Here is a 57,671-nt window from a genome sequence, read left to right on the forward strand (position 1 = left end):
CATTAGCACGTGGTGAGCTGCATTGTGTCGGGGCGACGACGTTAGATGAGTATCGCAAGTATATTGAAAAAGATGCGGCACTTGAGCGTCGTTTCCAAAAAGTACTGGTGGATGAGCCAACGGTTGAAGACACCATTGCGATTTTACGAGGCCTCAAAGAGCGCTACGAGCTGCATCACGGCGTCGATATTCAAGACAGTGCCATCATCGCTGCTGCACGCATGAGCCATCGCTACATTACCGATCGCAAGTTGCCGGATAAAGCGATTGACTTAATTGATGAAGCAGCCAGTCGTTTGCGTATGGAGATGGACAGTAAGCCTGAAGCATTAGGTAAGCTCGATAGTCGCTTAATTCAGTTAAAAATGCAGCGTGAAGTACTCAAGAACGAAGAAGACGCTGGTGCACAGGCAGAGCGTAAAGTGCTGAATGCACAAATTGAAGAGCTTGAAAAAGAGTACGCGGATCTCAATGAAATTTGGCAAGCAGAAAAAGCACTGGTCAAAGGCAGTCAGCAGCTAAAAGACGAGCTAGATAAAGCCCGTATTGCCTATGACAAAGCCAGTCGTGAAGGCGATTATGAGACTATGAGCAAGCTGCAATATGAAACCATCCCGCAGCTAGAGCGCCGTATCACTGAATCTGACTTGGCAGAACAGAAAGAGCAGACAGGTGAAGGTAGCGGTATCAAATTGCTACGTAACAAGGTGACAGACAATGAGATTGCGGAAGTGGTTGCGGCCGCGACGGGTATTCCAGTCAACAAAATGATGCAAGGCGAGCGTGAAAAAATGCTGGCAATGGAAGAAAAACTCCATGAGCGCGTCATCGGTCAAAACGAAGCGGTTGAAGCAGTGGCCAATGCAGTACGTCGTAGCCGTGCAGGCTTGTCTGATCCCAATCGTCCTTCTGGCTCGTTCTTGTTCTTGGGGCCTACAGGGGTCGGTAAAACTGAGCTGACTAAGTCACTAGCAAACTTCTTATTTGACTCTGAAGATGCGATCGTACGTATCGACATGAGTGAATATATGGAAAAACACAGTGTCAGCCGTCTCGTAGGGGCACCTCCAGGCTATGTCGGTTATGAAGAAGGCGGTACATTGACGGAAGCAGTACGCCGTAAGCCATATAGTGTCATACTGTTCGATGAGGTCGAAAAAGCGCATCCTGATGTGTTCAATATCTTATTGCAAGTATTGGACGATGGCCGCTTGACCGATTCACAAGGTCGTGTCGTTGATTTCAAGAATACTGTGATCATTATGACCAGTAACTTGGGATCGCATAAAATTCAAGAAATGGTCGGCGAAAGTTACGAGGATATCAAAGCGGAAGTAATGGATTCTGTTGGGCAGCATTTCCGTCCAGAGTTCGTCAACCGTATTGATGAAATCGTAGTCTTCCATCCGCTTGGTATGTCGCAGATGGCAGGTATTGCTGATATTCAGTTGGATCGTTTGCGTCAACGTATCCAAGAGCGTGAAATGGATATAGAGCTGTCAGTAGATGCGATGAATAAGTTGGTTGCTGTGGGTTATGACCCTGTTTATGGCGCGCGTCCACTCAAACGTGCTATTCAACAAGAGATTGAAAACCCATTGTCATTGAAGCTATTGGCGGGTGATTTTGTCGCTGGCGATATCATCAAAGTCGATGTTGGCACAGACGATAGATTGTCTTTTAATAAGCTTAGAATGAGCTAATCACATTGGATTTGGCGTTTTTATGACCCAACTTTACGCTTAAAATAAACCCCTTATCTGCAATCGTAGGTAAGGGGTTTTTTATTTATAAGGAGCGTTTTACGTTACTGTTTTTTTACCATTTCAATATCTCTTAAATATCAAGATTATGCTATAAATAAATGAACGACCAATCATATAAGTGCAAACTGGATAAAGAGGAAAGATGATGACGATCCATATTGAACGTGTAAGCCTCCCCTTAACATCGCCGTTAATAATTGCGGCTCTATTGTTCAGCACCTCGGCTTGCTCCAATCCTTCGACAGTGAACACCAGCAACGAAACAGTAGAATACAAAGAGGCGCAGGCCTCTGACGCCGATGTGCAGGTAAGTGATGCTCAAGTCAGCATAGACAAACCTGACTTTACGACCAAAGCGATTGCAACCTTTGATGAGCCTTGGGCCATGACGGCGCTACCCAGTACAGATAGCAAAGCGCCCAAATTACTAGTAACACAAAAAACAGGTGAGCTATTTATCGTAGATACCGCGACGGGTAATAAGAGCAAAGTTGAAGGCGTTCCTACAGTGGCTTACGGTGGCCAAGGTGGTTTAGGAGACATCATCGTGTCGCCAGATTTTGCGACGTCTAATACCGTCTATCTTAGCTACGCAGAAGCAGGAACAGGAAGTGATAGCAATAAATTTGGCGCTAAAGTTATCAAGGCGACACTCTCAGGATTAGAGACAGCCACACCTATCTTGCAAGATATCATGCCTATCTGGCAACAGTCTCCGAAAGTTACAGGGCAAGGACATTATAGTCATCGTCTGCTGTTTTCGCCTGATGGGCGCTATCTATATATCAGCTCAGGCGAGCGTCAAGATAAAGACCCAGCACAAGACATGAATGGTAATTTGGGTAAGATAATACGGTTGAGTCCTGATGGCAACACCCCGACAGACAATCCGTTTACTGACAATGAGATAGCCAAACAGTTTTGGACCATAGGACATCGCAATGTACTGGGTATGGCATTTGACGATAGTGGACAGCTTTGGGCGCACGAGATGGGACCAAAAGGTGGCGATGAATTCAATATTATTGAGAAGGGTAACAACTATGGCTGGCCAATGGTATCCAATGGACGCAATTATTCAGGTTTAGATATTCCTGACCATGACACAAAGCCAGAGTTTGTGGCACCCAAAATTACTTGGACACCTGTCATATCACCATCTGCTATGAGCATCTATGCGGCTGGTACTCATAATGATTTTCCTAGCTGGCAAGGCAATGCGCTTATCAGTGGTTTATCGTCTAAAGCGCTTATCGTAGTGGGCATAAACGACGACAATACCGCGGCTGAGCGTTATCGCTATGACATGGGAGAGCGTGTACGCAGTGTGCTAGCAGTAGACGGGCAAGTGTGGACACTTGAAGATGGTAATGATGCACAATTACTCAGATTATCGCCCAAATAACATTAAAAAAACATCGAATTAACGACGTATTTACCTACCTGTATATTTAATTATTTTAATAAAACTGTCAAATCCTTTTAGAGTAAATTAATAGTTTTATCAAGTTTTATTTTGTAATAGATTGATAGTTAAGACCTATTTTGTTAAGGTAACGTTCCTTGAAATTTGAGACTTGCACATGGAAGAAGTAAAAGTAGGCAGATTAGGACCTTTTCCACGGGTAAGTAAACCTGTGTTTATTACATCGTCACTGCTGATTGTTGGCTTTATTATTTTCGGTGCGTTTTTCACCGAAACAGCAGGGGCTGTTTTTAGTTTTTTACAGAATTTTATTACCGATAAGTTTGGTTGGCTATTCATTATTCTAGTCAATACAGCGCTTGCGCTCTGTATTTACTTAGCAATGAGTCGCTATGGTGACATTCGACTAGGCAACCAAACAGAACGACCGCAGTACAATCTGTTCTCTTGGATTGGCATGCTATTCTCTGCAGGTATTGGTATTGGTCTGGTTTATTGGGGTACAGCAGAGCCGCTGTATCACTTTATGGCACCACCAATGGGCGATGCAGAGACAGTAGAAGCCGCCAAGCAAGCAATGAATATCTCGTTTATGCATTGGGGTCTACACGCTTGGGCAATTTATACGATTGTAGCGCTATCTTTAGCGTATTTCCATTTCCGTCGCGGCCTGCCATTATCGATTCGATCTACTTTGTATCCTTTACTTGGTAAACGAATCTATGGTCGTTGGGGACATACGGTCGATATTTTGGCTGTGTTTGGTACGATGTTCGGTGTGGTTACCTCGCTCGGACTTGGGGTTATGCAGATCAACTCTGGACTCGAAAAGCTGTTTGGTACGCCTAACAGTCTTACCGTACAGTTTGGCTTGATCGCTTTCATCACAGCGCTAGCAGCAGCTTCAGTCTTGATGGGTTTGGATAAAGGTATTAAGCGCTTAAGTGATATCAATATTGGTTTCACTATCATCTTATTGGCGTTTATGGTCATCTTAGGACCAACGCTATTTATCTTTGATAGCTTTATCGAAAACATCGGCAACTATCTGACTGTGATTGTACCTCTAGGTACATGGGGTGAGTCTTATAGCGGTACAGATTGGCAGAGTGGCTGGACGATATTTTATTGGGCATGGTGGGTTAGTTGGGCACCATTCGTTGGTATCTTTATTGCCCGCATCTCTCGTGGTCGTACTATCCGTGAATTTACGCTTGGTGTACTACTGATTCCAATGCTGATTTTGTTCTTCTGGTTTACAACTTTTGGCGGCGTTGCTGTTCATATGGAGCTTGCTTCTGCTGTGTCAGGTGTTAGCCCAGGATTGGTTGAAGCAGTACAAGCGGATTCTGGTAGTGCCATCTTTAAGCTAGTTGAGTACTATCCACTAGCAAAACCGATCACACTACTGATCGTCGTTATGATTATGCTGTGGTTTGTGACCTCATCAGATTCAGCCAGTTTTGTGATTGACATGCTGACAGCTGGTGGAGATACCAATCCACCAAAAATTCAGCGCTTGTTTTGGGCAACCACAGAAGGCGTTATCGCTGCTATTTTGCTAGCGGCTGGTGGATTGTCTGCTCTACAGGCGGCAGCGATCGTAGCAGGACTACCGTTTGCCTTAGTGGTCTTTGTCATGATGTATGCGTTGTTACGTGGTTTAAGTCGCGATCGTCTGATTCTATACAGAGCGCAGCAAGGCTTTATTACGGATGAATCAGCAGACCATAACTCAGCGAATGAATTCGTTGACGAGCATCTGCTAAAAGGGCCGCCTAAGATTGTTAAAGGTGACTAAGAAGTAGATAGAATCAAGACAGCTACTTAAGCTTTTAATAGAAGAAGCCCCGATTTATTTTTAAATTGGGGCTTCTTTATTGGGTAAAGATATTTAAATTTATTCAGAACAAATTCGGATTGTTGAAAGATTATTACTGCAATGTTACTACGATTTCTATACATTCGGCAGTATTTACATGGTGTTATATTTAGTGATTCGTTCATACCTTGGTATGGTTATGCACTTTTTTGGGGATATACCTATGGATCATGTAAAAGTTGGCAGGTTAGGCCCTTTCCCGCGGGTAAGTAAACCTGTTTTTTTGACTTCAGCATTACTCATTATTACATTTATTATTCTTGGCGTTTTTTTTACTGAATCTGCCGGTACGTTGTTCAGTTTTTTACAAGGCTTTATTACCGATAAATTTGGTTGGTTTTTCATTATTCTCGTTAATGTGGCCTTAGGGCTTTGTGTTTATTTGTCTATGAGCCGTTATGGCGATATTCGCCTTGGTGCTCAAACTGAGACACCACAGTACAGTCTATTCTCGTGGATCGGCATGCTGTTCTCTGCTGGTATCGGTATTGGACTTGTCTACTGGGGTACAGCAGAGCCGTTATATCACTTTATGGCACCACCACTCGGTGAAAAGGAGACGATAGAAGCCGCCAAGCAGGCGATGAATATTACCTTCTTACATTGGGGTTTACATGCTTGGGCACTGTACGCGATTGTGGGATTATCTTTAGCCTATTTCCACTTTCGCCGTGGCTTACCACTATCGATTCGCTCAACTCTTTATCCTATATTGGGTAAAAAAATATATGGCTCGTGGGGTCATGCCGTTGATATCTTAGCTGTATTTGGTACGATGTTTGGTGTGGTGACGTCACTCGGTCTTGGGGTTATGCAAATTAATTCAGGGCTCGAGAAATTATTTGGTATTCCTAATAATCTCACAATACAAATCGCTCTGATTGCTTTTGTTACTGCTTTAGCCGCATGTTCTGTCATGATGGGCTTGGATAAAGGTATCAAGCGTCTAAGCGATGTGAACATCGGTTTAACGGCTATTCTGCTTAGTTTTATGGTCGTCTTAGGGCCGACGCTTTTCATTTTTGATAGCTTCCTAGAAAATATCGGCAATTATCTTTCAGTGGTTGTACCATTAGGTCTGTGGGGTGAGTCTTATGAAGGTGAGGCAAACTGGCAGTCAGCATGGACAATATTTTATTGGGCATGGTGGGTAAGTTGGGCACCATTTGTCGGCGTGTTTATTGCTCGTATCAGCCGTGGTCGTACGATTAGAGAGTTCGTACTTGGGGTATTACTTATCCCTATGACCATATTGTTCTTTTGGTTTTCAACTTTCGGCGGCGTTGCTATTCATATGGAGCTTCTCGCTGCTATTGATCCAGCGTTGGTTAGTCCTGGATTGGTCGAGGCGGTACAAACAGATTTTGGTAGTGCCATTTTTAAATTGGTTGAGTATTATCCATTGGCGCAACCCATAACATTTATGATTGTGATTATGATTGTATTGTGGTTTGTGACCTCATCAGATTCAGCAAGTTTTGTCATCGATATGTTGACCGCAGGTGGTGATACCAATCCGCCAAAGATTCAACGTTTATTTTGGGCAAGCACTGAAGGCGTCATTGCTGCTGTTTTGTTAGCTGCTGGTGGATTGAGCGCGTTACAAGCAGCAGCTATCGTAGCAGGATTGCCATTTGCCTTGGTTATATTTGCCATGATGTATGCGCTACTGCGTGGTTTGAGTCGCGATCGACTGATACTATATAGAGCGCAGCAGCATTATATTACTGAAGAGTCAGCAGATCACAACTCGGCAGATGAATTTGCTGATGAGCATCTACTCAAAGGACCCCCTAAGATTGTTAAAGGTGACTAAAAAGTAAGCCAAAGTAAGACAGTGACTTAAGCTTTTAGTAAAAGAAGCCCCAATTTATTTTTAAATTGGGGCTTCTTTATTGGGTGAAGATATTTAAATTTATTCAGGAAAAATTCGGATTGTTGAAAATCATTACTGAAGTGTTACTACCATTTCTATACATTTAGCAGTGTTTACAAGGTGTTATATTTGATAATTCGTTCATACCTTGGTATGGTTACGCACTTTTTTGGGGATATACCTATGGATCATGTAAAAGTTGGCCGATTAGGCCCTTTTCCGCGGGTAAGTAAACCTGTATTTTTAACGTCAGCGATTTTGATTCTTGCATTCATTATTTTTGGCGCATTATTCAATGAACAAGCGGAAGTAATATTTAACCAAGCCAAAGCATTTGTCTCTTTGCGCTTTGGTTGGTTCTTTATTGTCGTGGTCAATTTAACATTGGTCATGAGTATCTATATGATATTTAGCCGTTATGGCGATATCAGGCTCGGTCATCAAAACGAGCGGCCAGAGTATAATTTGGTCTCTTGGATTGGGATGTTGTTCTCAGCAGGCATTGGTATTGGGCTGCTTTATTGGGGCACCGCTGAGCCGCTATATCACTTCATGGCGCCGCCACTGGGCGAAGCGGAGACAGTCGCTGCTGCCAAGCAAGCAATGAATATCTCGTTTTTGCATTATGGTCTACATGTCTGGGCACTCTATGGCATGGTTGCACTGTCGCTCGCGTACTTTCATTACCGAGTGGGTTTGCCACTGGCCATACGCTCAACGCTGTATCCTATATTGGGTAAAAAAATCTATGGCGGTTGGGGTCATACGGTGGATACGCTCGCCGTATTTGGTACGATGTTTGGGGTAGTGACCACGTTAGGTCTTGGTGTCTTACAGATTAACTCAGGCCTCGAGACGTTATTTGGTATACCCAATAATATTACGGTGCAGATTATTTTGATTGGCTTTATCACCATGCTAGCAGGGTTGTCTCTGTTTATGGGTCTGGATAAAGGCATTAAGCGTCTGAGTGATACCAATATATTGTTCACTGTGATATTGCTCAGTTTTGTGATTATCTTTGGGCCGACGCAATTTATTTTTAATAGCTTTGTAGAAAACATCGGCAACTATTTACATGAAATTGTACCCTTGGGTCTTTGGACTGAGTCTTATAGAGGCGAAGAAAACTGGCAAGCTTCTTGGACGATTTTTTATTGGGCATGGTGGATCAGCTGGTCACCATTCGTAGGGGTGTTTGTTGCACGTATTTCTCGTGGCCGTACCATTCGTGAGTTCATACTAGGTGTGTTATTAATTCCTATCACGATCTTGTTTTTATGGTTTACCGCCTTTGGTGGTTCTGCGGTAAATATGGAACTGATGGCAGCGGCAGATCCTAATATCGTTAGCCCAGGTCTGATCGAAGCCGTCAAAGCAGATACAGGCAGTGCTATCTTTAAGCTTATGGAGTCTTATCCACTGACAGATGCGGTCAATCTGCTTATTGTCGTCATGATTGTACTGTGGTTTGTCACGTCATCAGATTCAGCCAGTTTTGTCATCGACATGCTGACCTCAGGTGGTGATACCAATCCACCGAAGATTCAGCGTTTGTTTTGGGCAGGTGCTGAAGGTGTTATCGCTGCGGTACTATTGGCAGCAGGTGGTTTGAGTGCATTACAAGCCGCCTCTATCGTGTCAGGTTTTCCTTTTGCCATTGTAATCGTCGTGATGATGTATTCGCTATTGCGCGGATTGAGTCGAGATCGTTTGATTCTGTATCGCAATCAGCAATGGTTTACCACTGAGGAGTCAGCAGAGCACAATTCTGCCAATGAGTTCCGTGATGAAGATTTGCTAAAAGGTCCACCCGCACTTGAGAAAGATGCTTAAGCTCTAGAGTTTATTTTCTAACTACAAAAATACCCAGCTTGTAATAAGCTGGGTATTTTTATGGATGCTCAAAATATATTTGGTCATAAAATAGCTTAATAGGTTAACGGCATTCACCTTTTGCATAACCAATGGCTTCAGGGGTATTACAGGCTGAGCAAGCATTACTAGCAGTTTGGTAGCTAATAATTGATCCAACCTTTGTCTTCACACAGACCGGCTCATACTGTGTTGTACAGATATTGTTGGCGGGGTTAGCAGGTGGACATTGAGTGAGAGTATCTTCAAATTTCTGACTACTATTAGGGTTTGACGGGGTAGGTGATTGACCAGACGTGCCCATATCAGACATCGAGCTACAGCCAGTCAATGCTAGAACTAAAGTGAGTATGAGTGATGATGGTCTGAACGAAGATTGATTAAGCACGGAAAGTCGTCGATTGAATAGAGTTCGTTTCATAATAAAATATCCTTATTAATTGGGAGTATACGATAGCACTCTACTATCGCTGAAGAATTTTGCTATTAAGTTGATGAGATATTTATCTACTCATAATAACTAATCTAAAGCCATTTACCCAATCCTCTTCCACAAAAAACCCAAGCTCAATTAAGCTTGGGTTTTTGTTTGCTTCTATTAGAAGCTGTTTTGCAGATAAGGTCTCTAACAGAGTGTATCTACATTGACGAGGGTCGCTTATTTAGCTGATTTGTCGTCTTGGTTTAGCTGTACATACTTATCGAAGTTCTGTGCATAGTCAGTCAAATTGTCGCTAAGCATTTGGCGGTATTGTTTGACATAAAACTCGACGATGTCGTCTTTTTCTTTGGCAAAGTCATCGCCTTGCACAAAACCAATAGAAGCCACTGATGCGCTGTAGCGTGCTGCTGCATACAATAATGAAGCGCCTACTTGTCCTGAATGTGCTTCAGGGCTCAATTGGCTGTTTGCCATGCCAATAATGGCATCAGCACGTTGGTAAAATGCTTGCATTTCAGGAGTGATTTCGATGTTAGTATCGACATTTTCGTCTTGAGTGTTGATGTCTTGAGACATAAGCTATTCCTAATAATAAGTGTCAGTAATTTTAATATATAAATAGGGTTTGCACGCGTTTTATAGAGTAATACTGCTTATAAACCAGCATCCGCTTTTAAAATATCGGCTTTGTCTGTTTTTTCCCAAGTAAAGGCAGTCTCTGAGCCTGGACGACCAAAATGACCAAAGGTAGCGGTCTGCTGATACATAGGCTGCAATAAGTTAAGCATACGGGTGATGCCATAAGGACGCAAATCAAAATGCGTACGAATCAGGCGAATGATCTCATCGTTGCTAATTTTGCTGGTGCCAAACGTGTTGACTGAGATAGAGGTGGGTTCAGCGACACCGATGGCGTAGCTTACTTGTACTTCACAGCGATCAGCAAGTCCTGCGGCTACAATGTTTTTGGCAACATAACGTACGGCATAAGCAGCACTGCGATCTACTTTTGATGGATCTTTACCACTGAATGCACCGCCGCCATGACGCGCCATACCGCCGTAAGTGTCAACGATGATTTTGCGACCCGTCAGGCCTGCATCACCAACCGGACCACCAATCACAAACTTACCTGTTGGGTTGATGTGGTAGCGAGTACCTGCATGCAATAGCTCAGCTGGTAGTACTTGCTTGATGATAGATTCCATCACCGCTTCTTGCAAATCTGACTGCGAGATGCTTGGGTCATGCTGCGTTGATAATACCACTGCATCAATCGCTACTGGTTTATTACCATCATATTTTAGGGTCACCTGAGCTTTGGCATCTGGGCGTAACCATGGCAGATCTCCTGCACGGCGCAGCTCAGACTGACGCTCCATCAAACGATGCGCATATTCGATAGGCGCAGGCATCAATACTTCGGTTTCGTTACTGGCATAACCAAACATAAGACCTTGATCGCCTGCACCTTGTTCTTCAGGATCGCTACGATCAACACCTTGGGCGATTTCAGGTGATTGCTTACCTAGCATATTGATGACGGCACAGGTTTCGCCATCAAACCCTAAGTCTGAATGGTGGTAACCAATACCGTTTACAGTATCGCGAACCAGACGCTCCAAATCGATATTTGCGGTTGTGGTAATCTCACCTGCGAGGATGACCGCACCAGTCTTAACCAACGTCTCGCAAGCGACACGTGCATTCAAGTCTTCATGTAAGATAGCATCAAGGATAGCATCTGAGATTTGGTCAGCCATTTTATCAGGATGGCCTTCGCTTACAGATTCTGAGGTAAATAAGTTGTATTCACGCATAATGGGATCGCTTAATTGAATCAATCAGGGTAGGAAAAGCATCACGTCTTGGATGCTACTTTAATTAATGTCAGCCGCGCATTCACACGGCAGATAATCGATACTTCTTAATACTAAAAATCGGTTTTGAGCAGGATTTTTGGTCATCACTTTAGTGAAACATGAGCATGGTTAGCCATCAAATCGTCCAATATAGGACGCCACTGACAAGCCCTGATGGCTGTGTTTATGGTCAGCCAAATCAAGGTTGTCTCTAATAAATTACGGCGAATGTGCAGATGACCTTATTAGAAGCATGGTAATAGCCACAATCTCTTAACACAAAAATAGGGTTATTCTACCTTGAAATACCATAAAACTCTAGTGAGCTGCACTTGCTTGGGTATAAGAAATGTGCAGCATGCTTTGTTTCAATTGGCTGTGCCATTTATTAAAATCAGCAATAGGCTATAACTCTAAAAACTTTGCCTTATCTTTGAACATGCACTCTTCATAGACAGGGCAAGCACCGCATTTGGGTGTGCGTGCTTGACAGGTATAACGTCCATGTAAAATAAGATAATGATGGGCGTCGACTATGAAGTCATCGGGTATGCGTTCAACCAATTTATTTTCGACGATTAGCACGTTTTTGCCAGTGGCCAGACCAGTGCGATTTCCTACTCGAAAAATATGAGTATCGACCGCCATAGTTGGCTGACCAAATGCGGTATTTAAGACCACATTGGCAGTCTTGCGCCCAACACCAGCCAGTGACTCTAGGTCTTTGCGATTATCGGGGACGGTGCTGTTAAATTTCTCAATCAAATCACTACACGTTTTGATGACGTTTTTGGCCTTGGCATTGTATAAGCCAATGTTCTTAATATAAGACTTCAGGCCGTCTTCACCCAGTGCCAGTATCGCCTCTGGTGTGTTGGCCACTGGATACAATTGTTGGGTGGCAATATTGACGCTCACATCGGTCGCCTGAGCAGATAAAATCACCGCGATTAGCAGCTCAAAATTGCTTTTATAGTTTAATTCAGTGACTGGCTCGTCAATCGTTGCTGCCAGCTTCTCAAAAAAAGGCCGCACATCACGATTGGGCATGCGTCTAGAAGGCGGCGTGTCTGCTGTTTTGTGTTTGACCGTTTTACTCATTGGATTTTGACTATTATTTTAGTGATTGGTGATACAAAATTATGTGCTGGCAATTACTCTTTTAGCTACTCAGTTATCAAAAAATCAATCATGTAAGTAGTCATTACTATCAAAGAGCTATCTGCAAGGACTCAAGCTCTGCTTTTAACGTTTCCAGCTCTATCTGTTTTTGATCATTGGCACGGACACTGAGCTGCTTCTCTAACTTTTTAATTTTGGTACGTAGCTTGGCGGTAGCAATGGTGTTTTTTGCTTGTGCTTCACTGATGTTTAGAGCTTGGCTAGCCGCATTGTTTAGTTTGGCTTCTACCATACTGACCACAGGTCTGCTGTTACTGGTGTCCGCTAACTGCTCTGTGACGCGTCTGAGATGCGTATGATAACGCTGTTTTAAATCCTCTTGCTCTGCTATCCGCTCAGGCATGGAGAGTGTTCGCTCAACAGTGACTAAATCAATGCAGTCGACAGGACAGGGCGCGATACATAACTCACAGCCAGTGCACAAGTCCGTAAAAATAGTATGCATATGCTTGCCAGTACCAATGATAGCATCGACTGGACAAGCAGGAATGCATTTGGTACAGCCGATACAGTCGTCCTCACGGATAACGGCACGAACCTCGGTAGGTCGCTCAGATGTGATATCTATTGGCCATTGAGAGGGTGCTGCAGGGAGTATCATATCAGCATCTATACCCATAATCTGAGCAATAGCATCCGTCACTGGTTGACCACCAGGTACGCATTTATTATAAGGCTCGTCATCCAATACGATAGCCGCTGCATAGGGCAAGCAGCCATCTGGATGCTCACACAAACCGCACTGCGTCTGCGGCAGACACGCATCAATTTGTGAGATTTTCGTCTGTACATCGATAGGTAGCGTGTCGATGTGTAAGGCATCAAACAAGATAGGCAGGTTGACTAGGCGTATATTGGTACTACTTTGCATGTAATTAAAGACCTTGGTACCAATGGTAAAGTTGGTATGAGTGTGAGCAGTTTTTTATAAAAGAGTGATAGCTTTACTCTTGATGAAAGTATCAGATGGATATCAATATAAAGTTGCTAATACAGAATTGCTTTGACGCTTTTCATGAAAAGTCAGCTATATAATAAGTGTATACATAAGATGCTAAGAAATCAGGCACTAACATATCAGTACGGCTAATTAAGACGCTAATTTTAAAGGGATAAGCGCAAAATCACAACGTCGATGTGATGTATGGTTCAATGATATTGAAATGTTAAGGGTTGACAAGATACTTTATAGTTTGCGGTATCTCCATATCTTGCCATATCCGTATACGTCACTACACCTCAATACCATGTTCTCTCGCGACCTGAGCGATTAGCTCATGAGCGATGCTACCTTTCGGTGGTATTTTGGGCAAATTAGAGAGATCAAAAAATGCGGCATGGGACAGCTCTTCTTCTTCAATGACAATATCACCACCTGCATAAGCAGCGCGAAACCCTAGCATTAAGTTAGAGGGGAAAGGCCACGGCTGACTACTCACGTAGCGGATATTCGACACACTAATATTGACCTCTTCGGCAACTTCACGAACAACAGCATGCTCTAGACTCTCACCAACTTCTACAAAACCTGCAATCAGACCGTACATTGGCGTTGATTGCTGCTGCCCATGACGGTGATGATGTGCTAGCAAAATTTGCATATTACCCGTTGCTGGATTGGGTCTGGTAATGGCAGTAATGACACAAGGCTGCACACGCGGATACTGATGTAGTTGACATACTGGGCAGACCATAGCACGCTCTGAGCGTGCGGCATGAACCGCAGGACTGCCACAGCGACTACAAAATTGTGTGTCTGCTTGCCAGCGTAATAACTGGATGGCTTGACTGATTTGATCTGACAAGGCCACAGGCATTTGGATCATCAGCTGACGATAATGGACAAATGCATTGCCATGGATTGAGTCATCACTGCTTTCATCAATAGTAGGTAACGGTACATGGTGAGCGCGCGCATAGTCATAAGTCATGGCATTGGTCGTTTGTGCAGCGCCAGCGTTTGCCATGTCATCTTGCGCTATCTCATTTTTCGCTATATTACTGGTATCACCCGTCTCGCTAAGCTCATTGGCTAACCAGTGACTCGGCGGTAAGCTCTCATGTAACGCCACATAACCAAGTTGATAGGGCTGTTCGTCTACGTTGCTATTGTCTTGTGGACATTGGATGCGTAATGGCCACCAGCCATCTGAGGTTTGATGACATAAGATTGTGTCACCATCAAATACAAAGGTATGGGCCATACGTAAAATTCCAAACAGTCGAGGTAAAGTCTATACCGATTTAGATACAGACCTATTTACAGTAAATTGAATTCATGAATAACTATGCAGTAAGCAAATGACTTAAGCTCTGCTGACCCACATCAAGCGCTTGTTTACTGACTGGGCGATTGTGCTCAAACCCATCTAAATGATGATCCACCGCCATCATGACATCAGCGATACAGGCCAGCGTATCGTCTTCAATACGTCGTCCACCCTCGATACGTTGCTCGATATAGTTGGCCAGTTGACTGAGCATGCTGGCAGGGGTTGGCAGCTGCAAAAACCGTACCGCGCCCGCCACTTGGCGCATCATGCTAGGTATGTTTTGGATATTGAGCATATCTCGTTCAGGTTCTGCCAGATAATCATTGATGGCTTGCTCTGCGCTAGCAATAGCGCTACGGCTTTCTTGGATAAGAGTGTCATTGGCAGTGTTGAGCTGATGCAATGAGATATGCGGATTGTTCAGTGGCAAATAGATCGCACCTGGCGTGTGCATCTCGGCCATGGCAATAGTGGCGTTTTCTGCATGCATTAATGCCAATAACAAATGATCGAAATCGTCAGGTGAGGGTGCTTTCCAATGTTTGACAGCCTCAGCCCCAGTATCCAGACTATTGGCTGCATTTGTGAGCCCCAATAGACGCAGCGCTGAACCAAGCTCAGTCAGCTCTGTGATGATTTGTGTGGTCTGCAGTTCAATAGGATGGATAGAATCGCCGCGTGCATAGCTGTCTACGTTTTCCTTAATGATATTGATTTGGTCTTGAATAATAACGTTTAAAGTATCAGTCAATTCGCGATTTGGGCCAAACAGAAATCGCTTCATTTGTTCGAGCTGCGGGCCTTCTAAGTGATTGTTTGCATACTGCTCACGTAGCTGCTCTGCCTCTGCGGTATCACGCTGACAAGCAAAACTCACCAAATCGGCAAAGCGAGTATCCATTACTGGCAAGTAGCTTTGGAACTGCTGCTCTAGATATATAAGGGTATGCTTTTGGCGTAAGTTTAGCGGAAAAACGGCTGCGATATCAGTGACGGCTGCTGTGGCGGCCTGCCAAAATAGGCTGCTGGTATTCGAGGCAATTAGGGCACAAGCCGCGCTCATGGCATCGAGTTTTTTCTGATCACCTGAATCAACTTGGCCATCGCTATTGAGCAGGGCAACGCCCAAGCCGCTACGATAGGCAAAGGTTAGCAGCTCGGTGTCTAGATTAAGCGCACTCAATGGCTCAAAGTTTTGCTCAGGATTGGCAATGATGACACTACTACTACCAAATGCTGAAAAGTAGTCTGTGGTGATAGGGGCGGTTTGACTGTGGGCATTTAGCTTATTAATCACAGGTATCAATAGGCTTGGTTCAACTGACTCCGTCAGCAGTACAAACTCGACATAGCGATCCAAGGTCATGATGGCTTCTGACAAATCCATGATTAAGTCGGTGTCATTATTATCGCCGTTTTCATAGAGACGTTGCAGACCATTGGCAATAGCCGTATTTAACGATTCTGCGCCAACCAATGCAATCAATTCAAAAATACAAGATAGCTGTCTTAATACTTCAATAGAATCTAATAATAAAGGCGCTTGATGGCTATCATCATTGAACTCGCTCAAATGAATTTCAGTGTCTTTGAGTGTTGCCTTAACCTCATCATGCAATAAATGTAGTGAGGGTAAGTTAAAATCAGTAACACTAAGCGTTGGTGCAGTTAATTTCATTTGCGCAGACTGATCCATAAGTATTCTTCCATAATGTACTAATGACAATAGCAGTGGTTTAAATGATGACTCAAAGAGCGTTTGTTAGTGATGTTTTAACGCTTTATAAAACAATAATCAAGACTATATTATATAAGGGTTAGTATAGTGTCCAAATTATAAAGGGATTACATATGGGTTTTAAGCTCAGGATAATTGTCTACTAGCGCAGCATACCAGCTTTGATTGGCAGTCTCATCCGACGTCGATGCTAGCAACAGATTCGCCAAACTAGCAAAACTGGCATGAGCCGTCTGTCCGCCATCGGCCTGCGTGTCCTCTTCGATAGCGAGCGTGACTTGTCCACCCGTCATCGCCAGATAGACTTCTGCTAAAATCTCTGAATCGAGTAAGGCCCCATGAAAGGTACGATCTTGCTTACCAACGTTTAAGCGCCGCACTAACGCATCAAGGGTGTTTTTCTGTCCAGGATATTGCTGCTTTGCCATGACTAGGGAGTCAGTAACTTTTACACGCTGGGCAAAATCGTTCAGACCGACTTTAGCAAACTCCATGTTCAAAAAGTTCATATCAAACGTGGCATTGTGAGCGATAACTTCGGCACCATCCATAAAGTCGTACAAAGACTGAGCGACCTGATCAAAGGTCGGTTTATCAGCCAAAAATGCCTCTGAGATACCATGAATACGAATAACCTCTTCATCCATACCGCGCTGCGGGTTGATATAGACGTGCAGTTTTTCACCTGTAAATTTACGCCCGACCATCTCGACGATACCGACTTCTACGATACGATCGCCTTTTAGGGCATCAAGTCCTGTGGTCTCGGTATCCATAATAAGCTGACGATTTGTCTCGTGACGATGGATAGGTTTTGGTAATAGGGGCGTAAAGTAGGGGTTGGCACGGCTGGTATCACCATCGAACTTAGGGGTGTCCGATTCTAAGTCTGCAATATTGCTATGTATGTTGGTATCGGTCATAAAGGTTTGAACCTCTGATAGTTCTGTATGATTCATTGGTGTGCTACTGTCATTAGAATTGGTTGGTACAGCCGCATTGGTCTTAGTGGTATTGTCGATTTTTTTATCAGTCTCATCTATTACGGAGTACGTTTCTAGTGACTCATCATCACGCTCATCATTATTATGTTCATCTTCATGGTCACTTTCGTCATCGATTATATCGAGCCCTAGCGGATCGAACTTTAACCAATCATCATTAGAGGTGTCTGGTGCTTTAGCAGTCATTAGGGTGACTTTTTTTTTAGCGATGTCTGATTCGTTTACTGCCGAATGGCCACTGTTCGATGTAACGCCTAAGTTTGCCAGCTCATCTGCTTTTTCGTTGCCTGCATGCCCTGCGTGGCCTTTGACCCAATGCCAATCGACATCGCGCTGTTGACAGAGCGCATCTAAGCGTTGCCACAAGTCTTGATTGGCGACTGGTTTTTTGCTGGCCGTTTTCCAGCCTCTTTTTTTCCAGCCCTCGATCCACTCAGTGATGCCTTTTTTGACATAACTGGAATCGGTCCAAATCTCAAGATTATGCTCATGCGGGCTATGAGTCAGCGCTTGTATCGCGCCCATGAGCTCCATACGATTGTTGGTGGTTTCTTTATCACCGCCATACATATCTTGTGTGCTGCCATCACTAAATATCAGGTGCGCGCCCCAGCCACCCGCGCCAGGATTGCCTTTGCAAGCACCGTCGGTATAGGCCACTGTAGTATTGGTTTTTGCGGCTAACGGATCAACACCATTATCTTGTGCGTAACCTTTATGGGTATGTGATGCTGGATGACGATTTTCTGACATAAAAATGTATGGACCTGATAAATGAAGGATATAGAGTGACGCGCGAGCATCTTGCATATACGGTTTGAACGCCGAGAATGCCGCTGTGAGTATAACAAATCTATCGCAGATATGGGCAGTCGTGACGCACAAAGTCGCAAAACCGTTTAGGGCAGTTTATAACGTCGTAGTCACGGACTGGTTTTCTGTTAAAATAGCCCTCATAACAAGTCTTCGGACGTTAATATCTATAACAATACCTACCATAAAATCTCTAACGCATGACTGCAGGATAACCCTATTATGTCCTTACGCTCAAATGTCCTCCATAAAAAAATGACGTATCTGATGCTTGGTGTGACTGCCAGTAGCGCGATATTTTTGAGCGCTTGCAACGATACCAGTAGCACTCAAGTAAATACTGAAGTGGCAGATTTATCTGTGTTTGCGGGTTGTTATACCGTGAGCCCAGATGAGCCTGCACAGATTCGAGTCAGTGAACAAGATGGTGCATGGGTCATGCAAATGAAAGAGCCTGCCACTGCTAAGCGTGTTTGGGACAATCCTGAGGCGCTCGAGGTGATTGAAAATAGCGAGATACCCCAGTTTTTCTCTATTGATCCTGACAATGTCGATGCAGTGATTGGTCGTCCTGATCGTGTGCTGGTGTTGGCTCATGTCAAGCCTGCCTACGCAAATATCGATCCACTTTTGGATAGTGAGTATCTGTCTTATATTTACCGAGGGGCCAATACTATCTACCGTGTAGAGTGTGATGACATCAATACCGATATTTTGGCCAATCCACATGCCGATATTATCATCGATAATGTCAATGAGAGCAGTTAGATAAGCGCTTTCTACCCTTATTATTTATGACCAATGTATTTTGTGATAGATGTATTTATGATCGATCGTCTGTCGTTATAAACGGTTTTGTCAGTAGAGTTAAGCAATATGAATTTTTTTAGTTATGTGGTGTTGGGCGGATTTTCTTATGCAGCGGGTTGGGCGATTAGAACCTACGTATTAGAAAAACAGCCCACACCTCAGAAGCCTTACAATCTAAAGCACCCTACTATTTTGGCCTATTTGGGCGCGTTTTTTATTATTATGCTGATTGTCTCGTGGCTGATTGGTCGCTATGCATTGGGACACGCTGCCATAGATTTACCCTTTATTATTATCAATAGTCTGGTTGCGACCTTTGTCTACTCATTTGGTCTTAATCCTGAAAAAGCCAATTATGAAGTGCCCGATTAAATTATAGTATTGAATGCACTGAAAATAACAAAAGCCACGACCGAAAAATTAATTCGCGGTCGTGGCTTTTTTGATGCTGCACTTTTTTTAACCTTCTAGGGTATTAACATTCACGAAGCTTTCTTAAGATTAGTATCAGTCTCGTCGTTATCTTTTTCATCAGGACTAGTCTTGTCGTCATCAGTCTTATCAGTGTCGTTCTTATCTTCTAATTTATTTTTAGTATTCGATTGTTCCTGTTTCCACTCTTTGTATTTTTGCAGATCTTTTTTGGCCTGTTTTAAACAAAATTTAAGTACCAGCGCATCATCGATGTGGCCGATAAATGGAATAGAGTCAGGAATGAGGTCAATTGGATTTAGTACATAGAGCGCACCAATAACGCCAGCTGATATAGCTTTAAAAGGAATCTTACGGTAGTCACCTTTGTAATAGTCTTTGACAAGACTCATAAATAACATTAGATCATCACTAAAAGGCTCAAGATAGCCGCTGTCCTCCAGTTTTTCTTTGAGTTTACTTTCTTTGCTAAGTAAGTATTCCAAATTAGAGTCAAGTGCTTTGTTTTTATCCGTTTTTTTGTTAAACATAATTATTACCTTTTTCCTTTGCGATGAATTTGTATTTACAGTAACAAATCTGATCGACTTGTATTGTGTGTCTCAGTAGCGAAAAAGTAAATATCGGTAAAGATTGGGCAACCATCAACGCTGAAAAAGCGTCTACAATATGCTGCCACAAGGTTTAAGAAAACAAATCATAAAAATAGAAGTGATAAGGTAGCAGTAAGATATGGGTATTAAGACTCAGTCATGGAAAGATGATAAAAATAGTCATGCAACTGAAACGAAATCTGGATTGAATCGTCGCCAGTTTTTACGTCAAGTTGGTATGAGTGCCGGGGCAGGATTGTTAGCGACGCATAGTATCACTCAGGCGCTAGCATCTAATGCTATGGATCCAAGCAGCACACAACTGACTAAAGATGATCTGCCAACTGCGCTGATGGATGATGGTTCATTACCACAAACGTCACAGGCGTCGTTAACGCAGACAAAATGTATCACGCCCACGATTGAGACGCGACTTTTTGCCAGCTCTAATGTTGGTGGCAGTGACGAGCGCAATCAGTTGGCATTAGATCGTGTGGCGTGTGCGGGTTTTAAAGTAAACAATCCTGCGATTACCAATCGACAGTATTTACGCTTTGCTGGTACGGATTCGCAGCGAGCGAGTGACCTGCAAAACATTGCTACAGGTGCTATCGCAGCACCCAAATTACTGCTGGGTGTGCGCGGTGGTTATGGTGCCATGCGTTTGTTACCGATGGTTGACTGGTCGACGCTGGGACGTATTATGAAGGAGCGGGGCACAATCCTCGCAGGCTTTAGTGATGTGACCGCTATTCAATGCGCATTATTGGCAAAGGGAGATATGAGTTCGCTTGCCGCACCGATGCTCTATAGTGAATTTGGCAAGTCCAAACCTGACGAGATCAGCTGTCGACAGTTCGTTGAAGCACTCACCAATCCCAATCTGGTGATTAATATATCAGACGCTACCTTAACCAGTCCTAGTTTACCCAGTATTTTGACCAGTGCTGAGCCAAAAACTATAATTGGCACGATTTGGGGCGGTAATCTAAGCGTGGTGTCAGCGCTGGCAGGTAGCGACTATTTGCCGAAGATTGATGGCGGTATTGTATTTTTAGAAGATGTAGGCGAGCAGGCGTATCGTATTGAGCGCATGCTATATGACCTATATCTCGCAGGTGTGTTTAAGAATCAACAAGCAATTGTCTTTGGAGCATTGTCTGGTGCAGGTGAGGACAGCTATGACAAGCGCTATGATGTCGCCACTGTGATTCGCCAATTGCATGAACTAACAGGATTGCCCATTTATAGTGGCATGCGTTTTGGTCATATTGGACAAAAATACAGCTTTCCATTGGGGGCGACTTGTCAGCTAACACCTAATACTGATAGCGGCTATCAGCTAGCATTTACCGATTACCCAACCATTAAGGCTGATGCTATCCAAGTAGAAGGCTTGTGGCAGAATGCTTAAATGCTAATCTCTAACTACTATTCACTGTCATGGCTAAATAGCCAACCTCGAAAACTTGTCTTGATACTCTTTCGGTGTCAGTTCAGTCGCGCGTTTAAATAAGCGTGTGAATGAAGAGATATCATCATAGCCGACTTGTTCAGCAAGCGATTTTATCGTCACATCTCCCAATTCTAGCAGGCGCTTTGCCTGCTCAATTCTGACGGCTTGAATATACTCAATCGGCCGCATCGCTACAGAGGACTGAAAGCGCCTGTTTAAAGTACGCGGGGTGATATTTATCATAGCAGCCAGAGCACTGACCTGTAGTGGCTGGTGGAAATTTTCTTCGATATAGTCTTGGACTTGTTTGATCAAATGATCCGAATGTGGTTTGTGCAGGGTCACGTTGGTATAGCTATTCTGACTGCCTCTTTTGCTATCGATGATTTGGGTTTTTGCTACTTGTGTGGAAATCTCACGTCCGCAGTAGCGCTCTATTAATAATAACCCCAAATCATAAAAGGCGCTGCCACCTGCCGCACAAAATATGTTGCCTGATTGGTTTGCTGAGTTGCTTTTTGAATGAGTAACAAACTGGTTTTCTTGTAAGTCAACGAGTGGGAAATCTGCCTTAAACTTATTGGCATAGCCCCAGTGCGTGGTGGCGATTTTATTATCTAACAATCCTGCCTTTGCCAGAAAAAATGCACCGCTACAGTTACTGGCAATATCAGCCTTGGTATTCGCAAGCCGTATTAAGTGTGGCAGTAGCTCGCTGTTTTGCTGCAACACCTTATCAATAGAGTCGCCAATGGTGGGTACGAGCAATAAATCGCATTCTGTCACGTCTCGAATATCGCAATGGGCTTGCATGATTAAGCGATTACTGCACCTGATATCCCCGCCACCCAAGCTTGCAATCTGTACATTAAATCTAGGCTCTACAGACTCATTCGAAAAACGCTGCCAGCTGACACCTGTGAATGAAAACAAGTCCAATGCGCCAGAGAGCACACTGCCAAGTACACCATCGAAGCCAAGAATAATCATTTTAAAAGGTTTGAAATAGGGCATGGGTGTCTATTCTCCTTTTACTTTGTTGACTAAAGATATCAATTTTCTATCTGAATTTTCTAAATATAAGTACTATTTATGTCGTATTTGACCATAATTATGTCATAAATGACAATACGGTAAGGCGTTAAATTAGCTTAATATCGATTGATAACCAAATTTAATCAGTTAACGAGAATACTATGGCAGCAGATACGCTTATCAATGACTTTGAGTTACCGTTCCAATTATATGATGTATTGGGCACTGAAAATTTAACTGAGCATGCTAAGTTTGCAGAGCATAGCCGCGAGACATTTGATGCTGTGTTAGAGACGGCCAATAAAATTGCGACCCAATTGTTTTTGCCGCATAACCATGTAGCGGATAAGAATGAGCCACAGTTTGATGGCAAAAAGGTCAGCATGATAAGCGATGTAAAAGTCGCTTTTGATGCCTTCCGTGAGTCAGGTTTCATTGCAGGTCGTTATAGTTTTGAAGACGGCGGCATGCAGTTGCCTGAAACAGTGATGACAGCAGTGGCAGGTTATTTTATGGCTGCCAATCCATCAACCACTGCTTATCCATTTTTGACCACTGCTGCAATCAACGTCATCTCGCATTTTGCCAGTGATGAGATTAAAGCTGCCTTTATGCCGCGCATGCTGACAGGTGAATTCACTGGAACCATGGCATTGACCGAGCCACATGCAGGTTCGTCACTTGCTGATATCAAAACCACTGCGGTAAAACAAGATGATGGCTCATACCGCGTCAAAGGCAGCAAGATTTATATTTCAGGCGGTGATCACGAACTGTCTGAAAATATCGTCCATCTCGTATTGGCCAAAGTGCCTGGTGGTCCAGGTGGCGTCAAAGGCATCTCTTTATTTGCTGTGCCCAAGTATCGCTTAAATGAGGATGCATCGGTCGGCGAGCGCAACGATGTGCATTTGACAGGACTCATTCATAAACTGGGCTATAGAGGTACGACGTCTACGGCGCTGAGCTTTGGTGACGAAGGTGCATGCCATGGTTATCTCATCGGTGAAGAGCATTTCGGCCTGCGCTATATGTTTAAAATGATGAATGAAGCGCGCATCGCTGTTGGTTTTGGCGCATCGATGGTTGGTTATCGCGGTTATCAGTATTCACTTGATTATGCGAAAGACAGAACGCAAGGCAGAATCGCTCCGAACAATAAACCTGAAGATGCGGCAACTGCCATCATCAATCATGGTGACGTAAAGCGCATGCTATTGGCGCAAAAAGCCTACTCTGAAGGCGGTATCTCCTTATGTCTATATGGCTCAAACCTGATTGACCGTATCAACACTTGCGAAGACGAAACATTAAAAAACGAGCTAATAGAGTTATTAGATCTTCTCACCCCAGTATTGAAAGCATGGCCATCTGAATATGGACCAAAAGCCAATGACTTGGGTATTCAAGTATTGGGCGGTGCAGGCTATACGCGTGAGTATCAGGCTGAGCAGTTTTGGCGTGACAATCGCCTAAACCCCATCCATGAAGGCACAAATGGCGTGCAGGCATTGGATTTGTCATTTCGTAAGTTATGGCAAAAAGGTGGGTTAGGCATTCAAATCCTAAAACGTGAGATTACACAAGATTTAGAAAGTATCACTACACCTGAGAGCGCGCAACTTGCAGGTAAATTGATGCCTTATATGGGTCACTTACATGAAGTATTGGTGCATCTCAGCAAAGTGTTACAAGCCGAAGAAGCAGTGACATTGACAGGTAATGCGCAAGCACTCATGAATATTTTTGCTTCAATTGTGCTGAGCTGGATTTGGATTCGTCAAGCCAGCAAAGCTGAGCAGCTATTGAGCACGACGCAAAATGCTGAGCAGCAGAACTTCTACAAAGGCAAGATACAAGCGGCTAAATATTTTATCGATTGGGAACTGCCATTAGTTAAACGCGACATCGAATTATTAACCAATACCAACTCGGTTTGCACTGATATGCAAACAGAATGGTTCTAAGGACAACTCTAAGGAAAGAGACATGACAAAAATTAATAAACAATGGCGATTAAAGGCGAGACCGGTAGGCGAGCCTAGTGCCGAGACTTGGGATTATACCGAGACAGAAATACCGACTATCACCGATGGTCAGCTACTGATTAAGGTTGAATACATCTCTATCGATCCGGCGATGCGTGGTTGGCTCAACGATGCTAAATCTTATATTGCACCAGTACAGATTGGTGAAGTTATGCGCGCTGGTACTGTAGGCGAAGTGATTGAAAGCAAGCATGATAAATTTGCCGTTGGTGACTATGTCGCAGGTCACGATGGCGTGCAGTCCTATGCTGTCAGTGATGGTGCTAATCTTTATAAAGTTGATCCAAAACTGGCGCCATTGTCTTATTACTTGGGCGTACTTGGTATGCCAGGTATGACAGGATATTTTGGTTTGCTAAAAACAGGTCAGCCAAAAGCAGGTGAGACTGTTGTCGTCTCTGGCGCAGCTGGTGCCGTTGGTAGCTTGGTCGGTCAGATTGCCAAGATTAAAGGCTGCCGTGTTGTCGGTATCGCGGGCGGCGCAGAGAAATGTAAATTCTTAGTCGATGAGCTTGGGTTTGATGCGACGATCGATTACAAAAATGAAGATGTGAAAAAAGCACTAAAGAAAACCTGTCCAGACGGCGTCGATGTCTATTTCGACAACGTAGGCGGTGATATCTTAAATGACGTGCTCACACAAATAAATCTGCATGCGCGTATCGTTATTTGCGGTGCCATTAGTCAGTATAACAACACCACAGAAGTCAAAGGCCCATCGAATTATCTATCATTATTGGTCAATCGTGCCCGTATGGAAGGCATCGTGGTATTTGATAATATCAAAGAATATCCAGTCGCCATGAAAGATATCGCTGGCTGGATTCAGTCAGGTGATATGAAAGTGAAAGACCATATCGTTGAAGGTATCGAGACGTTCCCAGATACTTTAATGATGCTCTTTAAAGGTGAAAACTTCGGCAAACTAGTACTTAAGGTAGAGGGATAGATCATGACACTGAATACAAACGGAATTGCATCAGATGTAACGGGTAAACGAATTTTAATCACGGGCGGTGCGTCAGGCATCGGGGCAGCAAGCGCGTTATTGCTAGCCAGTCGCGGCGCAAAAGTCGTGATCGGTGATATGGCAGAAGACATGGGCGCTGCGGTTGCCCAGCAAGGCCAAGACGCTGGCAACAGTATCGTTTTCAAAAAAGTAGACGTGACCAGTGGTGATGAAGTACGCGCGTTGTTCGACTTTGCAGTAGAAACGCTTGGCGGCTTAGATGTGGTGGTAAACAACGCTGGTATCGACCATAAGCCTTCGCCAATGCATGAGCTAAGCGATGACGACTTTGATCGTAATATCGCAGTGAATTTAAAAGGTGTTTGGCACTGTATGCGTGCCGCCGTCAACTGTATGATACCTAATGGTGGCGGTCATGTGATTAACGTAGCGTCTATTGCAGGTCTACGCTCAGCGCCTATGATTTCAGCTTATAGTGCTGCTAAGCATGGGGTTATGGGTCTGACCAAATCTGCTGCCCATGAGTATGCCCGCGCCAATATCCGTTTTAATGCCGTATGCCCAAGCTTCATTGATACGCCAATGGTACGCAATACGATGGCAACGATGGATGAGCGTACGCAGCAAGCAACGATTAAGGCCAGTCCACTGCGCCGCCTAGGAGATGTGAATGAAATCTCTAGTGCGATTGCATGGCTAGCTAGCGATGAGAGTACCTTTATGAATGGTCATGCCTTTACACTTGATGGTGGCATGCTAGCGTAACTGTAGCAATTGAGCGCTCATTATTCAATTTATTAGTGCTCGATAATCGCTGTTAGTTGTGACAGCGATTATCTGCGTTTAGTTATCCAATTTTAGATACATGAATTCAGCGCTCAAGAATAATTGTTTGAAAATAGTCAGTTTATAAAAACATAAGGAATAATGATGAAAGACTTATTTGATTTAACCGGTAAAGTTGCTTTGGTTACTGGCGCTAGCCGCGGTATTGGCGAATCTATTGCTCGTTTATTGGCATCACGAGGCGCGCATGTGATTGTCTCTAGTCGTAAGATTGATGCCTGCCAAGCAGTCGCTGATAGCATCGTCGCTGATGGTCACAAAGCCAGCGCTTTTGCTTGCCACGTGGGCGAGATGGCGCAGATTGATGCGATTTTTGAGCATATCAAAAGCGAGTTTGGCCAAATCGATATTTTAGTTAATAACGCAGCAGCCAACCCTTACTATGGCCATATCTTAGATACAGATTTAGCGGCTTTTGATAAGACCGTTGAAGTCAATATCCGCGGTTACTTCTTTATGTCGACGGCAGCTGGCAAGATGATGAAAGAGCAGGGCGGCGGTGTCATCTTGAATACAGCTTCGGTCAATGGCTTAGTAGCCGGTGACAAGCAAGGCATTTACTCAATCACCAAAGCGGCTGTCATTAGCATGACCAAAGCTTTTGCTAAAGAATGTGGCCCACTTAATATCCGCGTCAATGCGCTATTGCCAGGTTTGACCGATACCAAGTTTGCCTCTGCTTTGACGACCAATGATAAAGTCTTAAAAATGGCACTACACTCGATTCCGCTAGGACGCGTTGCGAATCCTGATGAAATGGCTGGCACAGTATTGTATCTAGTGTCTGATGCCTCAAGTTATACCACGGGTGCGACTATCGTTGTCGATGGTGGTATGCTGGCTTAATTAGCCGATCAGAAAACTTAGAATACAAATTCAAGAAAAGTTACTTAAGAACCGCATGAAAACAATTTTCATGCGGTTTTTTTTGATTTGATTTTTTGATGGAGTGTCTAAATAGTTTTAGTGTCAATTGCATCGATAGATTATTAATCTAAAGTAAAAATAGGCAGTGTAATGGCATAATAAAGCTGCTAATCGCTACTTGAATAATATAGGAATTAAGCATGAATTCAGTGATCAATCATAAAATAAATATAACTTCTCAAAATAAAACATGGCTATTCGTGCCAGCGACTCGCATCGATAGAGTAGCGAAGGCTTTTGCTAGTGGCGCAGATGCAGTTATTGTCGATTTGGAAGATGCCGTTGCGCCAGAAGATAAAGCATCCGGACGCGAAGCATTACAACAATATCATGAAAGTAAAGATTATCAGCCGATTTGGCTACGTATTAATAAGGCAGGTAGTGAAGAGTTTTTCAAAGACATAGTGCTCTGTCAGAAAATGCGAAATTTAGCCGGCGTGTTACTGGCCAAAGCTGAGCAAGTCGCCGACATTGAGAGCGTGCACCAACTTATCAATTTGCCTGTGATTGCATTGATTGAGAGTGCGATTGGTTTGTATCAAATCGATAGTATGGCAAAAGCAGTCGGGTTGGCCGCGTTTAGTTATGGTTTTTTAGATCTGTGCAATGATTTGCGGGTACAAGTAGGTACGCCTGCCGCAGATATCGTTGCCAATCAGATTCGTTATCAATTAATGCTGATATCTAAAGTACATGAGCTAGCAGCGCCGATTGATACGGTTTATCCTGATTTTAATGATAAAGCCGGATTAAGCACGCGAGTAAATTTATGGTCACAGATGGGTATGTCTGGAATGCTTTGCATTCATCCTAAGCAAGTAGCAGTCGTGCAACAGACGTTACAACCGACAGACGAAGCATTGTCATTTGCTCAGCGCGTGGTTGAGGAGTATGAGCGCAGTGGGCAGGCCGTATTTAAAGTAAATGGTCAAATGGTAGATGCACCAGTGATTGAGCGCAGCCGTCAACTATTGGATAAGTAGCTAAAGTTTGTTAAATCAACACTACTATTATTGATATAATGATTTTCTCACTTGATATTACTGTGCATAAAATATTTCTATAGTCGGTTCAATATAATTTGGATACAAGGAAGGCGAGTGAAAGTACTACAACTCGTAGATTAAGCAAGCCAGACACCGTATCCAATTTATAGAGGACTGACTATACATAGACCATATTGCCCGTCAGTATCAGACGCTCTTACTCAAAATCGGAGAAACTCATTGCGAGCTGTCAACTATAAGTATTTGATTGTGATTGTTCTGCTAATGCTTGCAGCGGGTTTTGCTATCTTTCGTTGGTGGCGAGGACCGCTGTTGCCTAGCTATACAGTTTCATCTATGCCATTAGTACAAACGGTGGTTGCGACTGGACGTGTCGTGACGACATCACGTACTCAAATTGGTAGTGAGGTGACGGGGGTCGTGCTTGAGCGCTTGGTACAAGAAGGTGACCAAGTGGCAAAAGGTGATTTATTATTGGTACTGAGCTCAGATGATGTGGCTGCACAGGTGCGTCAAGCAGAGGCTGAATTGGCTGAGCTTGTGACCAGCAGACGCCCACAGGCAAAGGTTGACCTATCAAAAGCTGAGGTGCAGCTTGCACAGGCGACTCGTAATGTAGCACGTCGACGTGAATTGGCAGCAATTTCAGCGATATCGGATGAAGAGATGGAGCAGGCGGAGCAGTCCCAGAGCCAAGCCCGTAATGATTTGGAAGCTGCGCGTCTAAGAGCAAAGGCATTGGCTTCTGGCGGTGTTGAAGAAGCACTATTACGTGAGCGTATTGCTGCATTGCAGGCTCAATTGGCTAAGACAGAAGTGCGTAGCAAGGTTGCTGGCACGGTATTGACTCGTGATGTAGAGCCGGGTGATCTGGTACAGCCAGGTAAAACCTTATTTACTATTGCACTTGCTGGCAATACAGAGGTGCATGTACCGCTTGATGAGCGCAATTTATCACGATTAGCCTTGCAACAAGAAGCACTTGCCATCGCTGATGCGTATCCAGACCAGCCTTTCCCTACTCGCATTACCTTCATCGCACCGAGTATCGATTCGCAGCGAGGTACGGTAGAGGTTAGGCTGTCGGTTGATCCTGTGCCTGAGTTTCTACGACAAGACATGACCGTTTCAGTAAATATTGAAACAGGTCGCCGTGAGCAGGCATTGGTTCTTCCCAATGATGCTTTAGCGAATATCCAAGAGGATACGGCTCAAGTATGGTTACTACGTGATGGTAAAGTACAGCGTCAAAAAATAACATTAGGACTTCGTGGTCTATCGATGTCGGAGGTCATTGCAGGGCTAGATAATGGAGATCAAGTGCTGGCCGATGCAACTTCGCCATTGGTCGATGGTGAGCGAGTGCGTACTGATGAGTCAGCAACCCGTAATGAATCAACGGTAACATCCAAGTGAAAAATTTGTTCGGGCGCTTATGGATCGATGCAGTCATTGCGATCAGTTTCTTACGCGAGGGACGGGTACAGTCGCTGATGATTACAGCAGGTGTGGCTATTGGCGTGGCTGTTATCGTGTTTATCACAGCATTGATTCAAGGTTTACAAACCAATTTAATTGATAAAACGCTTGGTAGCCAATCTCATATTCAATTGGTATCACCAGATGAAGTTAATCTAGTGGCACCAGTAGCAGCGGGAACTGCACAGCTGATACAAGAAGACAAACGTCCTCAGCGGCTACGATCTATCAATAACTGGCAGCAGATTACGGCTACCTTAGATAAACTACCGTTACTGACGGCAGTATCACCTGTGGTATCAGGACCTGCATTTGTTAGGCGTGGAGAAGCTTTAGAGTCAGTGGTATTGATCGGAACAGAACTCGAACGTTACCAGAAAATCATACCGCTTGATGAGTATCTAATCAGTGGCGACCTGCGAGTCGGTGCTGATAATGTACTCATCGGCAGTGAGCTTGCCAACAATCTCGGTGTTCAAGTGGGTAGCAAGCTGCGATTAGACACTGGTGAGCAGGACAATACCGTGGTAAATGTCGCTGGGATATTTGAGTTGGGTGTCCGTGAGCTAGATGCACGTTATGTCTATCTAGACTTAAAACAAGCACAGTCATTGCTCAGCTTGCCAGGAGGCGTCACCGTGATTGACCTCACGGTTGCCGATATCTTTGAGGCGGACAATATTGCTGAGCAAGTAGGGCGTCTGACCTCTTTGCAGGCAGAAAGTTGGATCGAGACCAATGCACAATTGATGAGTGGGCTATCAGCGCAGAGCTTATCTACCAACATGATTATTGTTTTTGTAGGTATCTCGGTCGCCTTTGGTATTGCGAGCGTACTATCGGTCAGTGTCGTACAGCGTACTCGAGAAATTGGAATTTTACGTGCCACTGGTGCTACCCGTCAGCAGATCTTATGGATATTTTTGATTCAGGGTGCTGTGTTTGGTTTACTAGGTTCTGTTTTGGGTAGTGCGGTGAGTTATGTGCTGGTATGGGCATTTAACACTTTTGGCCCAAGTTTATTTTATATTCCAGTGTCTATAGAGCTTATCCTACTAGCAATGTTGCTAGCGACGCTAACCGGTGTATTGGCTGCTGCTATACCAGCGCGCCGAGCTGCCGCATTGGATCCCGTGGTGGCTATTCGTTATGTCTAATAATAACTCTCATGAAGTGCTGCGTTTAGAGGCACTAAAAAAATCTTATAATATTGGCCAGCTCAATGAGATTGAGGTGCTGCATGGTATTGACTTGCGCATCGATAATAATGATTTTGCTGCGCTCATCGGGCCTTCGGGCTCTGGAAAAAGCACCTTGTTGAATGTGCTTGGCTTGCTAGATAAGCCTACCAGTGGTGAGTTGTATCTGCTCGGGCAGCCGACGAGTAATATGGATGATGTCGGTCGCACGGCACTGCGAGGCAATAGTATTGGTTTTGTATTTCAGTTTCATCATCTTATTCAGGCATTTACTGCGTTAGATAACGTATTAATGCCATTGATGCTGACCAAGGGTCGCCCGAATCAATCTGCCATACAAAAAGCGCGCGAGTTACTGGCTTCGGTGGGTCTGGAGAAGTTCGCTAATACCAAGCCGAATGAGCTCTCAGGTGGCCAGCAACAACGAGTGGCTATTGCTCGCGCGCTCATCACAGAGCCTGCATTATTATTAGCGGATGAACCCACAGGTAATCTAGATACGGTAACGGCTGCCGAAGTGTTCGAGCTATTTCGTAAAGTCAACCGTGAGCGTGATTGTGGTGTGTTATTGGTTACCCATGATCCACGTTTATCGGCATCCTGTGATCGGACTATCAATCTGGTAGATGGTCTTATCGAAAGCGATTCGCTAAATGTTAATAGAGCTGAATCCTAATATCTCAGAGTAGCGCTACAGAAACTTTGCGAATATATCATCGCTATCTTTAATAGTAAGCGTCTAAAAGCTTTCGACGTGTCAGTGATTGAGCGTAGCCGTCAACAATTGGCAAAGTAGCAGACAAATCCATAATGCTTTATCATACTGACTCATACTTTATAAAAGCAGCCTATGATTTTTATCAATAACACGATTAGCCTCAATGATAATGAGGTAGAGATTAGTGCCATACGCGCACAAGGTGCTGGTGGACAGAATGTCAATAAAGTGTCTTCTGCCATTCACCTGCGCTTTGCTATTCACGAATCAAGCTTAAGTAATGAGTACAAACAGCGTCTGCTAGACAGCAAAGACAGTCGCATAACCAAAGACGGCGTACTGGTCATCAAGGCGCAGCAGTTTCGAACGCAAGAACGCAATAAAATAGATGCGCTTGAGCGGCTACAAAGCTTTATAACCAAAGCCACTCACGTGAATAAAACCAGAAAATCCACCAAACCTAGCAGAAATGCAAAACGCAAACGGGTGGATCAAAAAACCCAGCGCGGCAAAACGAAAGTATTGCGCGGTAAAGTGGATTTTTAGAAAGAGGGTTATATAGTCAAGTCTATATAAATCCGCTGCATCGTCATCCTCGCTAAGCATACTAATGTATAACTTGCACTCGGTTTCCTTGTATCGAAATTATATTGAACTGACTAGAGCAGATGTGATCGTTAAGGACTATTTGCAGTAGAGTATGTTGATAGGCAAACGCTATGATAGCTATTGCTAAATGTAAATCAGTATAGGCGATAGTGAATCGCCTATACCGTAATGATAAATTCGTTACTTATTTAGAATTCACCGCTAAGACCAACGAATAGGCTGGTTGAGTCGTCATCATCACCTTGTGAATGTGTGACACCCACATTGGTGTTCAACAGACTGAAGCTTTTAGACAGACCAAGCGTCATTGCAAAGTTATCATCGTCAGTTTCGATCGTAGGCGTCTCAAAGCTGATGTTCGGTAGCGTGTTCAAGCGTGCGGTTACCGCTTCACGATTGTCACTCAGCTGCTTTTGGTAATGGATATCACCAAATACATTTAGGTTCTCCATCAAGGTATGGTTGGCTTTAAGCCCAAGCTTGCCATATGTTGTAGAATATTTTTGCTCATCGAACTGCATGGCGATGCCAGACATCTCTTCTTCATTAAGTCCAGATATTTTTACACGGCTCGCTGTTGCACCGATATAAGGTGTGATAGCAAGACTACTTACCTGCATCGGGTAGCCTGCCTGCACATTGGCATAGTAACGCTTGCCATCAGCATTTGACTTAAACTGTTGTTGGTTGCTGCCTAATGTGACGGCACGCGTGACATCGACATCCATGTTGCCAAACCCTGCAGCACCATTGATCTGTAAGCCGCCAAACTTGTTGCTATGATAGACACCAAAACCGATCTCTCCTAGATCAATATCACTTAAACCTGTGCCAACATCTGAGTTTTCAAAGTCTTTTTGGGTGATATTGCCATACAAGCCTGTCACGGCGTTGGTTGAGTTAGGATGAGCAAAATCTACGCCCAGTAATACCTGTGTATTACTATCCCCATCAAACCCTGCAATCTCTTGATTGGCTACTTCACCGACGGCCCATAGTGTACGGGCAGGCTTTTGCTCACTGCTTTGGATTTGGTTGACGTGTGACTGTAAACGCTCATTGGTTGCAAGTCCGGTTGTGGTCGCAATATGAGGCAGTACACCGATTAGGCTGGGTGCAGTGACGACAGCATTTGCATAGTCGGCGATCAGTTGATGAGTAGCACCTGTTGGATGTATGCCATCAGCGAAGAAGTAGTTTTCGTTGGCATCTGTTTCTACAAGCGTATCACGACCACAAGTGAGAGAGCTGCTATCTCCGCAGGCTTCATCAGTGACGTTAGTGAAACCATACTGAGCAGGCGACGCAATGATCTCTTGGGTCAAGCTAAACATATCTAGCGGTATAATATTAGCCCCAGTATTTGCTGCTGCACTAAGCATAAATTGATTGTATAAACGAGTAGCACCAGTACTTTGTGCCTGTGCTACAGCCCCTTGTTCAATAGCTCTAGGAGTTAGACCGACATCAGGAATATTGGGTACTAAAATATATTTTGCACCATTGTCTTTTAGGGTATTAATGGTTTCAGTTTGACTGGCTACAGCACCAAGTATGGTTGCTTGGGCACTAGCAGGATCGGCCGCTGCAGCAAGCAGGTCATTTGCCCCTGCCCAGACGACATATAGCCCATTAGGATCTACTTTGTTATTGGCAATGTAGCTGTCGACTTGGCTATTGGCAGAAGCCACTGGAATATTAAAAGCTGTGACGTCTACGCCTGCTCTTGCACCACCGATAGCATAGTTATTGCCCGTTTGACTACCATCAAAAGTATTGGCGACAGCAGTCGTACCCAATTGCTCAGCGAATGAGGTTGCCCATGTGTTATCAGGATTGGTAGTGAACTGACCTGATTCAGCAACCCCAAAGACACCTTGAGTCAAAGGACTGAAATATCCACCGTCGGTCAAGCTGTCACCGAAAAAGGTGACACTGTCATAGGCATTTGCATGAGCAATACTGGCAATAGATAAGCTAATAGCGAGCATGCTTTTGGTAAAAGTTTTGAGAGTAGTAGGATTGATAATAGGGCGAGTGGTGTTACGAGGCATAGCGACTTCCTTGTCGTAAATGTAATAGTTTGTCAATTAAGTGTAACCACTTTTTGAAAACCTAGCAATCGTTTTGATTGTAAAATCGCAAGAAAACCGCCTGATTGTAAATGGCATCAATACAGTATCCGAAGCAGTACAACTAAGCGAAATGCTTGACTATAGTATAGATATCACTGCTAAGAGTAGAGTGAGTATAGATACCATAATCAATATCTTAGAGCTTAGCCTTAAGCTGGTTTTTGCGGACGTAATAACAAGGAAAGTCCAAGCGCTACAAAAGCTGCAATGCCAGATATCATATAACTGATACTAAAGTCTCCATTGATTTCTGCGAGATAGCCTGCTGCCACTGGCCCAAGAGCTTGTCCACCTGAAAAGGCAAAAGTCAGCGCTGCAAGTGCACTCGCTGCCGCCGCAGGCCCGAAATAATCGCCTGCAGAAGCTGCCATAATGACAGGCACACTCCATACCACTGTCCCAAACAGGATAATTGACAAATACAGTCCTAAATGCCAATCAGTGAGTCCGACCAACAGATAAGCGATGGCAAGGAAGAAAAAGGCCAATGCAAGACCAAGGCGTCTACCAATGTGGTCAGAAATCCAGCCAAACAACATGCCTGAGAAAATGCTAAGCAGTCCAATCCATGCCCATATACCACCAGCAGTCGCTTCACTCAACTGATACGAGCCAACCATGCTAGTGACAATAAAGGTGACGTAAACCATATAAGTGGCGCCATAGATGGCAAAGATAACACCCAAATGTACGAGCAGCTTTATATTGCTACGTTCTAGTTTTTTCTTGTTCTTAACAGGCAGAGTAGGTGCGCGCCCAAAAGGGTTTTGACTGACATCGTCTGGATGGTTGCGTATCAAAGTGAAAGTAAGCCAAGCCACCGCAATGTTAATAACGGCAAAAATTAGCCAGCCTGTCTGCCAAGACAGTAGAGTAGAGATGGGTAAGAGTTTGGGTACAACAAAGCCCGATAAAATGATACCAAACCCAGGACCCGCCATGACCAGTCCTAGAGCGAGCCCACGGTGTGAAGGAAAAAACCAATGAGACATGACGCTCATCATTGGTAAGACCACGCCGCCGCTACCAATACCTGTCAGCACATAAAGTGCACAGAGTATGGGGAAACTGGTGGTAAAAGCCATACCGAGCATCGAGACGGCAATGAGGAGTAGGCTAGCTGTCGCAGTTGCTCGAGTACCAAACCGAGGTAGAACGAGAGGACTTAGAAGCACCGCCACGAGATATCCTATTAGGTTGGTGAATCCCAATATACCACTTTGGGTGTAATTTAATCCCAAAGAAGATGACATAGACGGCAGTAACATACCGAATGCGAATCGTCCCAACCCAAGTCCGCAGAACATTGCCACAGAGCCTGTCGCAGCGACTATCCAAGCATAATGTAACCTGCCTAGCTTAAGAGGAGCAGAGCTATCCTGATTTCCTTGATCTTGACTATCTTGTTGAATCATTTCACCAGACATCACGAATCTCCGACCAGTTGAAGGTTGGTGATATCCATCGCCACTAAATTTAGACCGGAGGTAATGACTTCCTTGTGTTGAATAGTATCCATTTCACACTCATCCTTTTGTGCTTAATCTCTATCAGCCTTTCACTGAGTACATTTATAGCCTAAGTATACTTATGTCCAATAAAATTAGTATAACTGCACCTGAACGTTCGTTCAATGAGTATCTAAGCAATCCTTAATATGATTCATAGGCTACATCGTTGTATTGACGCATAAGCAGAATGCCAGCCCATTTACATGGCTGGCATTCTGCTTGTTATTTCCTGACTGCTGTTTTTTGGATCTTCTTCGATATTGGCTTATTAGTTAGCCAAGTCGCTTACTCAACTCAGGAAAACGCTTTATCATAAATATCATGAGAAGTAGCGCGATACTAGCGAACGCTGCACCGACATATCCCACGCTAGAGAGCGAAATATGCGTGACGGCATAACCACCGAATAGCGCCCCCGTACCGATGCCTAGATTGATAATACCTGAAAACATCGACATCAGCATGTCTTGCGCATTGACATCGACCATGATGACTTTGGCCTGCATTGAGATAATCAGCAGCATGAGCGCTGCACCCCAGAGCAGTGCAATCAGGCTTAATGCCCATATAGAAGACACTGCCAAGAGTAGGGTGAGCATAGATACGAGTATCAAGATCGTAGAGATGAGCATCAATCTGGTATTGAATCTATCACCCCAACGACTGAATATCACACTACCTGCAATGCCTGCCGCACCGAATAATAACAGTACAAAAGTCGCAGCGTTTTCACTGATATTACCGACCTGACGCATGAACGGTTCTATATAAGAATAAGCCGTGTAGTGTGCTGTAAAGACCAATAAAATAAGCAGGTACAGACAGACTAATAATGGGTTTTTGAGTAGCTCTGGAATCTTTCTAAAAGACCCTTCAAACATACTAGGCAGCGTCGGCAATAGCCTTGCTTGTAGGATAAATACAATTAAGGCAATCACACCAATACCGCCAAATGTCGCCCGCCAGCCAAACCATTGTCCGACCAAACGACCCAATGGCACACCCAATACCATCGCTAATGACGTACCAGTTGCAAGAACACTAAGCGCCATGGCTTTTTTGCCTTCAGGTGCGACGCGTATCGCAATTGCGGCTGTGATAGACCAAAAAATAGCATGCGATAACGCAATCCCAACCCGACTAATGAGGAGTACGTCGAAGCTCCATGCAAATACGGATAGCACATGACTGGCGATAAATACGGCAAAAAGCCCCAGGAGCAAACGTTTGCGCTCAAATCGACTGGTCAGTAGCATTAGCGGCAATGACATCGCCGCGACAATCCAAGCATAGAGTGTCAACATCCAGCCAGTTTCTGCCGTCGTGATAGAAAAGTCTTGGGCAATGTCGCTCAACAGCGCCACAGGGACAAATTCTGTGGTGTTCATAATAAAGGCACTAACGCCCATCAAAAATACTTGAAAATACTGAGTTCGGCGAGCGTTTGAGCTGGCCTCAATGTTATGTGTCATAAAATCCAATACAGATGCAGATACTACGTGTGATAGGTCAAAGTGGGGAACGCTTGCTTAGAATACAAGGATTGCGAGGCAAGATAGCAAGTCCACGTCGATCGTGGAAGTTGTTTTTTGATAAGGATTGTTAATTGGGCATTTATTCGAAAAATTTATTACCGCTTAACTATTATGCTAAGCCCCTCCTTAATTATTCAAATTTTATTCGCGTAAATATAAGCGACAGTTGTTGTCGTCTCATATCGAAGCCCATCTAGACATATGTTAATGACCCTTGCTACTATATAAGCACATCGTGGGTTTAACGCTACTTCCAGCACGATGAAAAACAACCACTGGTAAAACGCACAACACCTTATTACTCTGCAACTTTCAGCAAAGTAACTGTGCTTTTACCTTTATAGGCACAGTTAAATAGGCCAGAGTATAAGGAAGCATCCCATGACGATTAGTGGTCACCATGCAATGACATTGCAGTCTTTACTCTTAAATCAGATTGAACAACAAAATCTATCATACGCCCAAATTGTCCAATCTATGGGCTATCAGACTAATGTCAAAACTCAAACTAGCGCCTTAAAACGTCTAAAGCATGTTTTGTCGTCGACAAAGTTAGGCCTGACCAAAACCAGTTATGATTTCAAATACTCATCTGCCGAGTTTATTCATGCTCTGTGCGAAGTGTTGGAGATTGATAGAAGTGAGTATTTACCACTTTTACAACAGCTGGAGCAGTACGCTCACAAGGTATTAAATGCTACTAAGCCCATTGTCTATGCAGATGTCATTTTTAGCGACGATTTCAAACCTTCATTTATGAGTATGATGGCGGTTTCTAAGTTTACGAGAATAGGGTTGCATGGTGAGATACGCCTACTGGATAGATGCCAACAGCGACAAGTGATTGATGAATTAATTAGAGCACATTACATAGCTATGGCAGGAAATATCCCATTTAATGGGGTAATCAATGGCTATCGAGTGTCATTCCAAAATGAGGATGGACAAAAGCAATACTTCTATATCACTGCTGACTTTGCATAGCCATAATAAGTCTATGTTAAGTGACCTATTAAATTAGGATAGGCGACAACAATTGTCGTACAGGCTTCCAAACTACTTTATTTTTATATGGGTTTATATTATAGTTATTGGGTCAGGCAAAAATAACAGGGCAAGCAGTTAACCCTCGGGGCGCAATGCTTCATTTCTTAACTGAGTTGTCTTTAGCACGCTACTTTAGCAATATTATTTTCGTTTATTCTAAACTTCTTCGTCTGTACAAATTATACAAACCATCATTATTAATAAACAAAAAAACTAAACAGAAAAGATGCTCGTTGGCAGTGCCAAAGTATTGGCAATGCGACAATGAAAAGCTGTGACTAAAAAATATAAATACATAAAAACTGCTACTTTACCAAGCCTATTCACTCACTTAATTTTATAGATAATGACGTCATTTAAACAAAATGGCGAACAAACTCGGCTGGCTTGAAATCAGTACTCAGAATAAAACAACAACGAAGAACTGCAGCTAAAAAACCAAAATCAAAACAATAAGGATATAAATATGACGAGATTAACGTATCAGTTTGAGCAAAAACGTCTGGATAATTTTCAATGGGCGGGTGGCTCAAAGCTGTCTGGTATAACGGCACAGGCGAGTGATGAGCAGGGCCGAGTGCGAAAACAGCCATTGTTTTATCTTGAGACGGTTTCTATAGACAGTTATGAAGATGATGTTTACTTTGTGAACAATACTGATGAGACGCTCAGATGGGTAGCGCCCTTTAAACCCTATCGAAGCATAGAAGAAGCAGGAGCTAAGCTGGCTGATGTCAGTGAGGAAAACTTATGTAAAGTGAAACTCTATAGTAATGACATAGATAGCGTGTATCAGGATGTACTGCCTAAACAAGGCGTGAGGATTGGCAGCACCCATATCATGTATGACAGTGATGCGCTGATGCAGTGGTTCATACATGTGCCTTACAAGGGGCCAGATACTCATTATGCAATTTGGCGTTTTAATATAGTAGAAAAGGGCGGAATTCGCGGAACTTATCCACTGCTATGGGATGATTTTAGTAAACCTTCGCATATGGTGAGTTGTGATTGTCTGTTTGAGCAAGCTGATATGCCGATAGAGGTCAGTATTTACGAAGAGCGCTGTGCAATGCTCGAGAGGCTTATTGGCTCATTTGGTGTCTCAAATGCCATATTCATATTGGCCATTAATGATGTGATCTATCGTTATTGTGTGGGCTGGAGCGCGCCCTATAGTGAGTCGGATATACAAGCACAAGACATTGCAATGAAACTAATAGAACAAAAGTTAGAAAATGTGGGAGCGGTAAAAGCCGTTGTCCAAGCGGTTTATGACTTTTGGTTTAACGAAGGCTTTGCAAAAAATATCTTAATGCAGGCTTGTGAGGAGATTTTGAGCTTGTACCAAGCGCAGATTGCTAGCCAAAAACCAGTTTAATTTATAAGTCAATTTATCAAGAATAAACTTAAATCATAATTAAAAAAGGAGTGCCTTATGATGTTTCCTATCGAAAACAACGACACGTTTTTACTGTTTTTTCATGGACTCGATTCAAGCAATGAGACCAGTAAATATACCTGTATCACACGTGAGCCCAAATACTGTCAAACGGTCAATTATCGAGAGAGTTTTGCAGAAATATTTGAGATTTATGATGCTTTGATTCGTGAGAAAATGACACAGTATCCACGAGTGGTGTTGGCTGGACATTCGCTTGGCGGCTGGTTTGCCAATCATTTTGCGCATAAATACAACTTGCGGTCACTATTGATCGCGCCTTGTATCTATCCAAGTGAGGTATTGGCTGACCGTATCCCAGTAGTGGCCGATATGAAGCTGTCTTTTCCTACTACCAATACCGAGATGGTGCGGGTTATGGTTGAAGTCGATGATGAAAATCTTGATGTGGCAGTCGCTAGACGAACCTTAGTGGATCTACCTGACAGCTGGGAAGTCGATTACTTTGCAGGCGGTCACCACCGTATCGCCCGTAGTAGTGATATCTGGTATCACTTAACGCATTTGTGTGAAGATCCCATCGTTTGGATGGACGAAGCGACATATCATGGTGAAGACTGATAGCGAGTACAGTCAAAAACCAGAGCAACTGATGGATAAATAAACCGCTTAAAATAATTGATTGACATTAAAGACGATCGGTCATAATATTTGTGCATGACGATTACTAAGCCAAAAGCCCGTCGAGGGCGTCCACCCAATGTTGAACGAGAGTTTACGGATACCCGTGAAGCTCTTTTGAGATCTGGGATGGAGATGCTGACAGAGCAAGGCTTTGCGACCACTGGTATCGATGCCATACTCAAACGTATCAATGTACCTAAGGGCTCTTTCTACAATTACTTCAAAAACAAAGAAGCATTTGGGCAGGAAGTGTTGCAGCAATACGCGTTGTATTTTGCTCGCAAGCTAGATCATTGTTTTTTGAATGAGCAAGTGTCTGCTATGCAGCGTATTAGTGATTTTGTTGAAGATGCTAAGTCGGGAATGATCAAGCATGAATTTCGACGCGGCTGTTTGGTAGGGAACTTGGGCCAAGAGATTGTCGTGTTGCCTGATAGTTTTCGTTGTGAGTTAGAAAATATACTGCTTGATTGGCAGGAGCGTTTAGCGGCTTGCTTGCGTCTGGCAGTACAACAAGGACAAATACCTTCTAATAGTGATTGTGATGAGCTTGCTGCTTTCTTTTGGATTGGTTGGGAAGGTGCGGTTTTGCGTGCTAAGTTGACGCAAGATGTCAGTCCGTTAGATACTTTTTTCCGAGGATTTGTAGCAGGAATGCAGAAGTAATTTTTTTATCTATATTTTTAGACGACCGGTCTCAATTATTTTTTACTCATTTATAGACGATTGGTCTAAATAGGAGCTACTATGTTTAATGCAATATTAATTGAAAAAAATGATGATGTTTATCAGTCTAACCTGACTGAGATACAGGACACGCAATTGCCAGAAGGGGACGTCACGGTTCGTGTCTCATATAGCACGCTCAATTATAAAGATGGACTGGCTATCACGGGTCGTAGTCCTGTGGTACGCACATTTCCTATGGTTCCAGGGATTGATTTAGCGGGCACCGTCGAAACAAGCAGCCATCCCCGCTACAAAGCTGGCGACAAGGTGTTGTTAAATGGTTGGAGTGTGGGTGAGAAGTATTGGGGCGGTCTGTCACAAAAAGCCAGATTGAATGGTGACTGGCTTATCCCGCTCCCTGAGTCGATGACTGAACGTCAGGCGATGGCAATTGGCACAGCAGGATATACAGCGATGCTTTGTATCATTGCATTGGAACGTCATGGACTAACACCAGAGAGTGGTGAAGTATTAGTGACTGGTGCTAACGGCGGCGTTGGTAGCTTTGCCATCGCACTTTTAGCAAACCAAGGTTACTCTGTCATAGCTTCTACGGGTCGTCTAGAAGAGGCTGAATACTTAAAAAGCCTTGGTGCAACGACAATCATAGACCGAGCTGAATTAAGTAGTCCGGGACGCGCACTTGGTAAAGAGAGATGGGCCGCTGCAATCGATTCTGTCGGTAGTCATACGCTGGCCAACGTTTGTGCCAGTACCTGTGAAGATGGTTTAGTCGCTACCTGTGGATTGGCTCAAGGCATGGATTTCCCTGCTACTGTCGCGCCCTTTATATTGCGCGGTGTCAGTTTGCTTGGTATCAATAGTGTGACACGACCTTATGATGAGCGTGTAGAAGCATGGCAGCGTTTGAGTACAAGCTTGGATATGACGCAATTAGATGCAATCACCAGAGAGATTGGCCTAAGTGACGTCATTACGGCGGCAAGCGAATTATTGGACGGTAAAGTTCGTGGTCGAATAGTCGTTGACGTCAATCGTTAGGCTATAATTTTTAATGCTTCAACACTGACTTTTCGATCTTTAGTCTCGTACTAGTATAGGAATAAGTAGTGTATAGAAGTGTCCGAGCTTGAGTACGTAAAGTGAAAAATAGCCATTCACAAACGGTCACAAATATCGGTATTTATTTTTTAGCACATGATGTGCTATCATCGTTGAACGATTTATCGTGGGTTTAACAGTTTTGTTATCGCCAACCATGACAACAGTCTAATGGTAGCGTGACAAACCTTGCAACTTCCAGCACGATATAAAACAACTCTGGTAAAGCGCATGAGCCTGTACTCCGACAACCTCATTTGTGCCTGATTTTTGCCTATTTGGGCGTATTTCAACCTTTTCGTCGGAGTAACAGGAGTTTAAGGTGTTCGATATCATGAGCCATATTACCAATCAATCCAAGTATACCCGCCGTTACCAACCGCGTCATTCTCTAGCGAAATATATCATCGATCAAATAGAGTTGTCTGAGCTGCGCCCGCAGAACATCGTTAAAAAAATGGGCTATCCGCTCAAGCACACCATACCTGCCTGTGACCGCCTGCGCCATGTACTATGCAATAGATATCTTGGACTTGATGGCAGTTACATGGATAAATACTTTACGGCAGATGAGTTTTTAGCGAAGCTATTTGAAGTACTGGAAATACCGTATCAGCCATTCGCAGAAGACATTGCTCAGATCCAATATGACTTAACGAATGAGGCTGACGTTACGCCTAGCTATCGTTTGCGAGCCGAAGTGGATTTTGAATTTACGAGTGGCGCACACTGGATGTCTCGCGGTGCTGCCTCGCGTTTTGCGCAAGTCACTCTGCCTAATGACTTTGCTAAACTGAATAAGGTTGCGCGTGAATCAGTGATTCAAGAAAGTATCTGCGAGCATTATCAACAGTACGAAGGTAATCTGCCATATAACGGTATTATCAAAGGCTATCGATTGACTATTGAACAAGATAACCATGTGATCGACCGTGCAGAGTATGGATTGCCAAAATCTAGCAGTATCTAAAACATGTTGAGCGTATAAGCAGCGTGACCTGTTCATTGCATTGACTGAGTAATCACATTTACCGAAAAATAAGTATAAGAAAGCCTCACTTTATCGTGGGGCTTTTTGGTGTTTACGTCATATTTATAGTTTGTTAAACATTAAACATTAAACATTAAACATCAGGCTTTGAAATAGCCCGCCACAAAATCACAAATAGCGCATCAAACTCTGCGTTTAATGGCGTCTCTGTTTGGCGAATGGTATGCATTAAACCGAGTCGGCTGATAAAGCCCATAAACACATCGAAGAGTATATGTAGTGGAACGGTGTCATTAAGCACCCCACGATTTTGTCCATCTTCTAATACCGCCAAAAACGCGCCAATTAACTCTTTGTTTTCATAGATTGCGATATTACGTATCCGTGATGCCGAGACCGAAGAGAGCACCATCACCGCATCTGGATGCGCATCGACAAAGTCGAAACAGACCCACAGTGTCTTACGTAGACGATCTTGTACGCTATCAATCCCCTGCAGATGATCCATGATGCGAGCGGCCAATCTGCCCAAAACGATATCCATGATGGTATAAAACAGGGTTTGCTTGTCTCCAAAGTACTTGTAGAGCGTTTGCAGGGAGACATTTGCAGACTTTGCAATTTGCGCCATGGTGACCTCATTGGCATCGAACCCTGCAAATACCTTACGAACGGCTTTTTCTATTTTTTCTAAAGTTGCAGGGCGCATTTCGGATAGAGGGGCTAAAGATCGAGTTTGCGTGATGATATCTGACTGACTGAAGTTTTTCATATCTATTCATTCTTAGAGTATTGGTTATTCGATGTGGCCTACCAGTTAAATAATTTATTTGCTGATTCATCATTATTAAATTAATAAGTAATATGAATTACCATTTTTATTTAATTGATTGCGCAGTGGTTTTCCCTGTCCTAGTATAAGACTTCTATATTAAAGAATACAAAGCATTTCCAGTATATCTATAACGGTAATATAAATTACCATAATTTTTTTAAAACGACTTAGCTATAGTCAGTTCAATATAATTTCGATACAAGGAAACCGAGTGCAAGTTATACATTAGTATGCTTAGCGAGGATGACGATGACGATGACGATGTAGCGGATTTATATAGACTTGATTATATAGTTGTTATTTACTTCACCTTGTCAAGGATAGACACCATGAGTATTGAAAAGTTCACACCCAATTGGATGACCGAAGAACATCAAATGGTGCACGATAGCGCCCTGAAAATGTTTCAATCTTGGGATCCCAAGGACGAGCAGTGGCGCAAAAACGGCATGATTGATCGCGATGCATGGGAGGAGGCAGGCGAGATGGGGTTCTTGTGTGCGGCGATACCAAGCGAGTATGGCGGCGGCGGGGGTGATTTTGGTCATGAAGCGGCGCTTATTTACGCACAGACTGAGGCCAATCAATCAGGATTTGGCGGTATGGTGCATTCAGGTATCGTCGCGCCGTATATTTTATACCATGGTACTGAGGAACAAAAACAAGCGTGGCTACCCAAAATGGCAACGGGCGAATATATCGGTGCTATCGCCATGACTGAGCCTGGCACGGGCTCTGACCTACAAAACATCAAAACCTATGCGGTAAAAGAGGGTGACGATTATATTATCAATGGTTCGAAGACCTTTATCACCAATGGTCAGCATGCCAATCTTATCTTGCTCGCTTGTAAAACAGACCGTGAACAAGGCGCGCAAGGCGTCTCACTCATCATCGTAGAAACGGACAAAGTAGAAGGGTTTGAACGTGGACGCAATCTCGACAAGATTGGTCTGACTTCTCAAGATACTTCAGAGCTTTTCTTTAGCAATGTCCGTGTGCCGCAAACCAACGTGCTGGGTACGGTAGAAGGCATGGGTTTTATCCAGATGATGCAGGAGCTGCCGCGTGAGCGTTTAATCATTGCATTATCTGGGGTTGGCTCGATGAAGCTGGCGATCAATTTAACTTTAGATTACGTAAAAGGCCGTGAAGCCTTTGGTAAACCTATTTGGAAGTTTCAAAACACGCGCTTTAAGATGGCAGAATGCTATGCCGATTATCTCGCTGCCAGCACCATGTGTGATGCGGCAGTCGATGCGATGTTAGATGGCAAACTGTCCGTACCGCATGCGTCATTGATCAAGTACTGGGTCACCGAAAAACAGTGTGAAGTGATTGATGAGTGTGTGCAGCTGTTTGGTGGCTATGGTTACATGACAGAGTATCCTATTGCGCGTTTGTATGCCGATGCGCGCGTGCAAAAAATCTATGGCGGTACCAATGAGATTATGAAAGAGTTGGCATCACGCTTTATGTAGCCGTGTAGCTTATTGATTGGTTACAAGCCCACGTCCTATCTAGCAAGTTAAATAGGACATCAGCACATTCTTTACAAAATTTACAAAATAAAAAAAGGATTTTTTATGACTGAGACCGCTTACATTTATGACGCCATCCGTACGCCACGTGGCAAAGGGAAAAAGGACGGTTCGTTGTATCAGGCATCACCGATTTGGCTGACGCGAACTTTGTTAAAGGAGATACAGCAGCGCCATAAATTGGATACCAGTTTGGTCGATGATGTGGTGCTTGGCTGCGTGACGCCAGTGGGCGAGCAAGGCTCTGATATTGCCCGCATTGCCGCTATTGATGCTGGCTGGGCTCAAAGTGTGGCAGGGCTTACCTTGTCGCGATTTTGTGCCTCTGGTCTGGAGTCTATCAACCTAGCGGCGGCCAAGATCATGTCAGGTATGGAAGACATGGTTGTGGCAGGCGGCGTTGAGTCCATGAGCCGTGTGCCGATGGGCTCTGATGGCGGTGCTTGGTACATGGATCCTCGTGTCAATGAAGCCACGCACTTTGTGCCACAAGGAGTGGGCGCGGATACCATCGCGACGCTCAAAGGCTTTAGTCGTACAGATGTTGATGCCTTTGCCACTGAGTCGCATCGCCGCGCAGCACAGGCTTGGGAGAACGGCTATTATGATAAGTCTGTCGTCCCTGTCACCGATATCAATGGCATGATGCTATTGGACAAAGATGAAACCATCCGGCCCAATACCAATGTCGAGACCTTAGCTGGCCTAAAGCCTTCCTTTATCATGCCGGGCAAAATGGGCTTTGATAGCGTTATCTTGGACAGATATACCACGATTGAAACGGTCAATCATGTCCACCATGCGGGTAACTCCTCTGGCATCGTCGACGGGGCAGCAATTTGCTTGATTGGTAGCGCAGCCGCTGGCAAAAAAGCAGGTCTCAAACCACGCGCCAAAATCACGATGGCATCAGTTGTTGGTTCGGAGCCTGCCATCATGCTGACCGGCCCAACGCCTGCCTGCCAAAAAGCCCTTACCAAAGCGGGCATGCAAGCCTCTGATATAGATCTTTGGGAGATTAATGAAGCATTCGCTGCCGTACCGCTTAATACTGCTGATGATTTTGGACTCTCGCTCGATATCGTCAATGTCAATGGCGGTGCAATCTCCATGGGTCATCCGCTGGGTGCAACGGGCGCGATGCTGATGACGACCGTCCTCGATGAGCTAGAGCGCCGCGATTTAAGGACGGCCATGATTACGCTATGCGTGGGCGGTGGTATGGGTATTGCGACCATTATCGAGCGCGTTTAACCTCTGTCTCAACTAGACTGAAAAATTAGGCCAAAAATAATATATACAGAATCATTTAAGGGATAAAAATGATGACAAACAATCAGACAGCAGATAGCGTAAACATGATTAACGAGCAAGAAGGTTTTTCAGCCCAGCGTGACGATGCAGGTATCGTCACTGTGATGATAGATCAAAGTAACCGCAAAATGAATGTCATCGGTGATGGTTTTGCAGAGGCGTTTGCAGCGATGCTCAATGCTTTCATCAATGATGAAGCGGCCACAGGCCTAATTCTCACATCGGCCAAAGACACTTTTGTGGTTGGGGCAGATCTTAATCAGTTGTCTGCCATCAAGACAGCCGAGCAAGCATTTACATTGACTGAAGGGCTTAAAGGCAGTATGCGTCAGCTTGAAACCTCAGGGAAACCTGTCGTCGCTGCCATGACAGGCACCGCATTGGGTGGCGGTTTAGAGCTTGCGCTGGCGTGTCATTATCGTATTACTATTGATGCACCCAAAACCAAGCTGGGTCTGCCTGAGGTTAAATTGGGTTTGTTGCCCGGTGGCGGTGGTACGCAGCGTTTGCCTCGATTGGTGGGGATTCAAGCAGCACTAGAGCTGATGACTCAAGGTCGTGATCTAAGTCCAGTAGCGGCAAAGGGTATCGGTCTCATCGATGCCACTGCCACTGACCAGACAGACATGATGTTGCAGGCTAAAAACTGGATTCAGAATAATCCAAGCGCGCAGCAGCCATGGGATAAAAAAGGCTTTAAAATCCCGGGCGGTGATAGTAAACATCCTAGCGTCGTACCGATGTTCTCTATTGCACCCGCTATGGCCAATCAAAAATCACATGGCAATTATCCTGCGATTACCCATATTATGTCTTGCGTGTTTGAAGGCTGCTTAGTGGATATCGATACAGGGCTTGAGATTGAGTCACGTTATTTCGCAGCTTGTGTACTGTCTGCTGAATCTAGAAACATGATCAATACCCTGTGGACTCAGCTCAATAGCATCAAAAAAGGTCAGTCTCGCCCTCAAGGGTTTGAACGCAAAACCACCAAAAAAGTCGGTATCTTGGGTGCGGGCATGATGGGTGCTGGCATTGCGTATGTCACTGCCAAAGCTGGTATCGATGTCGTTCTACTAGACACTGACATGGCAGGCGCCGAAAAAGGCAAAGCATACTCTGCCAATATTTTGGACAAAGCGATCAGCCGTAAACGCTCAACAGAAGAGAAAAAACAAGCCCTCTTAGAACGTATCAAGCCAACAGTCTCTTATGAGGATTTGGCTGATTGCGATCTTATCATCGAAGCCGTGTTTGAAAACCGAGAGATCAAAGCTAAGTGTACCCAGCAAAGTGAAGCGGTGATTTCAGACACTGCCGTTTATGCGTCTAATACTTCAACACTGCCGATCACAGGACTGGCAAAAGCCAGTACACGCCCAAATCACTTCATCGGTCTGCACTTTTTCTCACCAGTAGATAAGATGCCGCTCGTTGAGATTATCATGGGTCAGCAAACCGATGATGCGACGTTGGCAAAAGCGTTTGATTATGTATTACAAATCGGCAAAACGCCTATCGTGGTTAATGACAGTCGCGGTTTTTATACGTCGCGGGTATTTGGCACCTATGTATCAGAGGGTATTGCGATGCTAGGAGAGGGTGTGCATCCTCGCAGCATTGAAGTCGCTGGACTAAAAACAGGCATGCCGATGCCGCCCTTAGCATTACAAGATGAGGTGTCGTTGAGTCTGGCACTGCATGTCAGCGAACAGCAACAGCTTGATATGGCAGCCGAAGGTAAGCCGATGGCAGTGCGTCCTTCATACGAGATACTCAAAACGCTGGTCAATGAGCATAGTCGCGAAGGCAAAAAAAATGGGAAAGGCTTTTATGAGTATCCTGCAGGAAGTGATAAGTACTTATGGCCTGAGCTGATGACCTTATACCCACCAAAATCAGAGCAACCCTCGCAGCAAGACTTAGTTGATCGTTTAATGTTTATTCAAGCCAATGAATCTGCCAAGTGTTATGAAGAAAACGTGGTGCGCTCGGTTGCCGATACCAACATAGGGTCTATCTTTGGCTGGGGGTTTGCACCGCATCAGGGCGGGACCCTACAGTTCATCAATTCGATGGGTGTGAGTGCGTTTGTTGAACGTAGTCGTGAGCTGGCTGCAAGTTATGGCGAACGTTTTGAGCCTGCTCAGATATTGTTAGACATGGCAGCCAAAGGTGAGACGTTCTCTGATGATTGATAGGCATGTATCAAATCATGATCAAATGGGGGACTGTCTACAAGGGTTACGAGTGGTCGATCTGACTCGTAATCTACCCGGGCCTTTTGCCACGCGCTTGCTTGCCGATTTGGGTGCCGATATCCTTAAAATTGAACCCAAGCAAGGCGACCCTGCCAGAGTGTTTGGTGAATTATTCGCGGCTCTCAATCACGGTAAGACGACCGAAAAACATGATTTTAATGACTCCAAAGCGATTGAAGCTATTAAGGCACATCTTACTCATGCCGATGTGATGCTAGACAGTTTTCGACCGGGTGTACTAGCCGATATGGGGCTAGATGCTAAGACGCTCCATGCTATTAACCCAAAGCTAGTAATGGTATCTATTACTGGCTATGGCGTAGTAGGCAACTATGCAAAAGAAGGTGTTTACTCAGAAGACGGTGCTTACACAAAAGAAGATACTTGCTCAGAAGGTGGTAATCAAGTCAGTCATCATTGGGCCGATAAAGCGGGTCATGACATCAATTTTATGGCGATGAGTGGTGTACTCGACCAGCTAAAAACAGCGCAGGGCGAGCAGGCCATGCCCAATATTCAGTTTGCGGATTTGGCAGGTGGGAGTGACACCGCAGTGATTGCGCTACTGGCTGCTGTATTTGCCGCGCAGCGCACAGGTCAAGGACGCCACATTGTTATTAGCATGACGCATAGCCTATATAATCACATGGTCATGCCAAAGGTCACAGGCAAACTGATTAATCGCCTCTCAGGACATGGCCTAAACGACACACTACTGCCGCAGCATGATTTTTTGGGCGGTGCACTGCCTTGCTATCGACTGTATCAAACCGCAGACCATCGTTATATGGCCGTTGGTGCTTTGGAGTTGAAGTTTTGGCAGGGCCTGTGTGAGGTACTTGAGCTGCCCGCACTTACAAAAATACATTGGCAGCTGGGTGTCCTGCCTAATATGGCTAATAGCCTATCAGCGATAGAGACATTGACGGAGATATTTGCCGCTCGGACACTTGAGCATTGGCAGCGTGTGTTTGCGGTAACAGATGTTTGCGTGACACCTGTGCTAAGCCTGAGTGAAGCCCAAGCGCATCCTTTATTTATACATCAAGACGAGCACCATACGACGTCAGGATGGCAGCAAGTAGATGAATAACTGACATAACCTCAGATATAGGCGAGAACATGATCAGCGCTTTGGTCTGAAATGAGTCAAACGGTTTTATGCCTGAACAGTATTGTCATTGCATAGGTGATTAGCTAAAAACGACTTTCTATCAACCGGAATTGACCTTGTATGTTTATAATCGGCTATCTAAAATTGCCTGAATAAGAGACAATATATAGTATAGATGTTTAACAAAGCTCACCAGATCACAAGGCCCTTCCGAATGACCGATAATAACCCATATAATTTTTTACCTTTGCAGCCCACTGGTAGAAACGAGACTAATACTGCCAATACCTATCATCCCGAAGACATGATTAAAATATACGAGCAGCAGTTTCTTATTCAAGTACCTGAAGAAAAGCTGACAGAGTTTTTGCCAGCATTAAAGGCATTTTACGATATTGATAACAATACCTTGGATGTCAGTGCTATTATTTTCGATGCCATCGCAGATGCTGCTATTATTTACAATCACAAAGTCAAAGTAGGCGGCTATCAACTGCTAGGTAGGTTGGTAGAGGAGTCGATTGAATATGATGAAGATAATAATAGTGAGGAAGGCGTTGAAGATAAAGATATCAAAGCATATACACTAGAATGCCAACGCACTTTTTTCATTAATGATGTAGAGATACCTTATCATTTTAATCTATTCATCTACGGTGATGGTTACTCTACTTTGACCAAAAAAGATACCGTGTTAGAAAAAATGTATTGGTTTGTCAGAGGAAGGTTCGAAGAGGACTTATTGGACGATTCTGAAGATAATGATACGTTGGAGTCTATCAATGAGCGATTGGCCAGTTTAGATATTCGTACAATGGATTTAACGACTACAGATGAGATAATAAGCTATGTAGAGGACAGTATCATAGACGATGCGATGATAGATGAGCTCAACAAGTTATTAGATGCTAAGTAATGTGAAAGATGAGTTTGTAAGTTGATTAATGCAGATTTTGCTCAGATGCTGAGAACAAACATTCAACAGATCCTAATCTAAATAACCTTAACAGGACAATATTATGTTTAAAATAAAAGTAGAGCGCATTGTCAAAAAACCGATTGATGAGGTGTTTGAGGCACTGAGTGACCATGCCAGTTATGGCTCATTTAAAGCGGTAGGGGTTGCTAAGTTGGTGAATGAAGGTGACGAGGAGCGCAATGGTGTTGGGGCTTTACGTACTATTCAGACAGGACCTGTTAAGTTTTGGGAGCGAATTACGGCATTTGAGCGTCCTACTCATATGCAATACAAAATCGAAAAATCTAAACCTATAAAAATGCAACATGACAAAGGCGCCATTGATCTAAAAGACTTGGGCGATGGCACCACACACGTGACTTGGGTATCTGAGGGTCGATTGACGGTACCATTGCCATTAATCGGTCGCCTGTTTGACCACAAAATGCAGAAACAAGGAACCATAGGGTTTAGTAGCATACTCAAATCCATAGAAAGCCGCTAATCTAGCGGCAATGTTTGGTTGTTCGATATAATTATTTAGTACACGCCCTAGTGATGGCTTATTTTATTTGAGCCATCACGGTCAGTTTTAATTTGTTTTGTTCTTAGCCGCTTCAATCTCGTTAAAGCGCGCTAGCTGCTCTGGCGTTGCTTTCTGTTGATACTTCTCTTTCCACTCAGCATAAGGCATACCATAAACAAGCTCGCGCGCATCCTCGTATTCGATTTCAATACCACGCTCTTCACCAGCCGCTTTATACCATTTGGATAAACAGTTACGGCAAAAGTCGGCAAGGTTCATTAGCTCAATATTTTGTACATCTTTACGCTCGTCTAAATGAGCCAATAAGCGACGAAATGCAGCGGCTTCTAATTCGATGTTTGATTCTAATTTTGCCATAATATTTTTCCTAATGGTTAAAGCGTATTTTTGGGTGTTCGTGTGTTGAACTGCCCTGACTTTATCGAAGGTGGATCTACTTGAGTCAGGCAGCAATGCCTCACAGAGTTAAACTATCATAATAATGTTTTTTAAACTCAAAAGGTGATACGTCATCAATTGTGCTATGTAAAAGGGTTTTATTGAATATGAGAAATGTTAAAAACTGATTTAGCTTTGCAAGATGAGGGCTGTGTTCGAAGTGCTGCCTGTTCACGCATTACCAGTTTAACATCGTCAATCCCATTCCAGTGCTGCTTTAATAATGAATTACCTCAGATTTATACAAACCATTGACCGTTTCAGCCAATACATTGTCGGACGAATCATCAATCGTATCAACAGCAGCAATCACGACAGAGTCAGCCATATAACGTTGCGATGCCCCAAGTCGCCAGCGTACTTTCGATCATCTCGGGTTTTGGCGGTCATCTCACTCTTGCCACGTTAGATCACTTTTAGCTTATCATTCTTTATGAATAGCTCTACTGTGCGGCTAACCAAAGGACCGCCAATTACTTTAATCTGCTGCCATACCTTACGAGTATCATAATGACATTTGCTGTCCTACCAGATACATCATGTTGAGTCTTCGATAATCCTAGAGCAGTTCAAACTCTACTTTTACTGCCACTTCAATCTCTCTTACTTTAAACAAAATATATTTTGATTCTATTCTAATAATTAGAGCATATCAAAACACACTGTACAAATTTATTGCATTCGAATTCAATATTAAATATACTCAAGCCATATTAATGTATCAGCAATCCTAATCAAGATCATAAAGTTTTACTTTACGCACTTGGGAGGGCCATTAACAAAAGGATTTTGATTATGGAAAGTTTTGGCGCGCTTAACTGGGGTATTGTGATTGTTTATTTGTTGGGCAATCTTTTACTTGGCTGGTTTATGAGCCGAAAAATCTCTACGGCGGAAGACTACTATATCGGTGACCGCTCATCTCCTTGGTGGGCCATTGGTATTTCCGTCATTGCCACCTATGTCAGTGCTTTGTCATTTCTAGGTGGTCCTGCTTGGGCTTATGGAGATGGAATGGCCGCTCTTGCCATTCATATTAACTATCCCATAGTCATATTTATCGTCGTCGTATTTTTCCTACCTTTCTTTTACAGCAGTGGCGTCGCCTCTATTTATGATTATTTAGAACGTCGGTTTGGTAAAAAATCTCGAATCATCATGAGTGGATTGTTTCTGGTTACCCAAACGATTACTACCGCCTCTATCCTAACTGCTACGGCTTTTGTTATCACTTTTGCAACCGGCATAGATCCAAAAACAGCCATCATCATTATGTCTGTTATCGTAGTGGGCTATACGTTAATGGGTGGTATGAACGCCGTCATTTGGACGGATGTTTTGCAAGGGTTTATTTTGTTTCTGGGTGCAGGGATTATCTTTTATATATTGATTGGAGAAGTCTCGCCGATGTCGGGCGCGCTTACCATGCTTGCAGAAAACGATAAGCTAAACCCGCTGAACTGGAACTTAGACTTTTCAGTGGCCCCAACAGTTTGGGCAGGGGTGGTCGCGATGACATTGTTTCATATTACCGTATACGGTGGTAACCAAATGATGGTACAGCGTACCTTAGGTGCAAAGAGTATGGGAGACGCCAAAAAGTCTTATCTATTAATGGGGTTTGCTGCATTCTTTATCTACTTTCTATTCTTTTTTATTGGCGCTTTACTGTACGTTTATTTCAAAGGCAAAGTATTTGCAGAACCAAATCAAATTATCTTGATATTTGCAAATATGCTCGCTATTCCGGGTTTAATGGGCATTATTGCTGCTGCAATCTTATCCGCTTCAATGTCAAGCTTATCGTCGGCATTGAACTCTCTCGCCACGATATCCGTACTCGATTTTTATCAGCCGTATATCAAAAAAGATGGTGACGAAAAGCACTACTTATCAGCCTCTCGTATTTTCACTATCACTTGGGCAATACTTATTATTCCTGTTGCATTTACATTCATTGACAGTAAGGGGTCTATCTTAGAGACACTTACAGAAGTCTCCTCATATTTTGTTGGGGCCAAGCTAGCCATGTTTGGCTTAGGTTTCTTTTCGAAGCACACCACAGAGCGAGGTCTCATTACTGGTGTTGCTGCTGGTTTTATCGGTATATATGTATTTGCAGTTGGTATTCTATTTACCGATTGGACACCACCAAATATTGCATGGCCTTGGTTTGTCGTCATCGGCGGCGCTATCAACGTCATTGTTTCTATCAGTGCAAGCTTAATACTGGACGGTAAACAAGAAGTTTGGCATGAACAAACGGTCAAAGGTCAGCAGTTGAAGTTCGCAGCTGAGGGTTTACCTGAGAAGGTTGATGGGTGGTATGTTGTCCCTGGTAAGGTGGATAAAGTAGTGTGGTTATTGCCTGTATTATTTGTCTTCATAATATTATTCCTAGCCTATTTTAATACGTTGGGCTAAAGCTTGTTGCTCATTGAGTGTCGAAACTGGATTGAGTCACGAAACTGAGAATATAATCACTAAGCGTAAGGAGACGGTATGAAAATCGTTGTCATTAGTACAGATATCACGAGCGAAAGGCGATCTGACCTCATCAATCTTTGATATACCGATTCTAGAAGCCACTAAGGCCCAAACAATTATGGTTATCAAGCGCGCAATGAATATAGGTTAAGCAGGGCTTAATAAAAGTTTGTTCTATAGTCAGTACTCTATAAAAGAGTGACAGCGTTAACCTCGCTTGAAGTATCATCTATACATTTGCACTCGGTTGCCTTATCTCTCCTTTAAACTGAATCAACTATACATGGGCAAAACCATGACGGTCTTTGGTGATGCGGAGAAAATGGTCGAAGAGATGGTTCATAGTATCAATGGGGCAGGTCACTAATTAAACTATCTATGCCTTTGATCTGTTAACCGCAAGCCCCTAGAGTGTTAGCTATTGATTAATAGTGATGACATTAAGGTAGAGTATAGGAGCTGTGTTTTTATAGTCTTGATATTATGACAAAACATAAAAAAGCCACTAAGGTGGCTTTTTTTATGTTTTTGGTTCTTATTTCAGGCTTAATATTAGAATTGCATTTCTCGCATACGTTCCAGCACATCCAGCCCTTGTTGTTTTAGCCACCAAGGTATATCGATAAATACCCAGTTTTCAGACAGCTTATCATCCTTGCGATAATAGACATCTACCACTTGCATATCGGCTTGCACACTGCTCGGCATACCTAAAAATCCACCTTTTGGTGTATTGGTTAAGTTTGGCCAGCCAAAAAAGCAAGCTAACTCGCCATCAGCAAAACGGCATACATGTCCATTGTATTTTTTATCTCCCAAGCCATTACGGAAGGGCAGTTGATGCTGTTTTTGATAGCGTTCGATGGTATAGCTTGCGCCAATACCGCAAGGTCCGTACCAAATCATATCTTGATGCCAGGTTTGTGCCAATACTTCTGGAGGGCAGCCCATAGCGCCGCTTAGGTTGAGCTGATTAAGGTCTTCAACCATTCTATTGACCGTATCGAGCGTTTTGTTTGTTTGTAATGGGTCACTTTCACCTCGTAAAATCCCCTGATGGTTGCGAGGACCAGGATAAACGAAATACTGTCCTGTTGATGGGGGTAGTGGATAAACGCCAGCCTGTTGCATGACACCTATTAGGTCTATAAACAACCCAGTGTCGGTAATCTTATTATTCTCTACTCGGTGGAACTCAGCATAGCGAATATTAAGCATCTTACCAGTGGGAGGAATATCAAGCCACGGCTTATCAAAAAGCCCTGTAAAATGCCCCATATTCATGACCCAAACTGCCTGAGTATTACTATTGTCTTCAATTTCATTGTCACCGCCAATAAAAATATCAATACGTCTTTGCAGATGTTTGACAGACTGTTTGAGTGGTTGCCAAAAATGCTCAATCACGGCATCAGGTCCAGGAAGGTCACGAAATGGATATACCCCTTTCCAACGGTATTCGTCGCTCATGAATTGATTAAATAGCTCTGGTAGTGAGCTGACATCAGTATTATCAAAGGCTTCACAGTATTCCCAGATAAAATCTTTGGCTTGTTGGATCATATGTTGTCCTGTCAATTTACAGTTATTGTCTAAATACGATAGCTCGGTTTATTTAATGCTCAATACTCTGAACTATATTAATAAAGTTTAGGAACGGATTTATCTCGTTCTACGTTATTGAGTATAGGCTTCTATAATCATTAAGGGCTTTCATCGTATTGATGGAGCTAAAATATTAGAAGCGCCTAATTCAAATAGCTGAGGTAAGTTCTATATTAAGACATTTTGAATTCGGTTGCACTTTCTATCGATTTATAACTGATATATTAACTATAGCTAGGTAAAATGTTGCCTAATTCATGATTAACGCTATTTTTTTCTACATATAACTATGTAATTAAGAGTCTTTTAGCATTTAGTATGTTAAATACCTATGCGAAAATAATCGTGATGTAAATCTAAAGTTCATATGATTAAAAACGTCGTATCAGAAACCGAATCTATTTTATCTATGATAAAACACTAAATGAGCCTGAATTTGAACTGTACCGACTTTATCTGCGGTGAGTTTAGTTGAATCAGGAAGCAAGGTCTAACAGGGTTAAAGTATTATAATACTGTTTTTCAAACTCAAAAGGTGGCACATAATCAATTGTGTTATGCAAACGGGTTCTATTGAACTTGAGATGCGCCAAACATCAATTGATTGTCGATTTAGCTTTGCAAGACAAGAGCCGTAATCGAAGTACCACCCATGTAAGCGTTGGCAGTCCAACATTGTTAATGACATTTTAGTTCTGCTTTTACTACCTCTTCAATACCTCCCACTTTAAATAAGTCTATTTTGACGCTCCTCTAAGAATTAGAGCATACCAAAACATGCTCATACAAATTTATTGCATTCGAATTCAATATTAAATATACTCAAGTCATATTGATTTATAAGAAATCCTAATCAAGCTCATAAAGTTTTACTTTACGCACTTGAGAGGGCCATTAATAAAAGGATCTTGATTATGGAAAGTTTTGGTACCCTCAACTGGGTGATTGTCATTGTTTATTTATTAGCCAATCTTTTGCTTGGCTGGTTTATGAGTCGGAAAATCTCTACGGCGGAAGACTATTATATTGGTGACCGTTCAGCACCTTGGTGGGCCATTGGCATTTCCGTAATTGCTACTTACATCAGTGCCTTGTCATTTTTAGGTGGACCTGCTTGGGCATATGGTGATGGTATGGCAGCCCTCGCCATTCATATCAACTATCCCATAGTCATCTTCATCGTTGTTGTATTTTTCCTACCTTTCTT

The 57,671-nt window shown here is 43.6% G+C and carries 47 protein-coding genes and 1 pseudogene (2 of these 48 running past the window's edge); 31 read left to right on the top strand and 17 right to left on the bottom strand.

Features of this window, described 5'->3' with window-relative positions; genetic code table 11:
• From clpB to IP485_RS09875, 5 genes are all read left to right on the top strand, one after another.
• On the top strand, positions 1-1,703 hold the 3' portion of the coding sequence (clpB, locus tag IP485_RS09855; RefSeq protein WP_198327077.1) for an ATP-dependent chaperone ClpB. The gene continues 895 nt to the left of window position 1, outside the view; only the last 1,703 of its 2,598 coding nucleotides appear in the window; its start codon lies off the left edge, out of view; the stop codon is at positions 1,701-1,703.
• Between the two features lie 208 nt (positions 1,704-1,911).
• Entirely contained in the window at positions 1,912-3,171 is a 1,260-nt protein-coding gene (locus IP485_RS09860) for a PQQ-dependent sugar dehydrogenase (protein WP_198327126.1), read from the top strand.
• 178 nt (positions 3,172-3,349) lie between these two features.
• Entirely contained in the window at positions 3,350-4,993 is a 1,644-nt protein-coding gene (locus IP485_RS09865) for a BCCT family transporter (RefSeq protein WP_198327078.1), read from the top strand.
• A 244-nt stretch (positions 4,994-5,237) separates the two neighbouring features.
• Positions 5,238-6,890, top strand: coding sequence for a BCCT family transporter (locus tag IP485_RS09870; protein WP_198327079.1), 1,653 nt, complete (start codon positions 5,238-5,240; stop codon positions 6,888-6,890).
• Positions 6,891-7,133: 243 nt separating this feature from the next.
• The gene (locus tag IP485_RS09875) at positions 7,134-8,786 is read left to right on the top strand and encodes a BCCT family transporter (RefSeq protein WP_198327080.1); all 1,653 of its coding nucleotides are present in this window, start codon (positions 7,134-7,136) and stop codon (positions 8,784-8,786) included.
• Between the two features lie 103 nt (positions 8,787-8,889).
• On the opposite strand, the gene IP485_RS09880 is transcribed toward IP485_RS09875, so the two are convergent.
• The 8 genes from IP485_RS09880 to dnaQ all read right to left on the bottom strand — a co-directional run bounded on the left by IP485_RS09880 (position 8,890) and on the right by dnaQ (position 18,079).
• Positions 8,890-9,246: a hypothetical protein gene (locus IP485_RS09880; protein ID WP_198327081.1), complete on the bottom strand. Its 357-nt coding sequence runs from the start codon at positions 9,244-9,246 to the stop codon at positions 8,890-8,892.
• A gap of 237 nt (positions 9,247-9,483) precedes the next feature.
• Entirely contained in the window at positions 9,484-9,843 is a 360-nt protein-coding gene (locus IP485_RS09885) for a DUF3144 domain-containing protein (RefSeq protein ID WP_197177219.1), read from the bottom strand.
• 77 nt (positions 9,844-9,920) lie between these two features.
• Entirely contained in the window at positions 9,921-11,087 is a 1,167-nt protein-coding gene (gene metK, locus IP485_RS09890; RefSeq protein ID WP_197177218.1) for a methionine adenosyltransferase, read from the bottom strand.
• A gap of 447 nt (positions 11,088-11,534) precedes the next feature.
• Positions 11,535-12,230, bottom strand: coding sequence for an endonuclease III (gene nth, locus IP485_RS09895; protein WP_198327082.1), 696 nt, complete (start codon positions 12,228-12,230; stop codon positions 11,535-11,537).
• 109 nt (positions 12,231-12,339) lie between these two features.
• On the bottom strand, positions 12,340-13,182 hold the full coding sequence (locus IP485_RS09900) for an RnfABCDGE type electron transport complex subunit B (protein ID WP_198327083.1): 843 nt from the start codon (positions 13,180-13,182) through the stop codon (positions 12,340-12,342).
• 361 nt (positions 13,183-13,543) lie between these two features.
• A complete protein-coding gene (gene nudC / locus IP485_RS09905; protein ID WP_198327084.1) occupies positions 13,544-14,515 on the bottom strand; it encodes an NAD(+) diphosphatase in 972 nt (323 codons plus the stop codon).
• A gap of 82 nt (positions 14,516-14,597) precedes the next feature.
• On the bottom strand, positions 14,598-16,280 hold the full coding sequence (locus tag IP485_RS09910; RefSeq protein WP_198327085.1) for a hypothetical protein: 1,683 nt from the start codon (positions 16,278-16,280) through the stop codon (positions 14,598-14,600).
• A 149-nt stretch (positions 16,281-16,429) separates the two neighbouring features.
• Entirely contained in the window at positions 16,430-18,079 is a 1,650-nt protein-coding gene (gene dnaQ, locus IP485_RS09915; RefSeq protein ID WP_198327086.1) for a DNA polymerase III subunit epsilon, read from the bottom strand.
• 282 nt (positions 18,080-18,361) lie between these two features.
• On the opposite strand from dnaQ, the gene IP485_RS09920 reads away from it, so the two are divergent.
• Together IP485_RS09920 and IP485_RS09925 are read left to right on the top strand one after the other, a co-directional pair.
• Complete coding sequence (locus IP485_RS09920; protein ID WP_227669548.1) at positions 18,362-18,907, top strand: hypothetical protein; 546 nt, start codon at positions 18,362-18,364, stop codon at positions 18,905-18,907.
• A gap of 108 nt (positions 18,908-19,015) precedes the next feature.
• Positions 19,016-19,321 carry a hypothetical protein gene (locus IP485_RS09925; RefSeq protein WP_194364055.1) on the top strand — a complete coding sequence of 102 codons (306 nt, stop codon included), beginning with the start codon at positions 19,016-19,018 and terminating at the stop codon, positions 19,319-19,321.
• A 110-nt stretch (positions 19,322-19,431) separates the two neighbouring features.
• On the opposite strand, the gene IP485_RS09930 is transcribed toward IP485_RS09925, so the two are convergent.
• Positions 19,432-19,911, bottom strand: coding sequence for a YkvA family protein (locus IP485_RS09930; protein ID WP_198327087.1), 480 nt, complete (start codon positions 19,909-19,911; stop codon positions 19,432-19,434).
• A 202-nt stretch (positions 19,912-20,113) separates the two neighbouring features.
• Between IP485_RS09930 and IP485_RS09935 the strand changes: the two genes are divergently transcribed.
• Positions 20,114-21,388 (top strand): LD-carboxypeptidase, encoded by a 1,275-nt coding sequence (locus tag IP485_RS09935; RefSeq protein WP_198327088.1) that lies wholly within the window; start codon positions 20,114-20,116, stop codon positions 21,386-21,388.
• A 33-nt stretch (positions 21,389-21,421) separates the two neighbouring features.
• Here the strand turns inward: IP485_RS09935 and IP485_RS09940 are convergent, their stop codons facing one another.
• A complete protein-coding gene (locus IP485_RS09940; RefSeq protein ID WP_198327089.1) occupies positions 21,422-22,444 on the bottom strand; it encodes a GlxA family transcriptional regulator in 1,023 nt (340 codons plus the stop codon).
• Positions 22,445-22,626: 182 nt separating this feature from the next.
• Here IP485_RS09940 and IP485_RS09945 point away from each other — a divergent pair, with 182 nt between their 5' ends.
• The 9 genes from IP485_RS09945 to arfB all read left to right on the top strand — a co-directional run bounded on the left by IP485_RS09945 (position 22,627) and on the right by arfB (position 32,205).
• Entirely contained in the window at positions 22,627-24,432 is a 1,806-nt protein-coding gene (locus tag IP485_RS09945) for an acyl-CoA dehydrogenase (protein ID WP_198327090.1), read from the top strand.
• A gap of 22 nt (positions 24,433-24,454) precedes the next feature.
• Positions 24,455-25,462: an NADP-dependent oxidoreductase gene (locus tag IP485_RS09950; protein ID WP_198327091.1), complete on the top strand. Its 1,008-nt coding sequence runs from the start codon at positions 24,455-24,457 to the stop codon at positions 25,460-25,462.
• A 3-nt stretch (positions 25,463-25,465) separates the two neighbouring features.
• Positions 25,466-26,248, top strand: a complete 783-nt coding sequence (locus IP485_RS09955; protein ID WP_198327092.1) for an SDR family NAD(P)-dependent oxidoreductase — start codon at positions 25,466-25,468, stop codon at positions 26,246-26,248.
• Positions 26,249-26,410: 162 nt separating this feature from the next.
• Positions 26,411-27,175: an SDR family oxidoreductase gene (locus IP485_RS09960; RefSeq protein ID WP_265087568.1), complete on the top strand. Its 765-nt coding sequence runs from the start codon at positions 26,411-26,413 to the stop codon at positions 27,173-27,175.
• A gap of 221 nt (positions 27,176-27,396) precedes the next feature.
• Complete coding sequence (locus IP485_RS09965; protein WP_198327093.1) at positions 27,397-28,239, top strand: HpcH/HpaI aldolase/citrate lyase family protein; 843 nt, start codon at positions 27,397-27,399, stop codon at positions 28,237-28,239.
• A gap of 243 nt (positions 28,240-28,482) precedes the next feature.
• A complete protein-coding gene (locus IP485_RS09970) occupies positions 28,483-29,679 on the top strand; it encodes an efflux RND transporter periplasmic adaptor subunit (protein WP_198327094.1) in 1,197 nt (398 codons plus the stop codon).
• On the top strand, positions 29,676-30,899 hold the full coding sequence (locus tag IP485_RS09975) for an ABC transporter permease (protein WP_198327095.1): 1,224 nt from the start codon (positions 29,676-29,678) through the stop codon (positions 30,897-30,899). The genes IP485_RS09970 and IP485_RS09975 overlap by 4 nt, the downstream gene beginning before the upstream one ends.
• Positions 30,892-31,617 carry an ABC transporter ATP-binding protein gene (locus IP485_RS09980; RefSeq protein ID WP_198327096.1) on the top strand — a complete coding sequence of 242 codons (726 nt, stop codon included), beginning with the start codon at positions 30,892-30,894 and terminating at the stop codon, positions 31,615-31,617. Before IP485_RS09975 ends, IP485_RS09980 begins: the two co-directional genes overlap by 8 nt.
• Before the next feature lie 174 nt (positions 31,618-31,791).
• Complete coding sequence (gene arfB / locus IP485_RS09985) at positions 31,792-32,205, top strand: alternative ribosome rescue aminoacyl-tRNA hydrolase ArfB (RefSeq protein WP_197177203.1); 414 nt, start codon at positions 31,792-31,794, stop codon at positions 32,203-32,205.
• A 251-nt stretch (positions 32,206-32,456) separates the two neighbouring features.
• Here arfB and IP485_RS09990 read toward each other — a convergent pair whose 3' ends face one another.
• The 3 genes from IP485_RS09990 to IP485_RS10000 form a co-directional block, all read right to left on the bottom strand.
• A complete protein-coding gene (locus tag IP485_RS09990) occupies positions 32,457-34,322 on the bottom strand; it encodes an autotransporter domain-containing protein (RefSeq protein ID WP_198327097.1) in 1,866 nt (621 codons plus the stop codon).
• A gap of 230 nt (positions 34,323-34,552) precedes the next feature.
• Positions 34,553-35,830, bottom strand: coding sequence for an MFS transporter (locus IP485_RS09995; protein WP_198327098.1), 1,278 nt, complete (start codon positions 35,828-35,830; stop codon positions 34,553-34,555).
• A 356-nt stretch (positions 35,831-36,186) separates the two neighbouring features.
• Positions 36,187-37,386, bottom strand: a complete 1,200-nt coding sequence (locus tag IP485_RS10000; protein ID WP_227686511.1) for a sugar transporter — start codon at positions 37,384-37,386, stop codon at positions 36,187-36,189.
• A gap of 444 nt (positions 37,387-37,830) precedes the next feature.
• Here IP485_RS10000 and IP485_RS10005 point away from each other — a divergent pair, with 444 nt between their 5' ends.
• The 6 genes from IP485_RS10005 (at position 37,831) to IP485_RS10030 (ending at position 43,343) form a co-directional block, all read left to right on the top strand.
• Positions 37,831-38,433, top strand: a complete 603-nt coding sequence (locus IP485_RS10005) for a hypothetical protein (protein WP_198327099.1) — start codon at positions 37,831-37,833, stop codon at positions 38,431-38,433.
• A gap of 529 nt (positions 38,434-38,962) precedes the next feature.
• Complete coding sequence (locus IP485_RS10010; RefSeq protein WP_198327100.1) at positions 38,963-39,877, top strand: hypothetical protein; 915 nt, start codon at positions 38,963-38,965, stop codon at positions 39,875-39,877.
• 57 nt (positions 39,878-39,934) lie between these two features.
• Positions 39,935-40,519: an alpha/beta hydrolase gene (locus IP485_RS10015; protein ID WP_198327101.1), complete on the top strand. Its 585-nt coding sequence runs from the start codon at positions 39,935-39,937 to the stop codon at positions 40,517-40,519.
• Positions 40,520-40,615: 96 nt separating this feature from the next.
• The gene (locus tag IP485_RS10020; RefSeq protein WP_198327102.1) at positions 40,616-41,248 is read left to right on the top strand and encodes a TetR/AcrR family transcriptional regulator; all 633 of its coding nucleotides are present in this window, start codon (positions 40,616-40,618) and stop codon (positions 41,246-41,248) included.
• An 81-nt stretch (positions 41,249-41,329) separates the two neighbouring features.
• Positions 41,330-42,313: an MDR family oxidoreductase gene (locus IP485_RS10025; protein ID WP_198327103.1), complete on the top strand. Its 984-nt coding sequence runs from the start codon at positions 41,330-41,332 to the stop codon at positions 42,311-42,313.
• A 394-nt stretch (positions 42,314-42,707) separates the two neighbouring features.
• Positions 42,708-43,343, top strand: coding sequence for a hypothetical protein (locus IP485_RS10030; RefSeq protein ID WP_198327104.1), 636 nt, complete (start codon positions 42,708-42,710; stop codon positions 43,341-43,343).
• 154 nt (positions 43,344-43,497) lie between these two features.
• Here IP485_RS10030 and IP485_RS10035 read toward each other — a convergent pair whose 3' ends face one another.
• On the bottom strand, positions 43,498-44,136 hold the full coding sequence (locus IP485_RS10035) for a TetR/AcrR family transcriptional regulator (RefSeq protein WP_198327105.1): 639 nt from the start codon (positions 44,134-44,136) through the stop codon (positions 43,498-43,500).
• A gap of 392 nt (positions 44,137-44,528) precedes the next feature.
• Between IP485_RS10035 and IP485_RS10040 the strand changes: the two genes are divergently transcribed.
• The 6 genes from IP485_RS10040 to IP485_RS10065 all read left to right on the top strand — a co-directional run bounded on the left by IP485_RS10040 (position 44,529) and on the right by IP485_RS10065 (position 51,892).
• On the top strand, positions 44,529-45,680 hold the full coding sequence (locus IP485_RS10040; RefSeq protein ID WP_198327106.1) for an acyl-CoA dehydrogenase family protein: 1,152 nt from the start codon (positions 44,529-44,531) through the stop codon (positions 45,678-45,680).
• Between the two features lie 105 nt (positions 45,681-45,785).
• Positions 45,786-46,994: an acetyl-CoA C-acetyltransferase gene (locus tag IP485_RS10045; protein ID WP_198327107.1), complete on the top strand. Its 1,209-nt coding sequence runs from the start codon at positions 45,786-45,788 to the stop codon at positions 46,992-46,994.
• Between the two features lie 104 nt (positions 46,995-47,098).
• Positions 47,099-49,252 carry a 3-hydroxyacyl-CoA dehydrogenase NAD-binding domain-containing protein gene (locus IP485_RS10050; RefSeq protein ID WP_413787029.1) on the top strand — a complete coding sequence of 718 codons (2,154 nt, stop codon included), beginning with the start codon at positions 47,099-47,101 and terminating at the stop codon, positions 49,250-49,252.
• Complete coding sequence (locus IP485_RS10055; RefSeq protein ID WP_198327108.1) at positions 49,245-50,408, top strand: CaiB/BaiF CoA transferase family protein; 1,164 nt, start codon at positions 49,245-49,247, stop codon at positions 50,406-50,408. The genes IP485_RS10050 and IP485_RS10055 overlap by 8 nt, the downstream gene beginning before the upstream one ends.
• Before the next feature lie 235 nt (positions 50,409-50,643).
• Positions 50,644-51,345, top strand: coding sequence for a hypothetical protein (locus tag IP485_RS10060; RefSeq protein ID WP_198327109.1), 702 nt, complete (start codon positions 50,644-50,646; stop codon positions 51,343-51,345).
• Positions 51,346-51,448: 103 nt separating this feature from the next.
• Positions 51,449-51,892, top strand: a complete 444-nt coding sequence (locus IP485_RS10065) for an SRPBCC family protein (protein WP_198327110.1) — start codon at positions 51,449-51,451, stop codon at positions 51,890-51,892.
• A gap of 87 nt (positions 51,893-51,979) precedes the next feature.
• Here the strand turns inward: IP485_RS10065 and IP485_RS10070 are convergent, their stop codons facing one another.
• Both IP485_RS10070 and IP485_RS13985 read right to left on the bottom strand, forming a co-directional pair.
• Entirely contained in the window at positions 51,980-52,291 is a 312-nt protein-coding gene (locus IP485_RS10070) for a DUF1244 domain-containing protein (protein ID WP_198327111.1), read from the bottom strand.
• 260 nt (positions 52,292-52,551) lie between these two features.
• Positions 52,552-52,679: pseudogene (locus tag IP485_RS13985) on the bottom strand (IS3 family transposase); the annotation flags it as partial.
• 488 nt (positions 52,680-53,167) lie between these two features.
• Here IP485_RS13985 and IP485_RS10075 point away from each other — a divergent pair.
• Positions 53,168-54,796, top strand: coding sequence for a sodium:solute symporter family transporter (locus tag IP485_RS10075; protein WP_198327112.1), 1,629 nt, complete (start codon positions 53,168-53,170; stop codon positions 54,794-54,796).
• Between the two features lie 615 nt (positions 54,797-55,411).
• Here the strand turns inward: IP485_RS10075 and IP485_RS10080 are convergent.
• The gene (locus IP485_RS10080) at positions 55,412-56,422 is read right to left on the bottom strand and encodes an ester cyclase (protein ID WP_198327113.1); all 1,011 of its coding nucleotides are present in this window, start codon (positions 56,420-56,422) and stop codon (positions 55,412-55,414) included.
• Positions 56,423-57,378: 956 nt separating this feature from the next.
• Here IP485_RS10080 and IP485_RS10085 point away from each other — a divergent pair.
• Positions 57,379-57,671 carry the start of a sodium:solute symporter family transporter gene (locus IP485_RS10085; RefSeq protein ID WP_198327114.1) on the top strand. Its footprint extends 1,336 nt past the window's final position, so the window shows 293 of its 1,629 coding nt (coding positions 1-293); its start codon is at positions 57,379-57,381; its stop codon lies beyond the right edge, outside the window.

The sequence above is a fragment of the Psychrobacter sp. NG27 genome (genome assembly GCF_016106655.1).
GTDB lineage: Bacteria > Pseudomonadota > Gammaproteobacteria > Pseudomonadales > Moraxellaceae > Psychrobacter.

Excerpts from the sequence above, each read along its gene's own strand:
- IP485_RS10060 (WP_198327109.1), top strand. The coding sequence starts at position 50,644 with ATGACCGATAATAACCCATATAATTTTTTACCTTTGCAGCCCACTGGT.
- IP485_RS10080 (WP_198327113.1), bottom strand. The coding sequence starts at position 56,422 with ATGATCCAACAAGCCAAAGATTTTATCTGGGAATACTGTGAAGCCTTT.
- IP485_RS09930 (WP_198327087.1), bottom strand. The coding sequence starts at position 19,911 with ATGTTTAACAAAAAAACGGATAAAAACAAAGCACTTGACTCTAATTTG.
- IP485_RS09940 (WP_198327089.1), bottom strand. The coding sequence starts at position 22,444 with ATGCCCTATTTCAAACCTTTTAAAATGATTATTCTTGGCTTCGATGGT.
- IP485_RS09865 (WP_198327078.1), top strand. The coding sequence starts at position 3,350 with ATGGAAGAAGTAAAAGTAGGCAGATTAGGACCTTTTCCACGGGTAAGT.
- IP485_RS09880 (WP_198327081.1), bottom strand. The coding sequence starts at position 9,246 with ATGAAACGAACTCTATTCAATCGACGACTTTCCGTGCTTAATCAATCT.
- IP485_RS09910 (WP_198327085.1), bottom strand. The coding sequence starts at position 16,280 with ATGGATCAGTCTGCGCAAATGAAATTAACTGCACCAACGCTTAGTGTT.
- IP485_RS09870 (WP_198327079.1), top strand. The coding sequence starts at position 5,238 with ATGGATCATGTAAAAGTTGGCAGGTTAGGCCCTTTCCCGCGGGTAAGT.
- IP485_RS09960 (WP_265087568.1), top strand. The coding sequence starts at position 26,411 with ATGATGAAAGACTTATTTGATTTAACCGGTAAAGTTGCTTTGGTTACT.
- IP485_RS10030 (WP_198327104.1), top strand. The coding sequence starts at position 42,708 with ATGAGCCATATTACCAATCAATCCAAGTATACCCGCCGTTACCAACCG.
- IP485_RS10075 (WP_198327112.1), top strand. The coding sequence starts at position 53,168 with ATGGAAAGTTTTGGCGCGCTTAACTGGGGTATTGTGATTGTTTATTTG.
- IP485_RS10015 (WP_198327101.1), top strand. The coding sequence starts at position 39,935 with ATGATGTTTCCTATCGAAAACAACGACACGTTTTTACTGTTTTTTCAT.
- IP485_RS09935 (WP_198327088.1), top strand. The coding sequence starts at position 20,114 with ATGGGTATTAAGACTCAGTCATGGAAAGATGATAAAAATAGTCATGCA.
- IP485_RS10025 (WP_198327103.1), top strand. The coding sequence starts at position 41,330 with ATGTTTAATGCAATATTAATTGAAAAAAATGATGATGTTTATCAGTCT.
- IP485_RS09875 (WP_198327080.1), top strand. The coding sequence starts at position 7,134 with ATGGATCATGTAAAAGTTGGCCGATTAGGCCCTTTTCCGCGGGTAAGT.
- nudC (WP_198327084.1), bottom strand. The coding sequence starts at position 14,515 with ATGGCCCATACCTTTGTATTTGATGGTGACACAATCTTATGTCATCAA.
- IP485_RS10050 (WP_413787029.1), top strand. The coding sequence starts at position 47,099 with ATGATTAACGAGCAAGAAGGTTTTTCAGCCCAGCGTGACGATGCAGGT.
- IP485_RS09965 (WP_198327093.1), top strand. The coding sequence starts at position 27,397 with ATGAATTCAGTGATCAATCATAAAATAAATATAACTTCTCAAAATAAA.
- IP485_RS09925 (WP_194364055.1), top strand. The coding sequence starts at position 19,016 with ATGAATTTTTTTAGTTATGTGGTGTTGGGCGGATTTTCTTATGCAGCG.
- IP485_RS10055 (WP_198327108.1), top strand. The coding sequence starts at position 49,245 with ATGATTGATAGGCATGTATCAAATCATGATCAAATGGGGGACTGTCTA.
- nth (WP_198327082.1), bottom strand. The coding sequence starts at position 12,230 with ATGAGTAAAACGGTCAAACACAAAACAGCAGACACGCCGCCTTCTAGA.
- IP485_RS10045 (WP_198327107.1), top strand. The coding sequence starts at position 45,786 with ATGACTGAGACCGCTTACATTTATGACGCCATCCGTACGCCACGTGGC.
- IP485_RS09885 (WP_197177219.1), bottom strand. The coding sequence starts at position 9,843 with ATGTCTCAAGACATCAACACTCAAGACGAAAATGTCGATACTAACATC.
- IP485_RS10000 (WP_227686511.1), bottom strand. The coding sequence starts at position 37,386 with ATGACACATAACATTGAGGCCAGCTCAAACGCTCGCCGAACTCAGTAT.
- IP485_RS09950 (WP_198327091.1), top strand. The coding sequence starts at position 24,455 with ATGACAAAAATTAATAAACAATGGCGATTAAAGGCGAGACCGGTAGGC.
- IP485_RS10065 (WP_198327110.1), top strand. The coding sequence starts at position 51,449 with ATGTTTAAAATAAAAGTAGAGCGCATTGTCAAAAAACCGATTGATGAG.
- IP485_RS10020 (WP_198327102.1), top strand. The coding sequence starts at position 40,616 with ATGACGATTACTAAGCCAAAAGCCCGTCGAGGGCGTCCACCCAATGTT.
- IP485_RS09990 (WP_198327097.1), bottom strand. The coding sequence starts at position 34,322 with ATGCCTCGTAACACCACTCGCCCTATTATCAATCCTACTACTCTCAAA.
- IP485_RS09900 (WP_198327083.1), bottom strand. The coding sequence starts at position 13,182 with ATGCAAAGTAGTACCAATATACGCCTAGTCAACCTGCCTATCTTGTTT.
- IP485_RS10040 (WP_198327106.1), top strand. The coding sequence starts at position 44,529 with ATGAGTATTGAAAAGTTCACACCCAATTGGATGACCGAAGAACATCAA.
- dnaQ (WP_198327086.1), bottom strand. The coding sequence starts at position 18,079 with ATGTCAGAAAATCGTCATCCAGCATCACATACCCATAAAGGTTACGCA.
- IP485_RS10070 (WP_198327111.1), bottom strand. The coding sequence starts at position 52,291 with ATGGCAAAATTAGAATCAAACATCGAATTAGAAGCCGCTGCATTTCGT.
- IP485_RS10035 (WP_198327105.1), bottom strand. The coding sequence starts at position 44,136 with ATGAAAAACTTCAGTCAGTCAGATATCATCACGCAAACTCGATCTTTA.
- IP485_RS09955 (WP_198327092.1), top strand. The coding sequence starts at position 25,466 with ATGACACTGAATACAAACGGAATTGCATCAGATGTAACGGGTAAACGA.
- IP485_RS09860 (WP_198327126.1), top strand. The coding sequence starts at position 1,912 with ATGACGATCCATATTGAACGTGTAAGCCTCCCCTTAACATCGCCGTTA.
- IP485_RS09945 (WP_198327090.1), top strand. The coding sequence starts at position 22,627 with ATGGCAGCAGATACGCTTATCAATGACTTTGAGTTACCGTTCCAATTA.
- IP485_RS09995 (WP_198327098.1), bottom strand. The coding sequence starts at position 35,830 with ATGTCTGGTGAAATGATTCAACAAGATAGTCAAGATCAAGGAAATCAG.
- IP485_RS09980 (WP_198327096.1), top strand. The coding sequence starts at position 30,892 with ATGTCTAATAATAACTCTCATGAAGTGCTGCGTTTAGAGGCACTAAAA.
- arfB (WP_197177203.1), top strand. The coding sequence starts at position 31,792 with ATGATTTTTATCAATAACACGATTAGCCTCAATGATAATGAGGTAGAG.
- IP485_RS09920 (WP_227669548.1), top strand. The coding sequence starts at position 18,362 with ATGTCCTTACGCTCAAATGTCCTCCATAAAAAAATGACGTATCTGATG.
- IP485_RS10005 (WP_198327099.1), top strand. The coding sequence starts at position 37,831 with ATGACGATTAGTGGTCACCATGCAATGACATTGCAGTCTTTACTCTTA.
- IP485_RS10010 (WP_198327100.1), top strand. The coding sequence starts at position 38,963 with ATGACGAGATTAACGTATCAGTTTGAGCAAAAACGTCTGGATAATTTT.
- metK (WP_197177218.1), bottom strand. The coding sequence starts at position 11,087 with ATGCGTGAATACAACTTATTTACCTCAGAATCTGTAAGCGAAGGCCAT.